The organism is uncultured Butyricimonas sp., from assembly GCF_959596855.1.
Taxonomy (GTDB): Bacteria; Bacteroidota; Bacteroidia; order Bacteroidales; family Marinifilaceae; genus Butyricimonas; species Butyricimonas muris.
In genome coordinates this window covers 1-57,671 of the sequence record NZ_CAUFYA010000017.1, presented here as the reverse complement: position 1 = coordinate 57,671, position 57,671 = coordinate 1, and the positions used below count along the sequence as shown (strand labels likewise).

Sequence of the window (57,671 nt, the reverse complement as noted above, 5' to 3'; positions counted from 1 at the left end):
GTGATCTCGTCCGTACCCGACGTGATGTTCAACAATATATCCTTTGCTCCTGCCAAATCATTCTTGTTCAACAAGGGGCTATTCAAAGCATCCGCTATAACCCGGTGCGCCCGTTCTTCTCCGGCTGCCTGCGCCGCCCCCATGATAGCGATACCGCTATCGGTCATCACGGTACGCACATCCGCGAAGTCCACGTTAATGTATCCCGGCAAAGTAATAATCTCGGCAATACCTTTTGCCGCAATATTCAATACATCGTTCGCCTTGCCAAAAGCACAGGACAAAGGTTGCGGTCCGTATATTCTCTGTATTTTCTCGTTATCGATAATGATAAGAGAATCCACGTAATCTTTCATTTTACTCACCCCGACACGGGCTTGTTCCAACCGTTTCGGTCCCTCGAAACGTGCCGGTATCGTCACGATCCCTACCGTCAGGATACCCATTTCCTTGGCAAGTTTGGCTATCACGGGAGCCGCTCCCGTTCCGGTTCCGCCTCCCATGGCTGCCGTGATGAATACCATTTTCGTGTTCACGCTCAACAACCCCCGAATTTCATCCACACTTTCGAGAGCTGCCGCTTCACCGACTTCCGCACGGTTGCCCGCACCCAGTCCGGTTCCCAATTGAATGCGAGTTTTTATCGGGCTCTGGTTCAATGCCTGCGAATCCGTGTTACAAAGCACGAAGTCCACATCACATATTCCTTGCCGGTACATGTATTCGACAGCATTACCGCCACCTCCCCCGACACCGATCACTTTAATAATTGGTGTCGTTATCTCGTACTGATTAAAATTGATCAATCCATCTACCATGACAATACATTTTACATTTCAGAATCCCTGCTCATATCTTCATTGAACATATTTCCTAACTTACGCTTGAACCAGCTATCCACGTCGGGCACCTCGTTCAATCCTCTCTTACGTCCTCTCTCCCGCTCGAACTCCCGGTCATATTCCTCGTTATGCTCACGTATATTCCGTTTCCGTTTGAACAACGGTTCATCATCCGAATCTTCAAATTCCCTCATCTCTTCATCATCCCGCCACGTCTTTCGCTCCCGTTCCTCTCGCTCTCGTGCGGCACGACGTTGTTGGTCTTCCTGTTCCCGACGCATGCGACGATTTTCTTCTACCTGTTGTTTCCGGCGACGTTGTTCTTCCTCGACCTCTTTCGCACTCTCCAATTTCATCTCCAGATCATCTACCCGTTCCACCTTGAATGTAGGCGCCTTCCGTCTAGTGTCCACCGGAGAATTATTAAACCCGGTAGCGATAACCGCCACGTGCAGCTCCTCGTTCAACGACTCGTCTTTTCCGGCTCCCCAGATGACATCTACATCCCGTCCGACCAGTTCTTTCACGTAATCGGTGATTAACGTGATCTCGTCCATCGTGATTTCTTTCGAGCCGTACAACATATTCAGCAATATATTGGAAGCTCCCCGGATATCGTTACTATTCAGCAGAGGGGATTCCAAAGCCATCTGCACGGCTTCCATGGCACGATTCTCTCCTGCCGATTCCCCGGCTCCCATCAGCGCCACCCCGCTATTCCGCATCACGACTTCCACGTCTGCAAAGTCGACGTTCACGAACCCTTTCAAGGTAATGATCTCCGCGATACTCTTTGCCGCTATGGTCAACACGTTATCCGCCATCTCGAAAGCCTTTGACAGCTTCAAGTTACCGTACATATCCCGTAATTTCTCGTTACAGATGATTAACAAGGCATCCACGTATTCCGACAGTTCGTCAACTCCTTCCATGGCTTGTTCCACACGCCTGCGTCCCTCGAAACTAAAAGGAATGGTCACGATACCTATCGTCAGTATCCCCAACTCTCTAGCCTGTTTGGCTATCACCGGGGCTGCCCCCGTTCCGGTTCCTCCCCCCATACCTGCCGTGATGAATACCATTTTCGTGTTCCGTTCGAGTATGGTCTTGATATAATCCAGACTCTCTATCGCCGACTGTTTACCGCGTTCCGGCAAACTGCCCGCTCCACGTCCCTCAGTAAGTTCCTTTCCGATCTGTATTCTATTCTTCACGGGACTGATCCGCAGAGCTTGTATATCCGTGTTGCACACGACGAACTCCACCCCCCGGATACCCTGTCGGCACATGTGATTGACGGCATTGCTTCCGCCTCCCCCGACACCGATTACTTTGATAATCGACTCATCCTGCTCCGGAATCCTCAAATCCAATAACGCATCTTCATTCCACATAGCTGAAACGTGTTATATCATTATTCTTTAAAAAAACTATCAAACCAACCTCTTTTCTTCGTTTCCTTGCGTTCGCAACGCAACAACCCCAGAACCGTCAGATTCTCCGGTGCTTTCAAAGGTGTTTCTTTGGCAGATTTTACCGTCATCACGCTTGCCATACTTATTGGATGTTTTGACAAACGATTCAATAGAGTATCAATTCCTTGCACCCGACTACCTCCTCCTGTCAACAATATACCGTCTTCCAATTCCTTGTAGTAACCGCTTTTCAATATCTGCCAGATCGCCCCTTCCAACAACTCCTCCAAACGGCATTGCTCCACGTGTACCATATCCTGCAAATCAATACAATATTTTGTATCCGGTATCATTATCTTACGACTTTTACACTCGGCTTGTAATGCCATTCCGTATTCGTGTTTCAATTTCTTGGCACTCGCCATGCTCTCGATTGAAAAAGCCGTATTTATATCCCGCTCCACGGTATTGCACCCCAATGGCAATACTTCGTCATACGCGATCATTCCATCCCGGAACACGTGTATTTTCACGCTTTCAGCACCCAGATCGATCAAGGCGAAATCTCTCGCGCCTTTCCGCCCCCGTACTACCAGTGCTTTCTGGGCTGCAGTCGCCGCCGAGTAAAAATTAATTTTCTCTATCCCGGACTCGTTCAATGCTTGGCGTAATCCTTCCAGCATACGCTTTCTCGCGACGTAAACATAAAAATCTATCTCCAACCGCCTCGCTTCACAACCGATCGGCTCACTCTCCGCCTCCCCGTCCAACCAATAACCGAAGGGTACCACGTCCACGATCTCTTCCATATCCAAATTGACATTACCGCGGCATTTCTTTTCCAGCTCCAGTAAATCACTCTCTTCTATTCTTCTCATCCGAGAGAATTTTGACACTTCCCGCTCCTCTACCTGTTGCACCCATTCCCCCGCCAAGGCGATATTCAACGCATCGATATGCATCTCGTGTTCCTGCTTGAATTTATCAAGTAAACGTTGTACACAAGACTTCACCCGAAGCCTATCGACCACCATTCCCCGGTGGATACCTTGAGAAGCAACACTCTCTATTCCGACCAAACGGCATTCTCCCCCGGATGTTTCCCCGAGAGCCATTACCATTTTTTCAGAGCCCATATCTAAAGAAGCTACAAATCCCATAATATCTATTTTTTATTTTCTAACACAAACTACTTGGTTATCAAATTTTAAATTGACTTCCTTGTAATGATTCCAACCTTTTTTAGCGATACCGTTCTTCAAGAACAATATCAGTTTATCCAAGCGCTCCCGGCTATTTTCGACCTTACCGAGTATGATTCTGAAATCACCTACTTTGGGAATCATCACAATATCCTCGTTCGATCTCACGATCAATTGCTCGATGTAGGCATCCAAAAACGAATCGTCCCTCAAGGACATCACGAACGGAGCTAACTTCTCGCACGCGTATTTCTTACTAATATCACCGGTTGCAACAACAACCCTGGAAGTAAACTTAGAAGACAACGGCATTACTTTCCCGTCACTATCAACGTAGTAACCCTCACCCGTCATTACTCTCAAAACAGGTTCACGTTGCTTGATACTCACATGGATATAGCCGTCTAAACTGTAGTAAACCTGAGCCGATTTTATCATCGGATTTTTGACAAGTATCCTTTCCAAACTATCTTTATTTACTGCCATAATACTTTTGTTCGTTATGTCCCCATACCCCTTCTTTATCGCTTTCATGATATCCTCCTCGTCCACGAACATATTAACATCCGTATTCTTGACAGCAATCCGCACCCCTCTACATGTTACCTCCCCCAATTTTGTCGCCACAAAGGTAAGCACAATTATCAGGTAAACAAGCAAAATGCAAGATAATATGTATGGTAGTACGCGTTTCATCAATGATTTGCTGTATTAAACATATCAGTAAATACCGGAATAAAGCGGTCTATATCCCCGGCTCCCATGGTCACGAAGAGTCCGTCCGTCACGTGTTCTCTCACGTATGCCGGAAAGTCTTCTTTCGTCACCCGAACACAAGGCACGGACAAACGATCGGCTATCAGAGCCGAAGTTACCCCCGGTATAGGTTGTTCCCGTGCCGGATATATATCCAACAATATCACTAAATCCGCCAGACTCAAACTCTTCGCGAAATCCGGATAGAAATCGTTCGTCCGCGAATACAGGTGAGGCTGAAAAGCAACAATCAACTTCTTCTCCGGCCACATCTCCCGTACAGACGAAAGCGATGCCTCAATCTCCCGCGGGTGATGGGCATAATCATCCATGTACAGAACTCGATCCGTTTTCGCGTGTATATCAAATCGTCTTGACACTCCTTTGAACAAAGGTAAAGCATCCCGAATTTCCTCGGCAGTCACCCCCGCATGCAAAGCCACAGTGATTGCCGCCGTAGCGTTCTCCACGTTCACACGTCCCGGGAAACACAATCGCAAATCCCGAATTTCGATATCTTTCCCGATATAATCAAATAAAAAACTACCGTTATCTACCCGTAAACGGTCGGCATAATAATCCGTTTTCTCTCCTGCCGCGTAGTGTCCGGTAATTTCCCGCCTTTTCAATTCCAAACCTTTTCTCAAGAAAAGTTGCCCCCGAGTTTGTAAGGCAAACTCCTCGAAGGCTTTCAACAATTCCTCGTGAGTCCCGTATATATCCAGATGATCGGCATCCATGGCTGTAATCACCGCTATTTCCGGATGCAGATGCAAAAACGACCGATCATACTCGTCCGCCTCGATCACCACGTAATCCGATTCCTTGTCAATCAACAAGTTCGTTCCATAATTAGAAGATATTCCCCCTAAAAAAGCACTACATCCGACATGTGAATTTTTCAGCAAAAACGCCAACATCGTCGTCGTCGTCGTTTTCCCGTGCGTCCCCGCTATACAAAGAGCTTTTTTGCTTCGGGAAAGAAACCCCAACACCTCCGCACGTTTGTGCAAAGCGTAGCCATTATCCCGGAAGAAACTCAATATTCGGTTCTCTTTCGGCACGGCAGGCGTGTACACCACAAGCGTGTGCGTCTTATCCCGAAATACCTCCCCAATTCTTGCCTCATCATCCTCGTACGTGATATCAAATTCCTCCTCATCGGTCATCTTTCTCGTCAAAGGTGATTCTGTCTTATCGTACCCGGCCACGTGATATCCCATAATCTTGAAATAACGCGCCAAGGCACTCATACCTATCCCCCCGATTCCCACAAAATATATTGCTTTTACATTATCAATATCCATAATTTTAGATTTTAGCTTGCCCACTATTTATAATCTTCAAGATTTCGTTCGCGATAATCTCATCCGAATCTTTCATTGCTAACGCCAAGATATGATCGGACAAAACTTTGCGTTCGGTATCGTTCTTTAATAAATCTTCCATCACATCACCCAGACGTTCGACGACCTCGTTATCTTTTACCATAACGGCAGCTTGTTTATGGACCAGAGCCATCGCATTCTTGGTTTGGTGATCTTCCGCCACGTTCGGCGAAGGCACCAGAACAACAGCTTTTCCCAGCAAACACAATTCTGAAATCGTTCCGGCTCCCGCCCTTGCCACCACAAGATCAGCGCAAGCATACGCCAAATCCATACGTTTCAAGAAAGGCATAAACTTCACGTTCTCCGGCAAACGCTCTTTCAACTCCGCTTCCAGTTGCTTGTGGTAATAACTACCGCACTGCCAGATTACCTGCACGTCTTCCCATCCGGCAATACGTTCCAACCATCGCACCATAGCCTTATTAATCGATCCGGCACCAAGACTACCCCCGGTTACAAGCACAGTCTTTTTCTTCGGGTTCAAACCGTAAAAAACAATACCTTCTTCCCGTTCTCCCAAGGCATTCAACAAATCCTTCCGCACGGGATTACCCGTGAATATAATTTTCTCTTTCGGGAAAAAACGTTCCATCCCCTCGTAAGCCACACAAATCTTCTCGGCTTTCTTCGCCAATAGTTTATTGGTCACCCCGGCATAAGAGTTCTGCTCCTGCAATACCAAAGGCACTCCCGCGTTCGCCGCCACCCGACCGATAGGACCACTGGCGTATCCCCCGACTCCTACCACGACATCCGGCTTGAACTCTTTCACGATTCGTTTGGCTTTCCGCAGACTTCGCCAAAGGTTCCACGCCACTTTCAAGTTATTCAACGTCAATTTCCGTTGCAACCCGCGAACAGGCAAACCCACGATTCGATATCCCGCCTCAGGTACTTTCTCCATCTCCATCTTACCCTCTGCCCCCACGAACAGAATATCAATATCTTTATCCAAACGCTTTAAAGCATTTGCTATCGAGAGTGCCGGGAATATATGCCCTCCTGTTCCTCCTCCGCTGATAATCACCTTTTTCATAGTATTCTATTTCTTTATATTTCTTCTTCCGTCGTTGCCACTTTCAGCTTCTCTTTCGCTTCCCGCTCCCCCTCTTCAGAGAAGGTATGACTGACACTCAATATCATCCCGAATGCCGCACTCGTGAATAACAGGGAAGTTCCCCCCATACTTACCAGCGGCAAAGGCTGTCCGGTCACGGGGAACAAGCCCACGCAAACCCCCATGTTTATTAAGGCCTGCAATACAATACACAAACCCAACCCGGTCACCAGCATTGCCGGGAACATTCTCGTGCATCGTCGCACGATCACCCCCACACGATAGAGTATGATCAAGTATAATAGCATAACCACCCCGGCCCCCCCCAATCCGTATTCTTCTACAATTATCGCGAAAATAAAATCAGAATAGGGATGCGGCAGAAAATTACGCTGTACACTGGTTCCCGGAGCCACCTTGAACAATCCGCCTCGTGCCACGGCTATTTTCGCTTGATCCGATTGATAAGAATCATCTTTATTCGCTTTCGAGGGAACAAAAAATGCCTCCAATCGGCTTTTCACCGTCAACAGACGCCCGACCTTGCCCAATTGTTTCTCCGGCACAATAAAAAGTGCCGCCACAAGCAATACGACAAGCAATACAAGTCCCCCGATAATCTTACTGAATGTCTTCAAACTCAACCGTCCCACGAATAGCATAAACAAACAGACTCCTCCCAACAATGCCGAAGTAGAAAAGTTCTCCATAAAAATCAAGAAAAGTATCGGGACTACCCACAACATCCGCAATAACACATTGTCATCGCATCCTTTTTCGGTCTGTTCAAACGCGATTGCACGGGCACAAAATATGATTACCGCTAATTTCGCGAACTCCGACGGCTGGAATGAAATTCCGAATATCTTTATCCACCGCTCCGTGTCGTTCAACGTGGCACCCATTACTTTTGCCAATACCAGAAAACCAAAAGAAGCCAATAGAATAAACGTGGCAAAAGACAATAAATATTTATAATGGCAAGATTGCGTGAGCAAGATAACCCCATAACAGCCCACCAACAAGAAAAGCTGTTTTAACAGGTAAAAGCTGGTATCTCCCCCGCGCACGCGGAAAGCCAGACTTCCCGTGGAAGAATACACGACCAATAACGAGATCAGCATTAAAGCTATAACCACGATTCCCAATATCCTGTCGCCCTTCAAACTCAGCTTGTTAATTATCCTGCCCATTACAATTTACGATTTATGATTCACAACTTCTTCAATCACAGAACTCCTTGAGTTCTCTCACTTTTTCTTTAAACAATTCCCCCCGGTTCTCGTAATTTTTGAATAAATCAAAACTGGCACAACAAGGAGAAAGCAACACGACATCGCCACTCACGGCACGGGTTGATGCCACTTTCATGGTATCCTCCAAGCTATGCGTATCCACCACCTCACAAATTGGAGAAAAGGAGTCTATCAATTTCTTATTGTCTACCCCCATGCAGATTAATAATTTTACTTTTTCCCGTACAAGGTCAAACAACACGCTATAATCATTTCCTTTATCCGTTCCCCCGGCAATCCATACTACGGGGGCATGCATACTATCCAACGCGTACCATGTCGAATCCACGTTCGTTGCCTTCGAATCATTTATATAAGTCACCCCCTCGATGACTTCAACCGTTTCCAAACGGTGTTCCACCTGCGGGAATGTCGTCAATCCCTTTCTCAAATTCGCATCACTGACACCCGCCTTCAAGGCTGCCAATATAGCTGCCATCGCGTTATACACGTTATGCCGTCCCTGTATCGTAATTTCTTTCTTGTCAATGCAGAAAGTCCGTTCCCCCCATCGGGCAATCACGGTATTCCCGTCCATATACGCGTTCAAACGATTATCTGCCGAATAGGTAAACCCGGCTGCCTCCGGTACGATGTTTTCCTGTTCGACACGTTCCCGTACCACGTCACAGTCATACCCGTAGATAAACAAATCTTCCGCCCTCATGTTATTCAAGATACGGAATTTAGAACGAGCATAGTTCTCGAACTTATAATCATAACGGTCTAAATGATCAGGAGTAATATTCGTCAATATCGCTGTATCACACCGGAAGCGGAACATCCCGTCCAACTGGAAACTGGACAACTCCACCACGTACACGCGATGCAGATTATCCGCCACCTGTGCCGCCAGACTATTCCCGACATTCCCTGCCAACCCCACGTCATACCCGGCTTCTTTCAATATATGATACAACAACAACGTGGTCGTCGTCTTTCCGTTGCTTCCCGTGATACAATACATTTTTGCATCCGTGTGCCGTCCGGCAAACTCGATTTCCGAAATCACCTCGATCCCCCGTTCCCGCAAACCGACTATCATCGGTAATTTATCCGGTATCCCCGGACTCTTTACCACGATATCGGCAGTAAATATCTTTGTTTCGGTATGTTGCCCCTCCTCGTACTCTACACCCAACTCTTCCAATACTTCCTTGTACTTGTCAGCCAATTTCCCTTTATCTGATAAGAAAACCTCGTATCCCAACTTTTTCCCTAACCGGGCAGCCCCCGCTCCGCTTTCTCCTCCCCCTAAAATAACCAAGCGTTTCATATATTTATGATTTACGATTTATGATTTACAATTCTTCAATCTAAAATCATAAATCCGAAATTATTAAACTTACCGAATCTTTAATGTCACTATTGTTATCACAGCTAACGCTATTCCCACAATCCAGAAACGAGTCACGATCTTCGGCTCCGGAATACCCTTCTTCTGAAAATGATGATGCAGAGGCGACATCAGAAATATTCTCCGTCCCTCTCCGAACTTTCTCTTCGTGTACTTGAAATAGCTTACCTGCATGGCTACCGACAAATTCTCCACGAGGAATATACCACAAAGGATCGGAATCAATAATTCTTTATGAATCATGATAGCGAATACCGCGATAATACCTCCCAATGACAAACTTCCCGTGTCGCCCATAAAGACTTGTGCCGGATACGAATTGTACCACAAGAATCCGATCGTGGCACCGATAAAGGCAGCAATAAATACCACCAGTTCCCCGGAATGTGGGATATACATGATATTCAGGTAATCGGCATACACCATGTTACCCGAAACATACGCCAGTATCCCCAACGTGGCACCGACTATCGCGGACGTTCCCGTCGCAAGACCGTCAAGCCCGTCCGTCAAGTTTGCCCCGTTCGACACGGCTGTCACGATAAATATCGTGATCAAGATAAACACGATCCATCCGATCGGTTCGGCATATTTCCCGAAAAGAGCCCCGAACCAAGCGTAATCGAACTCGTTATTCTTGAAGAATGGAATAGTTGTTCTGGTCGATTTCACGTCTTTCGTCAACAAGGTTTTACTATTCTCCTCGGAGAATCCCTCATCTACCGTACTTGTCACTACACCCACTTCCGACAACATAGCTTTCTCGCGAATCACCACGTCATCGCTCACGTACAAGGTCACCCCCACGATCAATCCCAAACCGACCTGCCCGATCACCTTGAAACGTCCTTTCAATCCCTCCTTGTGCTTTCTAAATACTTTGATATAATCATCCAGAAAACCGATCAACCCGAGCCACACCGTAGCCACAAGCATCAATTGGATATACACGTTATCCAACCGCGCAAACAAAATCACGGGTATTAATATCGCCAACAGGATAATAATCCCTCCCATCGTTGGGGTTCCTTTCTTCTGCATCTGCCCTTCCAGTCCGAGATCGCGAATCTCCTCTCCAACCTGCTGTTTTTGCAAAATACGGATAATCCGCTTTCCAACCACCGTGGCTATCAACAAAGACAAAATCACGGCACAAGCCGATCGGAATGTGATATACTGGAACATTCCGGCCCCGGGAAAATCAAACTGCTCTAAATAATCGAAAATGTGGTAAAACATGACACTACAACTTAAATATTTCCTTTATAATCTCTTTATCATCAAAATGATGTTTCACTCCTTTTATTTCCTGATAATCCTCATGTCCTTTACCGGCAACCAGCACAATATCGTCCGGTTTTGCCAGCATCAGTGCCGTACGTATCGCCTCCTTCCGGTCGGTTATCGCCAACACCCAATCACGGGCATCCTCCGGTACTCCCGCACGCATATCCTCTATAATCGCCGTGGGTTCCTCGCTTCGAGGATTGTCGGAAGTCAACACAACCCGGTCGCTCAATCGACAAGCCACCTCCGCCATCTCCGGACGCTTCGTCCGGTCACGGTCACCACCGGCACCGACCACGGTAATCACCTTACCGTCTTTTTTCAACCCGCTGATTGTCGATAACACATTCTCCAAAGCATCCGGCGTGTGGGCATAATCCACGATCGCCATAATTCCATCCCGGGACAGAATTGTTTCAAATCGTCCCGACACCGGAACCAACATACTCATCACGGGCAACAACTCTTCTTTCTCGAAGCCTAACAAGCGAGCCGCAGAATACACGGCAAGCAAATTATATGCGTTAAAATCTCCCGTAAACTTTGTCCAAACCTCACTCCCGTCCAGCAATAATAACATGCTGTCCAAATGGCGTTCCAATATTTTACAATTAAAATCCGCCATACGCTTGCAGGAGTAAGTATATTTACGTGCTTTCGTGTTCTGCAACATGACCATACCATTCTTGTCGTCCGCATTCGTCAACGCGAAAGCCTTCGCGGACAAACGATCGAAAAATCCCTTCTTCGCCTCGATATACGCCCGAAACGTTTTGTGGTAATCCAAATGATCGTGTGTAATATTTGAAAATATAGCACCGTCAAAATCCAAACCGCTAACACGTCGCTGATCCGCCGCATGGGAACTCACCTCCATAAAACAATATTCGCACCCCTCGTCCACCATACGCCGCATCAGTGAATTAATCTCCAATGCATCTGGTGTCGTATGTGTAGCATGTACTTTCTCGTCCCCCACGTAATTACAAACCGTCGATAACAAACCGGCTTGTTTACCCGACAACCGTGCCACCTCGTACAGCAATGTCGCCGTTGTCGTCTTCCCGTTCGTTCCGGTCACCCCGACAAGTTTCATTTCCCGCGACGGATGCCCGTAATAAGCGGATGCCATCCATCCCAACGCATCCGATGAATTCGCCACCTTTACCACGGTTACCCCGTCCGGTAGGCTTTCCGGCACATCTTCACAAATCACGCCAACCGCACCCAAGGCAACCGCCTTGCCGATAAATGCATGCCCGTCAACACTAACACCCCGCTGGGCAACAAATACATCCCCTTTACCAACCTTCCGGGAATCGAAATGAATCGCGTGTATCTCTACACCCGAATCCCCTTGCACAATCTCACAAGCTATCCCTTCTAACAAATCCCTTAATTTCATTGCTCTAAATTATTATCTTTTCAATCTAAAATCTAAAATTTTAAATCTAAAATTACTTCAGTACTATCCCTACATAACTTCCCTTCTGCACCCGCTGCCCCGGTGTCAACGATTGACTGCTTACGGTACCCGCTCCGCTCACCCCGACTTTCAGCCCGCTATTCTCCAGCAAGTATAAGGCATCCCGTAAACCCATCCCTTTCACGTTCGGCACCACGGAGAAATCCACGCTCCGGGCTTTCAGTTCAAACTCCTTCCCCTCTTTATCCCGTGACGTCATCACCCAATCGGCATTCCCCGCCTCGTCCGTCACGTCAATACCCAACTCGTCATATATAGCCAAAAAATCATCCTTCAACCCATTCTGACTGATAGGCAGAGTCTGGTCTATTTCTTCCTCCTGCTCATCGTGCCTCATCAATGACGCCATTGAATATACCTTGTCGGCAATCTCCCGGAACACATTTCCCGAAACCACATTACCGTAATATCCCACCGACGTGGAGGGATTATCCACCACGACAATACACGAGTACAGAGGTTTGTCTGCCGGAAAATATCCCACGAAACTTGCCCGATACTTCGGCTCCGCCTTGTACCCCTTTTTCCCTGCCGCCACCTTTGCCGTTCCTGTTTTACCCGCTATCTTACAAGCTGCATTTTTCAGATTTTTGGCAGTTCCGTTCTCCACGACCCCCTCCATCATCTGTCGCATATAAGCCAGCGTCTGCTTGCTGCATATTTTATTCATAGCCACCTCAGGCTCAAAACGCTCTATCACCCGGCTACCCTCCCGGATCTCTTTCACGATACGGGGTTTCATTTTCTTGCCGTCATTTGCCAAAGCATTGTAAAACGCCAACACTTGTAACGGAGTCACCTGCAACTCGTACCCGAAACTCATCCACCGCAAAGAAGTACCGCTCCACGACTTATCCGTGGGATACTTGATATAAGGCTCCGCTTCCCCCACTATATCAATACCCACCTTTCGGTTCAACCCCATCGCGTACAAACGGTTCACGAATTTTTCCGGTTGCTCGCGATAATGTTCATATACCAGTTCCGTGATTCCATTCAGAGAACGCTCGAAAATAGACTGTACGGTTACTTTCCCGATAGGAGTTCTGGACTCCCGTAAAGTTACCCCGTTATGCGTGTATATCCCTTTACCCAAATCTATCGTGTCCGTGGGCAGCACGTACCCGTCCTCCAACAGGGCTACCATAGTAGCCGCCTTGATTACCGACCCCGGTTCGGCAGCATCACCGATCGCGTTATTCAACACCTCACGGTAACCCGTTGCCGTTTTCGACACATTCGCAATTGCCTTGATATCCCCCGTCTTCACGTCCATTAAAATAGCCGTACCGGCATTCGCCTTATAATATTCCAACTGGCGAGTCAATGCCCCTTGCACGATATCTTGACAATCCACGTTTATAGTCGTCACCACATCATTCCCGTCTATCGGTTCATCTACCGTCACGGAAATCCACCTTCCGGACATCATTTGCCGGTAACTCCTTCCCGGCACCCCGCGCAATTGTTTCTCGAAAGCTCCCTCAAGCCCCACGCGCCCCTCGAAAGTTCCATCTTCCGCCTCATTCAGATATCCCACGGTACGATACGCCAAATCTCTATGCGGCTGCAACCGCACATTCTCCCGTTCGAGAATCAAACCGCTTCGGGTACCTCTCTCCCGAAAAATAGGAAATTTCTTAACCTTCATCAATTCGGTGTAAGAAATTTTCTTCTTGTTTATCAACAGATAACGATTAGCCTTCGCCCCGTATTTCCCTTTCCACAACTTTTGCCTGTATTCTGAAGCGGGAGCATCCCCGAAAAACCGCGACAGGCAAATTGCCAGACTATCCACTTTTCTTTTAAACAATGTATCCGCCACCGCCACGCAATCAAACCTTAACGAATAATACGGCACAGAACTCGCCAGAATACGTCCGTCATCGGCATATATATTTCCCCGAATCGGGGCTACCGTAAAATCTTTCCTTGAAACATTCTGCACCTGCTTCCTCAACTCATCCCCTTTCCACACCTGAACGTACAAAGCCTGCACCACGATCAACACCGCAATCCCGATCACCACCAGGTAAACAAGCCCCAGTCGTCCAGCCAACTCATGTTTCATCGAAGATGCCATATTCCTAAATTAGTCTATAAGGTTCATAAAGTTCTTAAAGTTTATAAAGTCCACAAGCCAATAAGATTTATCGACAGTTTCGACTGTCGTCAATATAACACTCCGCAGGGATCTACTAACCTTAGGAACCTTACAAACCTTATAAACTTTACAAACTCTTTTCATCTTTCAATCTTTATCGGCGGTTCCTTACTCTGCACCAGATCCAACCCGGCTTCTTTCACCCGTCTTTCCACCTCCGACGGCACACTGATGCGCATCAATTCCGACGAGGTTGTTACCGATTCAAAGCGCAGGTCGCTCAATTCTTTCTCCAACGCCACCTTTTTCATAAACAATTTCTCTGTATTATACCCGTTCGCTATGTATAAAATACCAAGCAATGTCAGAAAAAGAATAAAAACCATATTTCGGCGCAACACGGTATCGGCAAGCAACCGTCCGTCCAACACCTCTTTCATGGACTCGGCAAGTACCTCCTTCTGTTCCTGCGAAGGAGATACAAAATCCTTTACTTTCTTCTTCTTGAACCACTTCATACCCTTACTATATTTTTTCCGCGATTCTCAATTTAGCACTTCTGGCCCTCGGATTACGTTCGATCTCTTCATCCGATGGCACGATCACTTTACGGTTCACCAACTCGAAATTCCGTTTCACGTGTCCGTAAAAATCTTTCTCGATCTTTCCCTCGAAATTCCCACTCTTCAAGAAATTTTTCACGATCCGGTCTTCCAGTGAATGATAGGTAATCACTACCAATCGTCCCCCCGGACGCAATGCCAACTCCGCTTGCTGCAACATCTCTTTCAATGCATCCAATTCCCCGTTTACCTCTATACGCAACGCTTGATACACTTGTGCCAAATACTTCTTTTCCTTTTGTTTCGGGACACGAGGCGCAATCACTTGCAAAAACTCTTCCGAACGTCCAATCGGCCTCTCCTCCCGTGCTTTGATTATCAAGCTGACCAACCCGCGGGCATTATCTACTTCACCATACTCCCGGAATACCCGAATCAGCTCCTCCTCGCTGTACGAATTTAATATATCCGTTGCTTTCAATCGTCCTCTCCGATTCATGCGCATATCCAGTTCCGCGTCAAAACGAAACGAGAATCCCCGCCCCGCCTCGTCAAACTCGTGTGACGATACCCCCAGATCGGCTAATATACCGTCTGCATTATCATACCCACAATACCGCAAAAAATTCCGCAGATACCGGAAATTATGATTCACGAAAATAAACCGACTATCATCCGGCACGTTTGCCAACGCATCAGAATCCTGATCAAATCCTATCAGGCAACCGCCTCCCAAGTGTCTTAATATCTCCCTCGAATGACCACCACCTCCGAAAGTCAAATCAAGATATACCCCCTCCGGGTCTATATTCAACCCGGAAACGGACTCTTCCAACAAAACCGGCACATGATACAACGATTCCATATCTTCTAAATTTAATTTCTTACCCTTGAACCCTCATTTTCAATACATCACAATCCTAAATTCCCGAAATTCAATTTATCCGTCAAAAGTACAAATTCCTCCGTACTCATCGCCCCCTCTTCGTACTTTATTTTATCCCAAATTTCAATCTTCGAATCCAAACCCACCAACACGATCTCGTCACCCTCTATCGCTACCTGCTCAAGCATCTTGCGAGGAATCAGAATACGTCCGTTAGCATCCAGTTCCACCTCCAGCGCTCCATGAAAAAAACCTCTCCGGAACCTCATATGCTCTTGATTGAACGGGCTCAATTTAGCCCGCAATTCTTCGACCAGCCGCAACCATTCGCCCTTGGGATAAACATCTATACATGTCTCGAAAATATTCCGCTGCAACACGAAAGAACCCTCCTGCCCGGCCTGCATTTCCTTGCGAAAAACAGCCGGAACAACCAAGCGTCCTTTGCTATCCAACTTACATGTATAATCTCCTATAAACGACAACATATTCTTCATCCAATTTAGTGATGTAAAGTTATTAAAATATTTCCCACTTCAAACCACTTTCTCCCACTTTTTTATTGTTAAAATTATAACAATTTAAAATACAAGCATTTAAACACACAAAGATACAAAACAAAGGGTGCGTTAAACGCACCCTCGTTCTCAAATTACCCTACCGTCAAACTCACGCTATTCGAACAGACCTTTCCGCCCTTCTTCATCGCGAAACAATAGGCTTTCACGTTCTCCGCCGACCAATTTTCAGGCAGCGCATAACTCGTGCTTCCACCTTCACCCCGGACTCGCAATGCCACCAATCTAGCCCGTTGCACTTCTGTTTCATACAACACGGCATACACCAAGTCATCACCGGCAGCATATCCCTCTTCCGCTTCTTCAGCCTCCTGCACGAACGCATACTTACTCGCGTCCGAATCATACGTCACGGAAACTTTCGGCGTATTCCTGATTCCGGCAGCCACTAGCATCCGGGCATAATCCACCGTTACCGCGTAATCCTCATCAACACTCACGCATCCCATATTCAAAGAAACGAATGCGTTGGAAGTCGTTCCGCTCCCGATCCCCCGAAACCCTTTCTGCACCACGGGCAGCAGCCAACGCGACAATTCGATCAACGCCTTCATCTTCGCCCGTTGAGTCAACACCTCCGGGGTCGGATTGTCCTTTCTCGAAAAAATCTTCGCTCTAGCGATATTCTGCTTGTTCATGTAACACATCGTCACGTTACCAACCGACTTCGTTACCTTTCCTAATAAATAAGAATTAAATTTTGCCATAACAATAAAATTTAAAAATGAATAAATAAAAAAATAAACACTCGATTTCTATCTGTAAATCTAAAATCGTAAATCTAAAATCATAAATCAGTAATACCTCATCCAATCCGGTAACCGCAATGCCGGTCCGGGATCCACCTTTCTCTCCGTCACATCCGAATGCCCCACAATTTCGTCAATAGGATAACAGTTTGTCAAAACCCCGCACACCTCTGCCAGCACCCTTTCCTGCACCTTAGTATACTTATGCCAATAAGTTTTTTCCCGTCCCGACTCATCAACATACACATCCTCAAAAGACACAACCACCCCGCACTCCGCCACAAATTTTCCCCCTTCCTGCCGAAGCTGTCCCAGATTATCCAACTCTATCCCCAACGAACAATAATTCAACCCGCTCCGTCCCGCGTACCGACTTCTCCCGGCATGCCAAGCCACAATATTAAACGGCACCAACTGAACTACTTCTCCCGCCCTCCCGATTACCAGATGAGCCGAAGCCCCCACATCCGGTCTTGCCAGATAACGAGCCGATGACATAACACTAGCCCCCGCCGTATAATGCAATATAATCATATCCGGTCCGGCAATAACCTGTGTATTCTTCACGCAATCCACGCGAATCACCCCATCCCCCACCAATCGGTGTTTTACAATTGAAAATCCCATATATCAACAATATTAAATCAATAATCTAAAATCGTAAATCATAAATCTAAAATCAGCGTCTGCCTTTTGCGAGGGTCATCAAAATTTTCTCCCCACTTCTCCCGACCACGTATCCGCCCAACCCAATCTCCAACAAATCCCAAAAGCGGGAAGTATCCGATAGAATCGATATATTCGTGAACGTACCTATCAGAATCACCGCGGCAAACGTCAGCATCACCAAAGGCCGCCACGACCGTTGCAACCAATTCCCCTTCCCCTCCTCCTGCAACAACGCTGCCCGTACCCGCAACAACTCCTTTTCTCTTTCCAGCAACAAGCGCAACACGTCAGCCTCCAGTTGTTTCTTCTCACGAGCAGGCAATGTCAGCCGTTCCACCAGTCCACTCACGGCGTCCGCCACGCTCGTTATCGGATTCAACCCGCTCATAAACAGATGTATTGAGAATTTGAATACTTCGTTCCCTCTTCCGACACGAAGAAACAATACAAATGTACCTTCACGCCCTCCTTCCGTTCTACTCGAAAACTTGCACGCTCATCCCTCCGCCGGGCTTCCACACCCTCCACGACCATCGGCACAAATTCCCGATTCCCGTAAATCACGATCACCCCCAACCGGTCGTCCATCTCGGCACACACCTTTCCCGTCCCGTTATTCCAGTATAATTTCACCCGTCCCTCCTGATCCATCCTTCCTTCCAAATCATACACGCTCTGCCTCGTCCCTGCCGAAAAATGCATCTGCGAAAAATCCCCGATTCTACCATCTCCCTTGAACGCCTTCATGTTCAATTTCATGTGTAGAGCGTACCCGTTAACCGCGATTCCCGCCGCCGACTCGTTCCAGATTTTCCTGATAGGAGTTTCTTTCACCCGACAGTAAAATTCCACGGCAACTCTAAATTTCGAGCGCACCAATTCCTGCTTCTCTGTTTTCGGATTCCTCACCTCCGACGGCAAAGCCCTCATGTAAGGTTTCCCGCCCCGTTCACAAAAGACGACATTCCCGACTCGTCCTCTTAGTTTCAAAACACTACTCAATTTTGCCATAACTTTTTTCTTTTAAATGATTACTACAAATCACCTCGATTTGCGAATGCAATATTAGTGCATCCCCATAACTCACTTACTACACCTAATTATTAATTCATAACAATTCCCCGTAACCCCTTATCCATCACCCTCGCTTCCAAAAATAAAAATTGCCAATCGAGCCCCCCCTTCCAGGTATCACCCGATCGGCAATCTCTAAATCACAGTATCAATTCACCTTCTCCTCCACGCACCCCTATCATCCGCTTCCTTCAAGATAGCGGCAATCATCCGCTTCAAAAAAGGCGTCAACTCTCGTTTACGATCAAAAAACTGTTCCCGCAATTGCTGGTAATTCGAGATATCCTCCCCAAACACCTCTTTCATCATCCCCACCAGTTCCTTCTCCCCCAACGCATCCCCCGTGGGCGAATACAACTCGTCCACCAGCACCAACCCCTCGATCAACTCCATAATCATCATTTTGTACTTCTTCGACTTCCACCGAACAATAACCCGAGGTTCTTTCCTGTCCCCATCTGCCTTCCTACACTCCTCCCGTTCACGTGACCAACGCCCTTCTTCCTCCACCAATTTTAACGCCACACGAATATAACAACAAGTACAAGCCCCATTTTTTCCCAAAAGCGCCATCATCAACCACGACACGCTCTAACCAATATTCCAACCCCATCCTAGCCCTTGCCAACATCCTTTCCCGCACCCCGGCATCATTTTCCGCCTCGCTTGCCTTCCTCAAATCTCCAGCGAACTCCCGAATGGCCTTTATATACCTCTCTTCTTCAAAACACACGCCCAAGCCTTCCGCCAACAAAGCGAAAAAACTCGTTTCCAATAATCTTTTCATTGTTACAAATTTAAATTATAAAAACAAAAAGCCCCGGGCACACTTCGCCCGAGGCATATCATTAATCTCTCAATCATCAATCACAAAATCATCAATCGTAAATCATTTAAATCTCGCCTCCCCCTTCTCCCAATCCACCCACAAATCCTTATCATACCGCCAACTATCCACCAACGCCTCCTCGTACCTTTTGCCCGAAAACACCAACAACACGGCCCCCGGCTCTTCCGCCTTAATACAATTTCCATACCCCTCCGGCACACAAACAATCTCACTTCTCCCCTCCAATAAATGAAACACCTCCGCCTTCAAATCCACACTCGGACGCTCCCAATCATCAATCTTCACCAACCCTATCGTGAATGCCCCCTTCACACAATAAAACCATTTCTTCTCGAATTGATGCGCATGCCATCCCCTCACGACATTAGCATCCGGATGATGGATAAAATAAAACCTCTCCACTCCTTCAAAATCAAAACCGTTCAAAGAAGAAATTACCCCTCGGTAATCCGTGAAAATCTCTCCCTCGACAACTTTTATATCACTCATATTCTACCTAATTTTACCAACAACAAAAACTTCACGAGAAACACCTGCCGCCTAATTCTCGACGGTTGCTTCACAAGCCTGTAAGCCCATTCCAAACCATGCTCTACCCACCACCTCGGGGCCCTTTTCACGTTTCCCGTGTAAACATCAAAACTCCCCCCCAATCCTTGATAAATAGCAGGATGACGTTCTAACATCTCCTCCATCAACAACTCCTGTTTCGGGGAACCCATCGCTACAAATACCACGTCAGGCTTTTTCTCCGCGACATCCTCAATCAATTTCATCCTCTCCTTCTCCGTACGAATATATCCATCACGATAAGCCACTATTCGAATCCCCGCAAACTCCTCCTTCAACTTACTCACCGTCGCCTCTATCACCTCCTGCTTCCCCCCCACCAAATAAAACGTTTTATTCTCCCGGTACATCGAAGCTATAATTTTCAACCACAACTCACATCCCGGAATCTTCACCACATCTCTATACCCCTTCTTCTTCATCGCCATCACCGCCCCAATCCCATCACAATACCCGATATTCCGATTTATAATTCCCCTAGTCTGTTTAGTCGCATGCAATATTTTTTCAGCATTAATAGCTACAAGAATACCTTTATGCGCATCCACATAATCCAACAATTGCTTTTCGGAGTTAAAAGCAAAAGTCTCAATCCCGTTCAACGAAACTTTATTCATGTATATTTACAAATTTCAGATTCTATCTTTCTGCTCGTTCTTATTTCCTCATTAAACACCATAATCGACTTTTCTATCCATCGACAAAAACACTATATTTTCAAAAATGTAGCGTTTCCCGAACTCAACTTCCCAATAATCGATATAACACAAATTAATAAAACCATTCCTATTCCTACTATCGGTTATATATTCTCAATAAGCACAAATTATTTTTTTACCATATAAAATAATGGAACCTTAGCATTAGGTAATTTATATATATCCTTATTCAATACAAATTCAACAGGACGTTTTATCTTAGATAAAATAAATGGTCGAAATAATTTCTCTACTTGAATTTCATCATAAACATCTGTAATAACATTTATTTTTAAACATCCATCATCTTCTATAACTTGATATTGCAAAATATTTACATCATCATCAAATGCATAAGTAAACCACAATACTGACACTTCTTTTCCATCAATATCCTTCACGAAATAAGTATTCCTTCCAGATACTCCTTCTATACGAAATAATGTCCTTCCACACTTGCATTTTTCAGTAATCAATCTTTCCCCTAATGCAATATCCCCAACTTTATATCTAATAAACGGAAATGCCTTATTTTTCACCGCTGTTAAAATAATTTCATTATTAATAATTTCAACAGTAGACATTTCATGCAAAATATGAAGACCCGCATGTTCACGACATTCGAAAGTAAATACATCACCATCATGAGCTCCATATTGATCAAATAATTCACAATTGCAATATTTCTTTGCCAAAAAATAATTTGAATTTATTCTATTCTCACTTGTTGTAAATATACCTTTTAAATGAAGATAAATATCTTTTGTTTTAAGAAAACGTAGAAACTGATTTATTGAAGAAGAATAGCCATAAATAAATTTTATTTTTTTATTTACTATCAATTCATACATCTCTGTCATCTGCCTCTCTGTCATATCAAATGAACTAAATGTATAGAAATTTGATAATCTATGATAAATTTTTTTTACAATACTTTTTTTTGCATTATCATATCCCATTAACATTAACATCTTGTCATAAGGCTTTAGACCACACATGCGATGCATTATCCAATGATTAGGCCACATAGCCAATGCTGAGTCTTTACTTGCAGGATACCTAAAAGGAACATTTGTTGATCCACCTGTAGATGTATAATTATAAATTTCAGACTTTATTTCTGGATAATATTTTCTCAAATCTTCTTTAGTCATAATTGGCACATTCTCCCAAACAACATGAGTTAAATCATGATAATCAAATCCTTTTTCATCCAAAAAATTTCGATATTGAAAGTTATTTTGCACATGAAACTGGAAGATTTTCATTGCATTTTCCCGCATCTCATGTCTAATTGTATCCTCATTTCCTTTATACTGAATTTCTAAATTTCGTTTATAGATGGAATTTAAATTTCCTCGACGAATTAAAGACATTAAAAACACTCGCCAATTCATACTTTCAAATATCAAATATTACATTAGAACTTTTTATTACAAACTGCATAAAGCTTTTACTTTACAATACGACTCAACATTTCATCATTTTTCCTCAAAACATTTTCACATACCTGACATCTTTCATTATAATAAAATTCACAATTGCGAGTAAATCAAAACTAATTGCTCTTCAACTTTTTGAGGATAAAAGATTTCAACTAACTTAGCAGACTCTTTGCCTTGTTCTATAATGATATTAATGTTATTTATATAATTTTTAATAGCCAGCCAAATTGCGGTCTTATCTCCCGGTCTTACTAAAACCCCATTATTAGTAGTTACAATAGCGGGAATACCTCCAACAAAAGTTGATATAATCGGCATTTCATTAGACATTGCTTCTAATATCGAAATTGGTAAACCTTCCATATACGATGGTAATATAAATACATTCGATTCAGCAAAAACCAATTCTTTTGTTTCATTATTTACCCACCCTTTATAATCAATCAAATCATGCAAACAATTTTCTTCGATATATCTCACTAATTGATTAATATTTTTTTCTATCCCAGAACCACCAATTATCAAAGTACACTTTCCTTTCAACTCCTCTTTATGTTCATTTATTACATTTACCAAATCAAAGATCCCCTTCTCTTTTGTAATCACCCCCAAAAATAAAAGATGTAACAAACCGTCAATCCGCTTATTTATCTTCTGCGGTCTATTGACCATATTATTTACCACAAATACCCTCGTTTGCCCCAACTCATTTATAAAATAATCATACCAATATTTTGATAATACAATAATAGCATCACATTTATCAAGCACGCCTTTGACCCCCCTCCTACCTTTACTTTCCACATACTGCTTAAATTCTCCACCATGACAATGAAATATAACCTTAAATCCTAAAATTTTTACCCAAATTATGATTATAGCCTTCCTTTGAAAAGAATGCCAAGAAGCACCATGTAAATGAATAATTTTTATTTTTCGCAAAAATCTAACACCAATAAGCTTTACTAATACAACACCCAGCACCCATACATTCACTAATAGCCCTTTATCCGTAGAACTTTTTATATAATGAAATGACTCTATATTCTCTTTATACAACTTAAGAACTGAAGAAATTCCACCACGATTATTAAAATCTGGACCAATAAACAAAACTTCATCAAAAATATTCATACTAAAAAACTAAAAAACAAGTATAACTCGTTTTGCACATGAAATACAAAAGCATAATTATCATACGCTCAATATCTTATCATAAAATCTAATATACTCCCTCACCATTCGTTCTATTGAATAGCATTCACATGTTTTTTTATAAGCTTGTGATACAAGACTTCCTAATTTTTGATAATGATTATAAATGTATTCTATCTTGTCCGCACAATCTTCAACATTCCCCATTTTAAACACCATTCCTAATTTTCCGTTCTCAATAATTTCATATGGTCCACCATTATCAGGCACCAATACAGGCACCATTGCAGCCATTCCTTCTGCAACTGTTAATCCAAAACCCTCATAGCGAGACGGATGACACATCAAATCATAATCTTTCAAATGCTTATAAATATAATTCCTGTCACAAAGACCTAAAAAATGCACTCTATCGGAAATACCTAACTTCTCTACTTGCATCTTCAACACTTGCTCAGAAGCACCTTCACCAATAAAATCTATATCAATATTTTCTATTCCTCGCTTTTTTAGTAAAGCAAGTGCATCTATCAAAATATCTTGCCCTTTTTTCTGAACATCCAAACGCGCTACCTGTACAATATGCATATTCCTTTCTAAACCATGTAAATCTCGTTTATCAATAGCTTTTACATCTATACCATTCGGAATAACGACAATATCATAATTACCTCTGCGTAGCACATCCTCCTTCACCGCCTCTGAAATGGCAATCAGTTTTACCCCACGCCTTACACCTCCCAATGGGAGGTGTAAGGCGTGGACTGTCAAAAACAGTCCACGACTTACCCAAGGCATAACCACTTTTGCCAACATAGCATTATGCAAATGCACCACATCTGGACGCAACTTCCTCAATGTCCTATTCAAACGAATAAAAGGCAATATTGAACGACTATTAGGCTTTCTATGATTCAATACCACCTTCACCTCAGGCGAAAATTTATCTACTAAATATTGCTGAAAAGAATCATTTACAATCAACACACACACCTCCAGCGTCTTAGCCTGTTCATTGGCAATATCAACAAGCATCGTTTCCGCTCCTCCGGTGTTAAAACTCCAAATGCAATGTACGATTTTCATATTTTTCCTGTCCTAATTTTATTAATAAAATGATAAATGGTAGAGATACAACAAGTTGTGTACCAAATGCAGTACCCGGTTCAAAGATAAAATACATTAAAAAACTCATCAAAAAGGCTTTCGCTAAATTTGAATGAAGCAAACAATATAATTTAAACACGAAAATAAAAAACAAAACAATATACCCCCATCCCATAGCATAAAACGTATTTACATACATATTATGGATAGCAAATTCCGTTACCGCAGTCACATAATCATTCGGTACAGTAGCCCCGACTCCAAAAAATGTAACAGGGAATCGACTCATTGCCAACAAAATCTGAACGGAACGCCCTGCACTATTCCCGCTTTTACCAAAAACTTCAAAATCAGCATCTACAGCAGGTTCTATAACAGCTAAATAAAATAAACTGCCTGCTAAAATCATGATAAAAGAAGGTAAAGCGAACTTTGCTAACTTTTTACAAGACAATATATTATAGAAATACACAACTAACAATGTAAACAATAACGCATTACGACTTTTACAGGCAAACAGATAAACAAGAAACAATGATATCGTACATATCCGCACTTTTCTATTTTTTAGTAACAACAATACAGCCGCTAATACACAACACGCAAAATTTCCATTTGTATTTGAATTCTGAAAAAATCCACTAAAATACTCGTCCACAGTACTTGCAAATGGAGAATAAAGTACCTCTCTAAAACCAACAATAAAATTTACAATAAGCAAGACAAACAACAAATAAGCAATAACTCGAACGTTTACGTGCAAATCAGGTAAAAACAAAAATAACAATATGTTCACCAAAAACAAACCTGCCGTTAACAGAGAAGTATCCGCATTCATGACATGCAATAACAAAAATACCATCACTGCTATCATATACCAAATTACAGACCGCACATAACCTTTCTTAAACGCAAGTACTGTTACGAATAAGATCATTATACTCCACTCCATCAACCCCACAAACGAAGTAACCGACAAACCAAATGCAGTATATGCTATTACAAGCAAAATATAAACACACAATAAAAGTGTATTTATTTTAGGAGAGAATTGCATATTTTATTTATTACCAAAATATTTGACAAAAAATAAATACAACATTCGCAACATCGTGATATTTGCTAATGCAGGTCTTATTTGTGCTTTATAATATTGCATTTTATATTTCAACCGATATTTACTAATAGCCTTCCAACCTATTTTAAGATATTGTTGATGAAATTCTTCGTACAATTTTGGTTTAGAAAGAGGATATCTAAATCTTCCATTACCTTTCACCGCATTTTCAATGGAGCGCTCTTCACAATACAAAAATTTCTGTATTTGGTTAAATAAAATATTTGCCTTCGATGTATTAATTAACAACAACGAAACTCCATTATCTCTATTAAGTTGAGTCTTTCCCAATCCCCAATAATCCCCCACTGTAAAATCTCCTTGCCTATATATATTGGTATATTTACAACTAAAACAACTTTCGCGTATTGTATATCCTTTCAAAAAGCCCATTGTAAAAGCATCTTTTGGATTAACAAATCTTTGCCGATAAGACATATTTGTTAAATCCTGAATAAAAAGTCCGTATTTGATTGTTCCCGACCTTTTCTCTCTAAATTTAACTTTCAAATTTTGCTTATCAAAAACATACTTTTTATTATATTCATCTACAGCATCTTTCAAAAACTTTACAGAAGAAACACCATGACAAACTAAATCTATTGTAAAAAGATTCTTGTAATCAAATTTAAGAAAAGACTTAAGACCTGCTATTTGGCACGGAGTACCAAAATATCCAACAATATAACCATCCGACAAATCTTTTTTAACATCAGCAAATGTGTTATTTATCAAACTTTGCACATATTTACTTCCTCTAATTTTACTTATACTATCAATACCATTAATACGTACGTGCCTTACATCAAAACAATTATCAACAGAACTACATCCATAAACTATTCCCCCTTGCTCCAATATCCCACAAGCTATTGCAGAAGCGGCCCCTCCAGATGCACTTTCCAATAATGCTTCAGGTGCTTTTAAAATTACAGCTAAGGCTCGAATGATATGATTTCCCTTAATCACTTTGTTAGCGGGACAAACTTTAACACATAAACCACAATCGATACACTTATCAACATCTATTACTGGATACAAAAATCCATAAGAGTCACTCTGCATTGTAATAGCAGTACGAGGACAAACATTAAAACAGGCAAAACAACCAGAACAATTAATTGGGCTACAAATATTTTTCATCTCTAACTTAAAGCCTTTTTAAGAAATGCAAACGAAGTCATCCTTAACATATTTAACCGAATATCTATTTTTTGATAATCAAGAACAGGACTTGCCCCAACAATATCTAAATTTCTAGAATCGATCAATCTACCACATATATCCAATTGTTCAAACAAATTATCAATACGAGAATTTTGATTCAAAGAAGATTGGTCTGAAAATCGTTTAAAGGTATAAAATTCTTTATGGAATAAAATACTAAAAATAGTTCCATGAAAAGAATCTGTAAATACAATCTCCGCCTGCTTTATCAATTGAAGAAATCTATCAGGGCCACAAAAAATATTTTCTGCATCTAAATGCAAATATTCTTCCGATGTACCTAATATACATACTTTCAAGTTGTATTTTTTTGCAAAATCCATAACAACTTTAATATATATATCGTTAGGAGTAAGCATATATACAAGAATATATTTACCTATATCTGTACACTCTCCATTAATTACTTTATCCCACTCGGGAGAATTTAAAAGTAAAGTTGGGTCAAGAACGACTTCCAGTTCATAACCGATGAGTTCTGATAACAATTCTGCACCTTTTGACTCTCTAACAGAAATAAAATCAAAGTTTTTTAATAATCTCTTCACTCTTTTTTTATACCAATCTGGCAAAAAAGCTTTTCCCAAACTTGGAGCGTAAGCGACTTTTCTCTTTTGAGTAAATTCTAAAAAGTAAAAATCATCAAATATTTTTTCCGTGGGACTCCATATTTGATCACTCCCGCAAATAAATATATCATACCTTTTGTCTAAATTTTTTACAGGGAATGTATTGAAATCAATATGAAGATATTTCATTTTAAACTGTTTATATTCTCGATTTCTAATTATCGACTTTCTAGCATAAACATTGTTAAGATGGAAAACTATGCGACATATATCCTTGATCTTATCCGGAATAAAAGCAAAACGATACTTTTTCCTTATTATCATGCTATCATCTATAATCTTATTATTGTGCCCCAATTTAATGATAACTTGTTGCAATGCGTAAGCTTGCAAAATGGTTCCATAATTTTGATAATACGTCCAAGTAACTGTAGCGGTATTCATAAACTCACAATCTACTTAAATATCTATTCAATAATTTCACAACCTCATTCCGTTCTCTTTGCGATATCCCAAACAAGTATACACCTAAACCAGTCAAAACAAATCCGATAAACGAAGAAATGATAGTCCACAAGATACCTTCGTTTTGTTCTGCTATAAATCCTGCAATTGGATATGTAGTACCAATAACCATAACACAAGGCAAAATAACCGTACACACATATCTGTGTAACGGGAAATGGATTACCTTTTTCAAATATATCACACGGGCTAATAACATAACAACATTAATTGCCACTCTTACTACAAAAATCATATTTGCTGGCATACCTTGTTTTAAAAGGATATAACTAACTGGAAGATTTAACAACAATATGCCCCCCATGATTAGCTGATAATTACGAATATTGCCTATCGCTTGAACTGATATATAAAGAGGACCACATATAGCTTCTATCAAACAAAAATAAATCGCAAGTCTGCAAAAGGTCCCAGCGTATTCAGGGACAGTCCCTAACCAAAGCTTCAAAAATGTATCTATATTAATTAACACGGGAATAGCAAGAACGATGAACAAATAAAACGAATACTTCGAAGCATTAATAATAAGCTCTAAAAAATAATCCATATTACCGGATGCATAGCTCTTGACAAGCTGGGGTTTAAAGGCTGTCTGAAAATTTCCAACAAACGTATATATAGCACTGGATACTTGTTGAGCTATTCCCGCTGCCGCATTTACAGCAACCCCAAAAAACACATTTATTAATACATTAGCCCCTTGGGATGAACCTAAAGCCGCAATCCCTCCAAAAAGACTCCAGCCTGAAAAACTCATCAACTTGAAATATAAAGATTTATCCCAAAAACAATGATAAACACAAATATCAAATCTCTTTTTACAGTACCAAAAATACACAAATAAAATCAACGAAGATGCAAAAAACATCAAGAATGAATATAAAATCAATCTATCATAACCCACAACAGACAACAAAAATGCGATCAACAACTGCAACAATACTTCCACGATGCTTATATATGCGTAGAAATTCATCTTTTCAAAAGCAATAATAGACGCATTATACGGTATTCTTATGATCTTGCTGCATGTCATCAATACAACCAATTGATACGTCCAAAATGCAGCATTTTCCCTTCCTTCCGGGATTTGTATTTGTGTTTCAATAAACCATAAACCTACGGTTTCAGCCACGACCAAAACAATGACACAAAGTCCAAAATAAATGGATAAACTTGCGGAAAACACACGGGAAGCCACTTTTTTATCACTCCGTCCCAATTCATAATTCAAATACCTTTGTGTTGCTGTCTGCAATGCAGTTTCCAAAAATGAAAACAAAACCACAACACCCCCGATAATATTATACAGCCCGAAATCTTCAACACCCAAGTTTTGAAAAACAACCCTTGACGTGTAAAACATCACAAGCATCATCAGGATTGTCCTAATGTATAGGAATCCTGTATTTTTAGCTATCCTTTTATTATTTTCCCTTACCTCTGACATAGATTATATTTATGTCGAATATATCTCTCCGGCATATCATAATTCAACACTTTAGCCGGAACTCCTGCTACAGTAGCATTTTCTGGTATATCTTTTATCACAACTGCACCTGCACCAATCGTTACATTATTTCCGATATGTACATCCTCCACGATACAAACATTCGGACCGATATAAACATTATCACCTATTACAGCAGGAGTACCCTTATTACTCCCGATAGAAAGGAACTGACTTATATTTACATTATTACCTATAGTTGTTCCTCCATTAATAACAATACCTATCCCATGCCCGATATAAAATCCGTAACCGATACGTGTTGTTCGAGGTATCTGAATACCATATTTCACTGTAAGCCGTTTATGCATAAACAACGCCAATGGGAACAAAACGTTTTTCCGGGAAGCAAACCTCAACCAAAAGCAATAATTAAAACAATGATTACGACCGAAAAACAAATATTTAATAATACTTATCGCACTTCCATTTATACCTGTATATCTATAATAATCAGATATTACATAACGAAACAATTCTTTCATACAACGTACCTTTATTTCGATACCATCTTTTGAATATTATACGTGAAACTTTATAACACCCGTTACATCAAAAAAAAAGTATCGTGGTTGTAATTCACTTCATGTTTGTAAATAATCGCATCAATCTATCCCACTTGATAGAAGCAATCCATGTCTGCGTAAAGCGCATTATTAAATATTTCGATCAAATAAATTATCATACTTACCGGTAGCAATATCCGATAGTATTAACTCCACGCACGTTATCAATTCTGGACTTTCGCCAAATCTTTAGACAAAGATTGCAACTTTCATGATATTAGCTTTCAACGAATCCCTTAACGAATCTCGGAAATTGACTACATCAACTTTGTAAGAAGTCAATTTTTCCAATTCTTCCTGTATTTGTATCAGCGTAAAAAAATCCGATTCTTGTAATATGACAACCACATCCAAATCACTCGACTCCTTTTGTTGTTTCTGCGCAAAAGAACCCAATAGTCCCAACATTTTAATACCATATTTCTCCGAGAAATTGATCTTAAAATTTCGTAGTATGTCTATTACTTCTGCCGTATTCATAATTAACGTATTATCATCTCGATAAATATTAATTCATTTTTATAGATGCAATACACTATCTATCACATTGATTAAAAAAAAAAACTAAACAAACAAATGCCCAAAATTCTTTTTCAGAAAAACTTCACTCATTAAACTATAAGGTTGATCAGGTTGCATATACCTCAAAAGAGAATATTTCTCTTCCTTTGTCGCCTCCTTACGTCCTTCTTCTATCATGCACTTCCTTATAGCCAACGCCTCTTTCATAATCTTCTGCAACCATTTACTGCGCTTCAAATCCAACAAATTTGAATTTAGACGAAACTTTCTAATCGTGTTCACCCCTATCCGTGAACCGGGTTGCGAGCAAATACATTCATCCTCAAATGTAATATTCTCCTGAATCACTGCATCAGAATCCCGACACGGATCCAACGCCTCCTCTACAGGGATTTCGTTATGACTCAATTTATCATTGCAATAACTGCATGACAAATACAAATTCGCCCATTCATAAGCAAGTTCCGGGGCAACACTCACTTCCACGAAATGATCTATCTCTTGCTGGGTGTCGCTCAATCTACTCTCGCAATAAAAACATTTTCCACAAGAACAAGCCTCCAGCCTTTCCCTAATTTTCGGATTACCATACTTCGATGACTCCGGACGTGCAGACGAATTCGCCACTCTTTTGGCTTCAAACTTCGCTTGCCACTCTTCCTTCTTTTCGGCAAGGATACCCGGTATAGAAAGTCTATCAATATGCCTCATACTCAAATACACTCATTTATACCAAGGTAAGAAAAGTATTCCGGGTTTATCAAATATAATTCACGAGCTATCTTTTGTGCCTCGCACTTATGCCCCGCCTCTATCAATAATTTGCGCTGTTGTATCAATTTTGTTATCCGTTCATTAAACGGATGAACATCAAACACATCAGACATTAATATCTCCTCCACCGGCATATTCCCGTATTTCTCCGTTTCATCACACACCTCGCTATAACCTGTACGTGATACACAAGTATATATACTTGCCCCGTCCATTGATGCCACGACAAATGGAGAATGAGTTGTCAGAATAATCTGCAAGTTTGGAAACAACTCACGTATAATACCTAAAACTCTCTTTTGCCATTTAGGATGCAAATGTGTTTCAATCTCATCAATAAGCAACAATCCCGGCAAATCAAAAATCTCATCCTCTTGCAACTGGTTAAGCACGGCAACCGAATACATTTTGCACATCAATAGCAACATGTGTTCCACCAGAAAAATATTCCCACTGCTTAACTTTTCCAACGACAATTCCGCACCATTTTGTTCCACGATAGGAGTCAAATCCGAACGTCGCACATATTTAAAATGACCATTGTCAAGACAGAGGTTTATCACCTCTATCAACTTTTTATACATCAGCTCGCCAAGTCGTTTTTCCTCGGGCATATCACTCGTGCGAAGATAATCTATTTGGCAAATGAAATTCACCAAATCCACGTTACTCTTCCTGCCCGACATGACTCCCTTCAACACCTCCTCGTGCTTAATATTGGTCATATTCCCTATCCTGAACGAATCACTGGGTAACTTGGCAGACCAGTAATCGATAACCCATCTATGTACCGGTTCCGAACTATCGTAACCGTATCGCAATGGTTTTGCCACTCGCATGTACCCCACCGCCTCTGCTATATGACCATTACTAAAAGTAGAAGTAGAAACATGACGATATTCCCCATCATAATTCACATCCATTTCAATAAGAAAATCATTCACGTCTGCCACGATACCGCGTTCCAACGGCTGCCCGCTCAATGCCGCCCGAATGGCATCAATGACAATTGATTTCCCGGCACCATTCATTCCCGTGATGATCGTCACCGGCTGTCTGCCTGTTTCCGACTCAAAATCAGTGGGGAATACCAAATTCGCCTCCTTGAAAGGACCTATGTTCTTTAGATGAAGATTCCTTATTTTCATATTTTTTCCTCTGTTTTACGGCAAAGATAATATATTTCCATCAGACAAAAAACACCCTACCCCAACCATTCTACAATTCTTCCGCACGCCATACCATCCCCGTAAGGATTCACCGCCTTGCTCATCTTCTCGTAATACCCCTCATCCTCCAACAACCTCGAAACCTCACCCACGATTTTCTCGAAATCCGTTCCCACGAGTTTTACCGTTCCGGCTTCCAATGCCTCCGGACGTTCCGTGGTATCGCGCATCACGAGTACAGGTTTTCCCAAACCGGGAGCCTCCTCTTGAATACCCCCGCTATCCGTCAGCACGATGGTTGATTTTTCCATCAAATACACGAAAGACAAATATTCCAACGGTTCGATAAAAAACATATTAGAAGCGGTCTTCTCCCCGAACACCTCCCGAATAGGTTTACGCACGTTGGGGTTCAGATGCATCGGGTACACAAAATCCACGTCAGGATACTTCTCTGTCAACGTTTTTATTGCCAAACACATGTGGATAAATCCCTGCCCGAAATTTTCTCTCCGGTGTCCCGTGATGAGTACTAATTTCCGCTCTCCGGTTTTCAAACGCTCTACATCATACCCGGCTTCCCGTAATTCTTCACGCAAAGAAATATTCAAACTATCATCATTCTTGATTTTATCCACCACCATGTATAAAGCATCAATCACCGTATTCCCCGTCACCACAATAGATTCCGGTTTAATTCCCTCTTCCAATAAATTCTGTCGACTTAAAGCCGTCGGGGCAAAATGATAAGCCGCAATGCGTCCCGTGATTTGCCTGTTCATCTCCTCCGGCCAAGGACTATAAATATTACGGGTACGCAATCCCGCTTCCACGTGTCCTACCGGAATTTGTTGATAGAAACTCGCTAAAGCCGCTGCTGTCGAAGTCGTCGTATCCCCATGAACAAGCACCACATCCGGTTGTGCCTCTTTCAGCACGTCCCGCATCCCGGTTAAAACACGTGCCGTCACGTCATACAAATCCTGCCCTTGTTTCATGATATTCAAATCATAATCAGGCTCAATTTCAAATAAATGCAATACTTGGTCTAACATCTCCCGATGTTGTCCCGTCACGCACACGACCGTCTGAAACTCCTTCGGGTGTTTTTGAAATTCTTTCACCAAAGGAGCCATCTTTATAGCCTCGGGACGTGTCCCGAAAACCAACATTATTCTTTTCATCATTATTTCTTGTATATCCCGCAAAAATCAAGAATAACTTTCTCGTCCGTCCAAGACAATTCCTTAAATACATCATGAGCGACAAGCATCACCACAATATCCGCACGGTCGTACGCTTCCCGATAATCGGTCAACTTAAATATCTTATGCTCGCTGACATTCGGTTCCACAACCAAGATATCCGCGTTATTGCATCCCTGCATTACCTTTGTCGTGATATATTTTGCCGGGGATTCTCGTAAATCATCAATATTCGGCTTGAACGCCAAACCCATCATGGCGATAACAGGCTTACGATGATGCTTCAACTCAAATTTCAACATCTCGTTCTGAACCTTCTCCGCACACCAGAACGCCTTGTAATTATTAATTTCCCGGGCATCGGCAATAATCTTCGATTCCATGGGAAATTCGGCCGTGATAAAATAAGGATCCACCGCAATACAATGTCCCCCGACACCGCATCCCGGTTGCAGAATATTCACCCGCGGATGCTTGTTCGCCAAATTAATCAACTCCCACACGTTAATTCCCGCTTTGTCACAAATCAAAGAAAGCTCGTTCGCGAAAGCGATTTGCACATCTCGGGATGAATTCTCGGTCAATTTACACATCTCGGCAGTTCGGGCATTCGTGCGATGTAATGTACCTTGCACGAATTGAGCGTAAAACTCGATCGCTTTCTTGGTAGAAATCTCGTTTACACCTCCAATTACCCGGTCATTGTGTACCAACTCGTAAATAACATTTCCAGGCAGCACTCGTTCCGGACAATAAGCAATATAGATTTTATCCCGCAACTCCGGGCGTTCCGTGTAAATCAAATCCATCATCTTCTCGGTTGTACCAACCGGGGACGTAGACTCGATCACGTACAAATCACCCTCTTTCAGCAAAGGCAATACAGCACGGGTAGCTGCCTCCACGTAAGAAATATCCGGTTCATGATTCCCTTTAAACGGCGTGGGAACAACCATAAAATAAGCATCACTCTCTTCCGGGACGACCGATGCCTTCAATGTCCCGTTCGCGACAACCTCCCCAAGCATCTCTTCCATACCGGGCTCTATGATGTGAAGTTTTCCTTGATTCGTCAATTCGACAACTCTTGGATTTATATCAACTCCCGTTACCTGTACACCATGTTTCGCCGCAATTATTGCCGTGGGCAAACCGATATAGCCCAACCCCATAAAACAAGCCTTCATGTTCAAATGTATTAATTAGTTTTTCATTATTCTCATTAAATAATTTTCCACGAATAACGGCAAGCGGGTATCGAACCATTGAATCGTGGTTTTCTCATCATAAATACCGTGCTCGGTTTCACCGTTTTTTTCTAAAATAATAAGTCCCTCTTCCACGAAATCAAAAAGAATGGAATCCACACGCAACCTTTCCGCACCGGATTTTTCTTTTATATCATCAATCGTAACAACCTTTCCGGCCTTCTTTTCCAAAAAGAATTTTACTTTCAACGCATCCCGTTCCTTACAATTACGGCATCCCGCTTCAATAAGCTTCTGTTCCAAACGAGCCGCTTCATCCCGTCTTTTCTTTACTTTAGAAGATAACCATACATGCAAAACCGTCCATAACACGATATCCAACACGATAAGCACGTTAATATTTATATAAAGGCATAACGTCATATTAAGAATAATAAACAACGATGCCAAGGCAAGAATCATGAACATGGCTTTACGATGGGAACACCCTAACGCAAGGAACTTGTGATGAATATGATTCTTATCCGGCAAGAAAAGCGGTTTCCCCGCACGATACCGATGAAGTACCACCCGAATAACATCAAAACCGGGCACCAGCAACACGGAAAAAGCCACCACGATGAACGGGTAAGTCACCCCGCCACTCTCTTGTCTAACCAAGCAGGCAAACTTTACCGCTAATATACTTAATATCAATCCAATCACCAATGAACCCGTGTCACCCATGAATATCTTGTATCTCTTCTTCGCGATCCCGAAGACGTTGTAATAAAAGAAAGGTATTAACGCTCCCAACGTGGTAAAAGCCAACAAAGAACTCGTTTCTTTCCCCTCGTAAAGAAATAAAACACCCAAGAATAACAACGCCACACAACTCAGCCCGGAAGCCAAGCCGTCAATCCCGTCAATCAAATTCACGGCGTTGATAACAAACACGATTAAAAAAATTGTCAAAGGGACTCCCACCCAAGCGGAAATTTCCCACACTCCGCAAATACCGTACAAGTTATTCACCCACGTACCGGATAAAATGATCAACCCGGCAGCTATGATCTGGAACACAAATTTGACTCGCCAACTTACCCCCACAACATCATCCGCGATTCCAATCAAATATAACAGGATACATGCACACATCACCATGATAAAACCGGCTGTCATAAAATGTTCCATTACATTCGTATCAAACCGGGAAAACACGGAAACCGTGACCCCTATCGCGAAAAAGATAGCCGGAAAAAATGCCACCCCTCCCAAACGGGAAGATACACAAGTATGCACCTTCCTTGCATTAGGTTGATCTATCAAATGCTTACGGATAGATATAAATAATATCTTCGGTATAAGATACGCCGTTGCCAGCAGACTGATAAAAAAAGAAGAAAGAAACATACAACCGGAATTATTCTTTCACAACGTAATATTCATTACACGCCACAAACTCGCGTTTCGCCAAAATATAAAAAACTTCTGCCACCAAACTAAAACCAGCATCTTGCCCCATCTGATGCAAACGCTCGATTTTCTCATTCTCTTGCCGCACTACGCTTACCCGCAGATGTGCCTGTTCTTCGTTCAACCGCTCCTGTTCTTCTTTTGGCAATTCCATCGCACCGATCACGTCATCGTACAGACAAATAGCGTCCCACCACGACAACAATACATCACGGTCGCCGCCTCGAATATATCCCAATGCCTCCGTGATAAGCCTGCCTGCCAATTCGCCACACACCTCGTCACCCGTGAAATAGTAGCAATTACATAGCAATCGACAAACATTCGGCGTCCGGCAAGGCAAGACGATCTTGTCATTCCCTCTTATAGTCAGAATCCTGTACGCCGCATCCAGACCATCGTTCAAATAACTCAAGTCCGAGTACAACTGGTAAACATCCATCATATCCGCCGCATAACCGGCACGGGAATCGACGGGTAAATCCTCGTTCGTCAACAACACCGAATACAACCGGGCAATTTCTTTTGCCCGCTCGTGAACATCATACGGGTTACCGAAATCACACTCCAACCACGGGTACACGCGTACCATGGAGTATACTGTCAAGTAACCGTGTAACAAGCCCGACAACATTTCCGGGGGATACGACCGGATGTCAAGATCGTTCAATTGCTTGTACAAATCATGAAATAAGCCTTTTTCCATTTGTATTCTTGATTTACGATTTTAGATTTATGATTTTAATTGTACTTATTAACACTTTTTTAATCGCAAATCGTAATTCATAAATCTTAAATTAATTGTTTTGTTTTACTCTATTCTTTCGAGGAAAGAGCCCGGAATATAAGATGTGGCTATCGACGCCACTCCGTCCAAACGAATCACCACCCGCTTGTGCCCTTTCAAACGTACTAACTCTCCTTCCAGTCCCTGTAAAGGACCCTTGATAACCCGAACCCGATCTCCCCGTTTGAGGTTTTTATTCAAGATCTCGATACCACTGGTAGAGAAATCCAATAAAAACATGAAATTCTGCATTTGTCTATCGGGAACCACGAGAGAATGACGCCCTTCTATATCTTTCAAATAAACTATATTCAGTGAATGGTCATTAATCAAAGAAAAACTCGTGTTTTTATCCGTACGGATAAAAATCATCCCGTGAATCAAAAGTACACGGATCGTCTTGCGACCAAGCGGTGTATCTCGCACTTGCTCCTCACACGGGAGAAAGTTCTCGATTCCCAGCTCATCCAGCTTTTTCTTGATAAATAATTCCTGGTTCACCCGCGTGTAAGCGACATACCAGTTTATTTTCTTATCCTCGATCATGTAATTGTTGATTCTGCTTAAAAACGAACTTTCACCCCTCTACCATTTGCAAGGGACGAATTGACCGGACACGCTTCGCGCACTAACCTTATTACCGGTCCTGATTTATTGCCATGTGTTCCACGCACCTCACTTAAACAGTGACACAAATAGATGCACGAAAACTGTTTCGCAAAACGACATTTTAATCTGAAAAAACGATCGTTTATTGCGTTGCAAATATATAGCATTTTTGTTTATCGCAAACTTTTCCAATAATAATTTTTGCTTCTCGTAATTAGCTGGTTATGTTTTTGTGATTTTAGTCAACTGGCAAATTTTATTAATGTCAATAATTGATCGTTTATAAATACGCAATAAAAAACTAATAATCAACACACAACATCATTTTCCCTCTCTCGTAGGACAATATCAATTTAACACATCTTCTCATCTAAAATTATACTGTATCTACCGAAAACCCACGGTAATCCTAGGGCTATACTACCTTAACTTGCTTACAAGTCACTTGTATCACACTTATTTCACCCCTGCCTAATGACGGTGTAAGAAGTGTAAAAGGAATTTGTAACAGAGGAGAGGTAGTATAACCCTAGGATTACCGTGGATTCCGGGTAGAACTAAACCGGACGGATAAACTTAGAAATAGAACCCCAGATTAAAATAAAATTCGAGTTTCTTGTTCCAATCCGAAAGACTAAACATCAAATCAATAGGCCCCAAGTAAGAGTCACGGGAATAACCGACACCTCCACCCCAGATACCTTTACGCCCGAAGATATCAAAAAAACTATCATCTTGCATGGCATAATTCCCGACTAAAGAAAAATAGTGTTTTCTTCCTGCGCGTTGTCGCAACTCCAACCGCCCGACAAGTAAAGAATTTTCAAAAACTCCCACGTGATTGATCCCGAGAAAAGGAATTTGTTGTGCGGCATAACGCCCGAAAACCGTTCCCCCCATACAATTCAAGTATGAATACGCCGGGTTGTTCCCGATCAACACACGCCCATAGACGGCGGGCAGCATTTTCAAACGATCGGAAACCGCAATCACCGGGGTAAAATTCAAGGATAGTGCGGAAAAAGGAGCTCCCCCGTCATACGTTCCCATATTATCGGTATAAATCGAGTAAGAAGCTAAAAAAGAGAGCCCCCGATTCGGGTAGAAACGGCGGTCGTAAGTATCTAACTGAGCCAACCCGTAATAACTGAAAAAACCTTCCGGACGAACGTCTATAATCTCTTCCTCGTTGGCAAAAAGCAGTGAATTATAATCAAAATACTCGTAACGCAAGCCCACCTGAAACTTAAAATTGCGGAAATAAAGACTGGACAACCCCAATTCCCCGAAATGATAACGGTAAGTTACATTATTCATCTTTTCCCCCTTGTGATAATAATTCACGTCATTATAACGGAACATATAAGCCAAATTAAACCGACGCAGGAAAGTATTTTCCAACGAGTATTCTATCTTCACGTAAGGATTCTGGCTCAATCGCCCCGTCAAGGCTACCTGTGAACCTCTCAAAGCCTTATAATTCAAGGTCGTGTTCAAAAGAATTGCCGCCATCTCCTCCGTGTCGAAACGGAAACCGACATTCACGGCACTCATGGGTTGAGCCTGTAATTCCAGCACCAGATCGTAAGGTGGTTTCCCTAACAAACGGTAACTCACGGCAGAAAAAGCCTTTGTCCCGTACAACATCGCCACCTCCCGGTGTATATCGGCAAGCGTCACCGCACTATTCTCCCGCAACCGCATTTTCCGGCGTACCCATCCTTCCTGCTTGGTCGTGAGTCCCTCGACGCATATATCCCGGATATCAAACTCTTCCGACAGGTACACGGCTGGTTGCTCGGCTACTTTTTCATTCCGCCCTCCTATCAATTCTTTCACTCGCATGATTTCACCCCAATCCTGCAATGCCGCCACCTTACCCCTTGTCAACAAAGAGTCGATCGCGCGGGCACTAAAACTCGCGGCAGAATATCCTTTCACGTTCGGACGGATAACCAAGTCGGCAAGTTTCACGTTTTCCTCGTGTTTATTCATACAAAGCAAATTGATAATCTGCGGTATCACCCCGGAAACCGATTCCAGCTTATCCTCCGCCATCAAATCCGCTTGTACATCCACGCCGATCACGATTTCCGCCCCAAGGGCCCGTGCCACGTCTGTCGGGAAATTATTCAACACGCCCCCGTCTACCAGTACCCGATCACCCGCCATTACCGGCGTAAACGCTCCCGGGATAGCCATACTTGCCCGCATCGCCCGCACCAGATTTCCATCGGTCATCACGACCTCCTGCCGATTCAGCACGTCAGCAGCCACGCAAGCGAAGGGAATGGGCAATTTCAAAAAATCCAACGAATCATGATGCCCGATAGTCAGGTCTGTAAAAAGATTATACACGTTTTGTCCCCTGATAAACCCTACCGGACGACGTCTTCCCCGTTCGAAGGGGAAGGACAACACGTATTTCGCATCGTACTCTTTCTCGCTGAACGACAAATCGTAACGATTCACCTTATCGCTTAAAAGGAACATCCAATCCTGCGCCCGCACGAGGCTATCCAATTGATCGGCCGTGTATCCAATGGCATACAACCCTCCCACGATAGACCCCATACTCGTTCCCACTATCACATCCACGGGTATGCCTGCCTTTTCCAACACTTGCAATACCCCGATATGTGCAACACCCTTCGCTCCCCCGCCACTCAACACCAATCCTACCTTCTTCCGCTGGGCTGACACGTTGACCGCCAAACCGAGAAAAAGGACGAAGATGATTGAATAGCGTAATTCTTTCATTTATATACTCTTACTTTGAATTAGTTATTCCACAAATATAACAATTATTCACTTCTTCTCCATCTATCCGAGATAATAAATAGCCAGAATTCCACTCGTTTACAAAATATGGAACTTCAACCCGAACGAGAGGCTCAGAATATCGACCATCTTCACGTATTGATTCGTGAACTTCGAGATCAAGTACAGGTCACAAGTACTCAACTCGTAATATACCGTGATTCGACGGAAAGGAAAATTCTCTTTCATGTTCAGCGCGATACGTTGTCCCAGAAAAGCGTGGAAACGAACACGAGTCGAAAATTTGTAATAGTTATTCGGGTACTTCTCCGGTTCTTTCACCCAGAAATCACTTGCCAGCACGGTATTCACAAACAATCCCGTTTCAAGCGGCTCCAGCACCCAATTTTTCCCCAAAGAAACTTCCCAAGGCACATAATTTTGTTTCAACGTGAGCGTTACCTTGGTTTTATTAGATGAAAACCCCGGTACAAAACCAAACATAAACTCGGTTTCCCATTGCCGTTGCCGACCGTAGTCCCACCCCATACCTGCCGAGAGTAACCCGATCGAGCCGGCAAATTGCAAGTTTTGATACTTCGGGATCAAACTATTCCATTGATTTTGGTAACGTTCCAGTTTTCTTTTATGCCGTTCTGCACGTCTTTCCTCCCGATCATCCTTCTCGTCCCCCATCGCCCACGTGGTAAACGAAAGCAACACGGCCATAATTCCCGCTTTAATAATAGACCACTTCATACTCGTACCCCTCCGGTGTTAAAGTAAATAACAGATAATTTTTATCTTTCATACAACTACAACCTATATAAGGAATCCCGTCGTCAAAATGCTCCTCGTGGCGCAAACGATGACTATGGGCATGCATACAAAACTCCATACCCGGAAATGTTTTCAACATCGTGTGAAATACGAACCCCACGTTATTATTAAACTCGATATCCCCGGGTGGCACGTGCATAACCGGAATTGTCCGGGAAATACCGACGGTATCCTGCAATTCCGAATAGATAAACGAAAAATCGGGCACCGGATGAGAATAATCGAACTCCAGCGCGTTCGTGTTCACGCAAAGAAAAAGATTTTCGCCCGCACGAAAAGAAAAGTTCTCTTCCCCGAACACGTCAACAAACACATCCATCCCGTTCCCCAGTATATCGTGATTACCGAGCAAAGCCACGTAAGGTACACGTAACTTACCCATGATATCCCGTATCCACAGGAATTCTTTTGTCAACCCGAAGTCCGAGATATCCCCGCCGTGAATCACGAAATCCACGTCATCTCTTTTGTTCATGTGTTTCACGAAAGCCTCCGTCTCGTCATACCAGCGTTGAGTATCTCCCATGAGTACAAACCGTACCGTATCCTTATCGCGACACGCTTCCTCGATCAACGGGATATTCTTCTTGTTAATATCCAATTTCCCCGATAAACGGACATCATAAGGATGATACTCTATCAAATCACAACCGGCTATAAACATAGCCATCCAAAATAAAAAAATCCATTTTCTCATATCCAACACTTTTTTCCCAAATAATGCAAAAAGCAGACCAAACAGTATAAACGTTGAAATAAAAAAATATGCCCTAAACAGACACAGATATCAAAAATTATTTTATCTTTGTTTAGAAACTCGTGCAGGTAGTTCTTTTCCATGTGATGTGTATTGCTTTTTCATAACTAAGATGAATAAAATTCAAATAAAAAGATAGCGCACGATAATCGTCCGCTGAACAAAAGAACGCTATACGCGAGTCAGACGGGGGCTGTTGGCACAGTCCCCGTTATTCGTGAAATTTACATATCTTATCCTATTAACGGACAAACCGTAGCCCTGACATACCCGATCAAATCTTCTGGTTTTAAACGAATTTGCAACCCCCGCACTCCGGCGCTGATGAAAATATATTCAAATTGCAGACATGAATCGTGAATAAACGTGGGAAAAGCCTTCTTCATCCCGATAGGAGAACAACCGCCCCGGATATATCCGGTCACGGGAAGTAATTCTTTCATAGGGATCAAATCGGCCTTCTTATTCCCGGATGCTTTCGCCGCCAACTTCAAATCGACCTCATGATCTCCGGGAATCACGCAAACGAAGTGACCGTTCCGATCACCATGCAGCACGAGGGTTTTGAACACTTGTGCGATATTCTCTTCCAATTGCGCCGCCACGTGTGTCGCGGCCAAATCATGCTCGTCTACCTCATAGGGAATCAACTCGTAGGCGATTTTTGCCTTATCCAACAACCTTGCCGCGTTAGTCTTGTTTACCTTCTCTTTCATAATCCCTTGTTTTGCGGAAACAAAAATACACAAATTTCATCGAAACATACTTGAAAGCACACCTCATCTTTTCACGGGCACCCATCGCACTGCATCGGCGAATATAAGCTGCACGGCATCCCCTTCCCACCCGTAGTCTTCCGTTTTCTCCCAACTTAACGAATCCCCTCCCCGGTCACTTAGCAAAACACTGTATTCCCCTGCATTAAAATCAAATTTACCCAAAGAGATCCATCCGGCGTCCTCGTTATCCAGTATAACTTCCACGTCTGTCATTCCCTCGTTGGAACCGATCCGGTAAAAAAGCCGGGCACCCTTTATAAACGTACCGCGAGCGGGTGTCACCTGGATATTCGGCACATACACCAAAACATCGTACACCCCGGGAGCATCAATTTTCACTCTCCATTCCACTTCCGATTTTCCCGTTCCGGCTATTTTATAATAAGCACTTTTCACGATATCGCCATAACACTCGGAACTGGTCACGTGAGTCCAACGTTCGTGGTCATAGATATATTCATACTTTTTATGCTCTGTTTTTTCAGAGAAATAAGCTGCCAACTTCTCTCTCTTTTTCTTCTCGTGAATAATCACGTTATCATCATCGACAACCAAACCCGGTTCTTTCCTTAAAAACACGGTACTGTCAGTGTCCCAGATACCGGTACGCCCGTTTTTTGTTTTCTCCAACCGATTTTCACCAAACTCCATAAGCTTATTCCCGGGAATATTCTGACAAAGATTCATATCCAAGAAAAAATAATCGTCACTTCCGAGCACAATTCGTATCTCGTTACAGCCGCGCGCCGGAACAAGGAAACTATGTTTTCCGGAAGAACTCCCTCCCTCTCCGGAAGTCCCCCTCTCGAGAATAGTGACAGTCCCATCCATCGGCGAAGGATTATACACTTTACAACTTGCTATCTTTTGCGCATATTTCTCTTCCTCGAACAATTCCACTTTCATATCCCTTACATAAAAAACAGGCAGCATTTTCCCCTCGTAATACTTATCCAGAATATCACGGACATCTATCCCGAAACGAGCCTCGAACGCCTGTACAAACACGTCCAGCTCTATCCCGGCAAAAGCATGTCGCTTCTTGAAATCTTTCGCAAAATCCACCAATTCCGACCTCCCCACGAGAGCCCGTAAATGACTCTCAATCTGAGCATATTTTCTATCCAACAATATACGCAGGTTATTCAATTTAATATCTTTATCCTCCAAAGCTTCCCGCAACGACTTGCCATCCCAATAATCCACCACTTCTTCATACTCCATATCTTCCGAGAAATAAATCATCGGACCGCGATACATCTCCTCTGCCGCCAGCAAATGATTAATGATACCCCCGACGCCCGGGTATTTGTCCGATGCCACGATTCCCCCGAAATCTTCAAACATGGCAACACAATTGAACGCCCCATCCTGAAGATTCAAAACCAAAATATTCCGTAAAGCGTCACTTTCCAATTCAAAACGCGTACGTTCATCATTTTCCCATGGCCAATACTGTACACGAAAATAATAAGCACTATACATTTTTTCCGGAACAAATATCATCTCCGGCAGAATAAACTCGCTTCCCACACTCCCTTTTCGTTGATAGGGAATAAAATTCACGGGTGTTTCCACCACGGCAAAACGCCGGTACGGGTAATCGCCTCCCTTGTATTCCCAAACCTGACTTATAGGTTCTTGCAAAAGTATTTTCACGGAATCTGCACTCACCGTATAATCTCGTTCAAAAAAATCATGCCCCGGAAAATGTCCATTTCCAAAGAATCCAAAACAATACTCTTTTTCTCGTAATGCCCCAAGCTCAAACTTAAACGGGGCAAAGGGTTACGGTTTTCAAAACTAGCCACGTTCTCTTTCACGTTCATATTTCCCTGAGAAATCGCCGTTCTTTCTCCCACGTTCTCGACATGCAACGTATAACGGGTAAAATCATATCGACGAGTCAAAGGAGATAATATATTTACCGTGGGCACACTCACCGGATACCATAAACACTCGGGAACAAGAAATGTATAATCATCACCCACGCGGGCATAACACCATCCGTGACGAAAAAATTGATGAGGGCGTCGGGAAAAAAGGACTAAACGCGTATCATGGAACTCTTTATCCGTGAAATCGGGATAACAGACCGCTTCATCAATAAATCCTTCGTACTCCATGCGAAGATTCAGTTCCTCCCCGGAATCCAATTCCCGATCCACGATAACAACCTGCCCCTCACGCGTGAAAGGTACGGTATTTTCCTCCCGATCCCTCAAACTTGTCACCTGCAAACCGGGATTCAGGTACAGTATCGGATTCTTCAACCGGTTCGTGCGCTCATTCTCAAGCACCAGTTCACTTGTCACGTACATTCTTTCCCCTGCTTGACGGAAACGGATATCATGAGTTTTCACGTGCACGTTATCCACTCCCGCATACTTTTGAAATACTTCCCGGTACATTTCTCTCCGTGCATTTATTCCTTGAAACTTCCCGACATACAAAAATCCGTCAAAAACTCCCGCCAGAATAAAAACAATCCCGAATCCCCGAATGATTCGAATCACCCTGCTCCGATCCGACAATCGCTTCATCATTCCCACGGCTAACAGGATGAACCCGATACCGGACAACATGAAAATCCCTCTCTGCAATACTGTCCATGCCGGTTTTGCCAACCCCGTCACATCCGAGAACAAAAGCGGCAAAGCCCGTCCCCACGGGTCAAACACACCCCATAAAATCTCCCCTGTCCCGAAATAAAACGCCCCCAACAAAGCAAATAAAACAAGAATTGCCAAAGCATGATTCTTTATTTGATTGACAATAATTAATCCCAAGCCCAACACGAAAATCAACGAGGGAATCGTCAACACGACCATATAAATCAAATAAATTCCCGGCTGAAAAGTCCCCGGCTCCCCAAACAACAAATGTACCCCCATCCCACACGCCATCGTCAACACGTTCATCAACAAACACACCTCCAGTATCCCCAACACCTTTCCGGTCTGGTATATCGTATTCGTCACGGGACGGCTTAAAAACACCACGTTCGTTTCCAAACGTCGATCCCTCCTGACAAAATCCACCCCGACAAAGATGACCATGATTCCCTGCACCAGACTATATAACCACGCGTTCAAATAAGGAATATAGGAAGGCAAAGCGACCTCCGCCCAAGAACTAATTCCCCATCTTCCCCCTCCTTGCCATAACCATTGAAACCCGGTAATACCGACTAACACACAAATCATGAAAATCCAGAATAACTTCCCGCGTGCTATCAGTCTCCGCTCGTAACGAGCTATCAGGCGAATATTGTCAAATGTCTTTCTCATTTTAATACCAATTACATACCCATCCCTTCACAAAGGTAGTTTTTAAAACTAAAAGATAAAAGCTAAAAACTAAAAGTTACGTATATTATAACTTCTAGTTTTTAGCTTTCAGAATCCGGTTTATTCGTAAAATAAACCTGTAACTCGCCGCAGGCGAATGTAACCTGCAACCTGTAACTCGCCTCCGGCGATTTATCTCTGCAACGGGAATTTCAATACCGGTTCTTTCTCTTTCTTCGGTTCAGACTTGTTGATCTCCACGTCTTCAATCAAAATAGAAGCCGGGTAAATCAACGAAGACAACACCTGACGGTTCAAAATATAATTGGACACATTTTCCTTGCTGGAAATATCCAATACCCGTTTGATTTTCGACAGATTAATCGCGGAAACATCACCGAAACGAACCTGCGTTTCGCTACCGTCTTTCACGTCTACCTTGTAAATCCGGGAAGCTGTTCCTGCCATACTACGCACGATATAGGCATAATCCAATCCCTCGTCCTTGGCTGCCTTAATCAAGGCCTTTTTCATCTTATCCTGCTTCGTACCTTTATCCACCTCGATATGAATTGTTCCCGGTGCCGTCACGTAAACAATGTCCTGTCCAGTCATCACGAATCTGGAACTACCCGTGGAATGAGGAGTCTTCAATGAAGGTACTCGCCCGTTCAACATCTGGCGTAAAATACCTTTATCCACCAGCGTCATCTCCTTTGCCGGAACAACACCTTCCGCGTCAATCTCGTAAGCTCCCAATAACGGCACCCCGTTATATTTATCCAACGTGCTGTAATTCTTTACCGTCAAACGGTTATCCATGATCTTTCTTCCGATACGTCCGTCCAAAGTCTTGGCTGCACCTCCACGACCGCCTTCAGGTTTCCGGTAAGCGAACAATCCGCCTTGATTCAACAAGTTGTTCGTGAAAATAGCTGAACTGGCACCATCCTCGAAAAGCACCGGACCGGAATAAAACTCTTCCACTTCGGGAGCATCTTTCAATTTAATCAGATTCTCGGCAAAAGCTTTTACGTTTTTCTTCAGCTCTTCCAGTGAAGGCATATCCTGCGGACGAGCCACCAACACGGAATAGACATCTCCGATTTTCACGCCGTCCGCCGTGTTCACGAATCCCTGTGCATAGAAATTAACGTAAGAAACCGGTTGCTTCATGGTTACCCCTTCGCTGGTTTGCTTGTACACTTCCATGTCCAGCCCGCTGATACCCACGGATGAATTGTAAATATCCTTGTAACCCTTGAAAATAGCGGAAAGTTCGCGAATCGCGTTTTCCCACTCTTTCATGTTAATATCATAGGGCTTGCTCTCCACTATTTTCGTGATCGGCTCTGCCTTTACCAGATCAGGCAATGCTGCCTCTTCCGGTGTTTGCGGGTTAGCTTTCAAGGCAGCCTCTTTAGCGGCTGATTCCTGTAATGCCCATTTATAAGCAGCATCCGTCACCAACCAGTAGTTCTGACGAATCATATCATAATCCGCCTCGGCAGGCATACCTATTTTCAAGAATTGACCGATGTAACGGGAATCACTCGTGTTGTCATAATTTCCCAACAGCAATTGCGAAGAACCGATACCCATCCAAGGTAATTCCATTGAACTCGTGATAGCCCCCAACACTCCCGATACCTCGAATTGACGATATCTTCCTAGAGAATAGGACAAATAAAACGGCTTATCCATTCCCGGCAAAGCCAAATTTTCCTTATTTCTCTGCAACTCATCCTGCATGGCTTTAAAAATCACCTGATCTTGCTCGCTTTGTGCGACAACCGGACCGAGCAGCAGGAAAAACAATAATAGTGATAATATATATTTCATCGTATTAATTTTAGATTTAATGATTTTAGATTTTAGATTTCCCCGCTCATGCCAACACTCCTTTTAACTCTAAATTCTAAACGTCAAATTTCTTTTAGTTTTTAGCTTTTTTCTCCAATCCCGGAGCCGATAAAATCGGTAAAATATCCTGTGATTTGGCTTTCCGTTGCGTTTCTACTTTGTTTACCAAAATAGTCGGAGAAATTGCCGTAACAGGGATAGAACCGGACTCGGCACCACACATACCCGTGAATACACGAGCGTCATTTCCCGCGTAAATAATATTCGAGAACATGGAAAGGGGAGTTCCGATCAGATCCACGCCGCGTACCAATTGGTCGGGACGACCGTCCGCGAACACTTTGTACACTTCCAACGGGGTAACGTTAAAGGAGTTCGTTCCCCCTTTTCCGGTGAACGTGAATCCACTCGTTACCTCTTTAAAGAAATAACCGTATTCTTTACCTTGTTTTTTCACTTCCTCGATCAACAATTGGCGCAACTCTTCCGGAGTTTTCGGGTTAGAAGTCTCAATCACCAAATTAGACTGGCGAGATACCGGATCAAATCCCCCCATAGCCCGCGCGTGCCCGTTCGAGCGAGGATGCCCGTCAATCGGGGTGCGAGTCATCAGGAACTCGTTCAACTTGCCGTTCACAACCACGTCTACCCGTTCAGCCTTCACACCTTGGTCGTCATATTTATAGAAACCGTTCAAATCCTCCCCGGCATATTCCCGGATTGTCGGGTCATCATACACGTGCATATCAGCAGGCAACACGTACTCACCAACCATTTTTTTGAACGTCTGTCCGTCACTCTCGCTCTTCATGCGTTGTCCTTCAACACGGTGACCGAATATCTCGTGGAAGAATACCCCGCTGGCAGGACCGGACAACAAAGCCGGACCCGTGTAGGGATCTACCATCGGAGCGACACGCAATGCTTCAAGAGTTTTTACCATTTCTTTCGCGTCGGCGATGATCTTGTCGTTTGACGGCAGATCTTTCGGATCATAAGCAAAATAAGAAAGATTCAACGGCAATTCCATTCCGTCGTCAGCCTTCGTCTCCCCGAATACCATAATCCGAGCATACGGCAGATTCTGAACAACCTCCGTACCTTCGCTATTCACGAAATAACGTCTTTCCACGGTATAAATCATCATAGCGTCACCTTGCATGATTCCGGGTTGATTTTTGAACACGGCGGAAATTTCCTTCAACCGTTTCGCCCACTCGTCCAGATCAATTTTAGTTTTTTCTACCGGAAGCGGAGCCTCGTAATACTTTTCTACCGGAACTTCCGAGAAATAAGGAGCCTTATCCTCTTCCTCCACGTTCACCGTCGTCTGCGCTTTGGTTCTTTGGTACATATCCACGGCAAACTTGTAACGGTTGTTTGTCTCGTTCCAGATAGCTTGACGAATGGCATCTTCATTATTATCCTCGTCCAAAGGCAATCTGGCTGACGAAGGCTGTTGCGCCCCCATCTGGGCGAACTTGAAATTATCTAATGTTGCATCTCCCAAACGAATTTGCGGTACTAAAGTCCGGGAACGATATTGCTGACTGTTCATCAACGCCCCGAAAGAAGTGGATACCACGGACGTGGTCACATCAATAACCCTGTAATTCATGTGATACGGGGGAAACTCTTCGCCTTTCAGTTCCTTCATCTGTTGTGCCAACTCTTCCTTGAGTAAACTCAACAACTTATCCTGTGCCTGCCCGTAAGTTTTCGGTACAAACAACAAGGTGAGAAAGCAACTCAAAATAATCCATACTGTTTTTCTCATGTGTGTAATAGTTTTAATCTTGTAAATAATAAATAGTCTGAAAACACGCACTATTTTCGCTAACAAATATAAAACGATTCTGTATGGTTACAAAATGCAATCGATTTAAATTTTAGTTAAACCCGAGAAAAAATAAAAAAAGGGGATTTCCCATCACGGTACTTTCACCCTCCTAGACAAATTAGAATTCAAAAAACATTACATTTACATGTAACTATCTTGTAAAAAAAACGTTTTCAAAAAAGCCTCCGGTTATTAAATAGAACGTCAACTCGGATTTAACAAAAAAAGTGTATGCACACTTCCGGAGGCTTATTCCTTCATTTGTGCTATACACTTCTTTATTATTTCTCGAATTGACAAAGCAAAGGTATAGATTTCTTTATTAAAAACCACATAAAAATAAAATAATTTATACTTTAATTCCGACCTTCAATATTCCACCTGTTACCTCCCTACTATATTCTTCGTCAATATCACACACCTATTACACTATGTGTAAATAGGTTAATCAAATCTTCCTATTCTCTTTCCCCATCGTCGTTTCAACCAAGCCACAACCACGGAACTCACGATTCCCCCGATAATACTGATCACTCCGGCAAACAAATGATCTGCCATCTGCGACAACACCGAATTAAAACTCAATGTCGAGAACATTCCTATTATAAAATAATTCATACGATTGAAAGTTGAAAATTGAAAATAATAGAAGCCAGCCGCCCCGACGCAAAGCCCCGTGCGACTGAAATCTAAAATCAAAAATGGCAAATCAAGAAATCAATAAGCTGTCTGATGCCATCTTCCCATTATCCAGCGTGGCGAAGCAATACGCTTTAACCTTGGTGTTGTCCCACTCATCCGGTAGCGCATAACTCGTGCTACCACCTTCACCGCGGACTCTCAACGTTATTAATCTCGCCCGCTCTCGTACCGTCTCGTACAACACGCCATACACTTGATCTCCGGCAAACGCGTACCCGTCCTCTTCCTCTTGCATCTCTTGCACAAACTGGAACTTCTTACTTTCCTCATCATAATTCACGGTCACCTTTGGCGGATTAAGCATCCCCGCGGCAACCTGCAAAAGATCGAAATCTATTGTTCCCACGTTTTTCTCATCCACGGTTACCGCTTTCATATTCCGTGCCACGAAAGCATTCGACGTGGTCCCGTTCCCCACACCCGCGAAGCCTTTCCGAATGATCGGCAGAAGACTTCGGGATAACTGTACCACAGCTTTCATTTTCGCCCGCTGTACCAGTATCTCCGGTGTCGGGTTGTCTTTCCTTGAAAAAACTTTCGCTTTCGCGATATTTTTCCTTCTCGTGTAACACAACGTGATGTTACCTACTGATTTTCTCGCTTTACCTAACAAATAAGAATTAAATTCTGCCATAAAACAATTGAAAATTAAAAGTTGAAAATTGAAAATTTACTTATTCTGTGATTGCCGATTAAACGATTCCGTAATTACATAATCATAAATCGGAAATCACTCAATCAAAATCGGAAGTCATAAATCATAAATTTTTAAACGCCTCTTCCAACGCCGGTCCCGGATCCTGTTTTCTTGTTGTTATATCCGAGTGGCCTACCACGTTCTTGATCGGGTAATGTTTTTGAAGCAATCGGCAAACTTGTGCCAATACCTGAACCTGTACCCGCGTGTAGCGATGCCAAAAAGTCGGCACGTCCCCCTTGTCATCCGTGTACACCTCTTCTACCGGGACCTCCCGACCACATTCGGCAAAAAACTTTTTCCCTTTCTGCCGGAGTTTCCCGAGATTATCCAACTCGATCCCGATAGAATAATGATTCAATTCGGCACGTCCCGCGTACCAGCTTCTTCCGGCATGCCATGCCTCGATATTGAACGGCACAAGTTGAAAAACTTTCCCGTCCCGCCCGATTACCAGATGTGCCGAAGCCGCCACATCCGGCCGGGTAAGATAAATCGCGGAAGATTCACCACTCACACCCGCGGTATAATGCAACACGATCATATCCGGCTCCTTTAACGGGCGTGTATTCTTCGAACACACCAAATGCACCACCCCATCCCCGTCACCCATCAAACGATGGTTGACAATTGAAAATGGAGAATTAAAAATTGAAAATGCCATACTAAATAATTTAAAGTTTAAAACCTAATCGACAATCATTAAATCACTGAATTAGCGCCGCTTGCGCGTGAAAGCCTGCATGATTTTCTCCCCGCTCCTTCCCACCACGTATCCGCCTATTCCGATTTCCAGTAAATCCCAGAAGCGGGAAGTATCGGAGAGAATCGGCAGACTCGTGAAAGTACCGACAAGAACAATCAAGGCAAATATCAACATTACCAACGGTCGCCACGAGCGTTGTAACCAATTGCCACGAGCTTCTTCCACCAACACGGCAGTCCGAGCTTCCATCACCCGTTGTTCCCACTCCATGAACACCCGCAACAGATCCGTTTCCAGTTGCTTTTTCTCCCTCGCCGGGAGCGTCAGGCGATCGACCAACTCGCCAACCGCACTGACAATTCCGGTTACAGGCTTCATTTCCAGCCTTGAATTTTAATAAAATCCGACGGATAATAATACCTCCTCCCACAAATCTGACATTTCCGCACCTTATCTTTCTCCGCGTACCGTTCCAAAGTGCGGCGGTGAATCTCCAATTTTTTGCATAAAGCCTCCTCACTCATCATCTGCTCGAAAGGAGATTGTTTCAACTCCCGCAACCTCGACTCGATCATGCACAAACGCAGAGAAATACCTTCTTGCAGCTCGACTACCGTCACCAGTAACTTTTCATTCTTTTCCATCGTTCATTATAAATATAGGATTAATATTATCACCATCTCCTCGCATCCAATTTTTCAATATGATCTTCCAGCGACGTCCTCAATCGCTCGATCAACGCCGTCGGGTGGGGTCTTGCCAGCGACTTGCTGATCAACGAGTAATAATCCGGGTTCAAAGGCAGATTCCATACCCGGCAGAAAAAACGAATAAACTCCTTTTCCGCCATATCCCCCGTCAGACACCGAACGATACCCGAACGATAGAAACAAGCCAACAACTCCCCCAGTTCCATATCGTCTAACGACAGGGTAAACACGGAAGGCAACACCGCAGGTTCCGAACAAAAACATCGGGCATAACGCAGGTACGACTCTCTCTGCACCAGCACGAAACGATTGATCATTTCCCGTGTATCGGCATCCAGCTGTTTGAACTGCACCAACTCATCTCCCCGCGTAATCCTCAAGTAGCGATGCAATGTCCCGTCTTTCCGGGGTGAGAACACCTCTTCCAATTCCAACACCCGTTCGCTCAACATCTTCCAGATCATAAAACTCCGCTGTCCCCGGACTGCAGTCTCCGCCATCATCGGACAAACCGCCAATTCCAGATCCAAAAGTTCCAAACGCATCCCCCCTTCCCATTCATAACCGTTATAACGAATCGGAGCTGCAGGATCGCCCGTCAATTCCGCCTTTGCCTCAAACAATAGATTCAAGTACTTCAATAAATCATTTTTCTTGCTCATATCTTCAGGTATTGTGTATTAGAAAACGCTTTCCTGTCGGGAGTCCCGAAAAAACAATAAATATGCACCCGGGTTCCTTTTCTCCTCGTCAACGGGAATGTCACCTTTTCATCCAAACGCTTGGCCCCGATTCCCTCCACGACTACCGGGGAAAAAGAACGATTCCCGTACAACAACACGACAGTCAACCCGTCGTCGGCATCCCCGAATCCGTCCCACGTGTCAGCCTCCCATCGCAATGTCACCCGGTCTTCAGCGTCCACCTCCGCCTCCAACTCGTACACACCCCGGCGTTTCCCTGCCGAGAATTGCAGTAACGAAAAATCCCCGATTTTCCCGTTCGCCTTAAAGGCTTCCAGATTCATCTTCATAAACAAGGAAAAACCATTCATCCTTGTCCCTTTTGCCGATACATCCAGCACATCCCGCAACGAAGTTTCTTTCAATTTCTGGTAAAAACGCACTGCCACCCGGAACCTCGAACGTACCGCCTGCTGTTTCGGCGTATTGGGATCATTTCTATTCACCGCCAACGCCCTCGCGAACGTTTTTCCGTTCATGGTACAGAAAACGGTGTTCCCCACTTTCCCCCGAATCTTAAATAAACTACTTACTTCTGCCATAATTTTTCATTTAAAAATTTATACTCCAAAATCCACTGACATATCGTCAAACTTTGATGATGCAAACATACAACCCTTTCACCCGTCCGCCTTGCAGGGTGAACATGGACAATTCGTGACAATAACAGACTCTCACCAAAAAAGACAAAAAAATCAGGAGATGTGGCAAAACACACCTCCTAATGAATTACAATTTTTTCCGCGAACTATTACTCGACCACCTTCCAATCCGACACTGTTCCCGTTTCCGACGAGAAACTAACCCCGATACGATACAGCCGACGCTCATCTTCCAAGTAAGGCAACGCGTACCCCTTCTCCTCTATCTGGCGCAATGCCTCGTCCGCCGTACCGTCCAACTTGAATTCGAAAATATAAATATAATGATCGGTCTCGATGATACAATCCACTCGTCCCTCGCTCTGCTGCTTCTCCGTGTAAACCGTGTAAACGCTAACCAAACGCATCAACAAATAGAACGTGTAATGAAAATACCGCTCTTTCTCACGTTCGTTTTCCTTACGACGCATCGTGTAAGGAATACTACTCAAAAACGAGGTCAACAAGCGACGGAATTTTTCCGTGTCACCATCCTGTAAGGTATCCACCGTATCCTGTACCCAATTATTAATGCTTGTTCGCGGCTTCAAGTAATCTGAAGCCACCATGGTCAAGAAACCGTTTTTCACCTCGTTATTCGGGAAATCGAGCAAAAACGTGTTACGACGCATATTGTATCCTTTGATCGTCAAGTAACCACTCTGGTAGATCATCGGTAAAGGTTTTTCAACGTCTGCCTTGTAATCCACAAATTCAGGAGTTTCATAATAACGCCCCGTCAGTTCATTCAGATTTTCTCTAGTGTGATTCAATAGACGAATAAGATAAGACGGGGTACCACTCCGGAACCAATAATCTTGAATCATCATTGCATCCAAAGCATTCAATAAACTGAACGGATTATAAACATCCACTAACCGCGGACCGAAATGATAACCGTCATACTGACGTTTCAACAACTGCCTCATCCCTTCCGCATCATAATGATAAACCTCTGCCATCTCCGTCATGGGTGATGCAAAATAATAATCCAACTCATCTTGCGTAATCCCGCAAAGAGCCTCATACCGACCATCCATACTGATATCTTTCGGTTGATTGAAACCACTGAACACGCTCACCTGCGAGAATTTCGTCACTCCTGTCAGGAAAACAAATTGCAAATGCTCGTCAGCCGCCTTGAAAACAGAATAAAAACCTTTCAGTACCCCACGGTTCCATTCCTCCAGCAGCATCCGGTTGCCATCCACGGTCACCTCTATATTTGTATCCAACACGTCAAGAATCGGCTTGTCATATTCGTCTATCAACACCACGGCTCGATGCCCCGTCCACTCGTGTGCTTTCTCTAGCAATTGGATAAAACGATCCCCCACGTCCAAACCTCCATTTTCTAAACCGAATTCTTCCTCCCAACGGGATACATATCCTTGGAGCACGTTCTCTAACGTTTCCCCTTTCAAAAAATTCCGTCCGTTAAAATCAATATGAAACACCGGATACACCAACCAATCCTTCTCCAATTCGTCAATCGCCAGCCCCTTGAAAAGTTCCTTCCGTCCCAAAAAATAATTCTTCAGTGTAGACACCAAAAGACTCTTCCCGAAACGACGCGGACGACTCAAAAAATAGATTTTTCCTTCTTTCACCAACGAGTAGACCAAGGCGGTCTTGTCCACGTAAACATAACCGTCCTCGATGATTTGGTCAAAACTCTGGATTCCTATCGGGTACTTCATCTTCAAAATCGTTTTAAAGTTGTTCATACAAAGATATTACAATATTTTCCATGTCCCAACATGTCAAAGAACTTTTACCGATTCCTTCTGAAAATCTGCCAATTATCTCTCACGTTAAAATCTTAACCAGCCCCTTCTCTCGTTCTTTCCCCGTTGTTCTGTCATTATTTCCCCGTTTCGAAACGACTAAACTTTGACTGCACAACGTGAGAACATCTTACCCCCTTCTCGTACTCGGCTTTTTCACACCCCTATATCGTCAGATTTTGTTGCAGCGAACATTCCTCTTTTTCAACTACCAATTTTCCAAGATAAGCATAAACAATTTTGACGATCACAGACAATAAAAAACGGGTGTAAAATAGACTGAAGTTCATTCTCTCGTGCGAGAAATTCCTTCAGTCTGGCCCAAAAGCACGCACAAAATTTACATATTTAATATTAAAATTCTATCGAGTGATCTTCATTAAATCGGGTGTCGCTTGTATCGTGTCTCGTTTAGAGCATGCATCTCCGTTTTTTTCACGTTTCTGGTTTTCTCCTGCCGCATTACAGATATCGCTTGCCAGCACACCTATGTCAAAATCATCTACCAAGAACGTTTCGTCCAAGTCAGCGGGAAGTCTTACCTTATCCACAATATCTTTTTCTATCTCATGAAGACGGTCAAGCGGGAAGTTGAGCCAGAACCCCTCGTATTTTGTCGGTAACTCCATGTATTTTTCAATTTCACTACGACGCTCAATAGACATGTTCTTGTAGTAAGTATACCGATTTTTAAAATAGAAATGAACAACTTGGAGTATTTTATACTTATCACGAGCCACACGAAGTCTTACACCAAAGGAATCCCCATTTTCCTCGAGAAATATTAATTCTTCCCGAGATAAATGATCATGCACTATTTTTCCAATTTGCTGCTCAAAACCAGCAGCTGGTAAAAGCATTATATATCGATTAGGAATCTCCTTCACTGTAGTATCAGGATTGTTAATATTTCTGAGCGTCCAATTTCTCTTATCTTCTTTTATTTCGTAAGTCACGTTTTTCGCCTTCACGATACCAATCTTATGCTTTTGAGCCACCAAGATTCCAGAAATTAATACGAATGCTAATAATAAAATAATTTTTTTCATACGTTACTTTTTATCAGATTAATAATGTTTGGAAAATAATATGTATTTGTGTCACGAATAGAAAACCATCCCTCTCCTTGATACCCTGATAAACTTTCCAAGATATCCAAAGCATCATTATACAATTTATTAAACTTTTCTTGGTTAATACCCTTCCGAAGCATTCCCGTATTTTCATCTATATAATTATCAGCTATGTCGCGTATTAGTTCGGAAAATGCGGGATTAATCAGCATTGCACCTTTTGAACCGCCTGCATTTTTAGCATATAAATATTGTGCCAAATATGCTTCTATTTCATTATTTCTACTTTTAAGAGGGGATTGGTTTTCATTCTGTAAGATGTGAACAAACTCGTGAAATAGCAATTCATCTCGATAAGGGAATTCTAACGTGTAGGGGCTATAATAAATTTTTCCTCCACCGGCAAATCCCATTTTCATCGTTCCCACGTCGGCAAAATCTGTATTTACTTCAAAATAAATGTAAGGTTTCTCCTTGCTTATAAGTTTAAGTAATTTGCTTCCCAAGGTAGTCATAGATATATATGTCACCGAATTTCCCAAAACTGCAGGATAGCCTACTTTCAGCAACTTATCAACATCAAATTCACTAGGATAATTTAAAGATTGGAACTCGGGTAAAGTTAGGACATGCTCATCAAGTTCCAGCTCGGGATTCGCACAATTCCAAACAATGCTTCCGAGAAAAATTACCAGTAAAAATTT

The 57,671-nt window shown here is 43.0% G+C and carries 56 protein-coding genes (1 of these 56 running past the window's edge); all 56 read right to left on the bottom strand.

What is annotated here, in order from left to right:
• Nucleotides 1–818: the 5' portion of a cell division protein FtsZ gene (ftsZ, locus tag Q5866_RS09470; protein WP_186976563.1), read on the bottom strand. 370 nt of this gene lie to the left of the window's left edge; 818 of the gene's 1,188 nt are visible here — the first part of the coding sequence; it begins with the start codon at nucleotides 816–818; its stop codon lies off the left edge, out of view.
• A gap of 11 nt (nucleotides 819–829) precedes the next feature.
• Complete coding sequence (gene ftsZ, locus Q5866_RS09465) at nucleotides 830–2,236, bottom strand: cell division protein FtsZ (protein WP_227215520.1); 1,407 nt, start codon at nucleotides 2,234–2,236, stop codon at nucleotides 830–832.
• 20 nt (nucleotides 2,237–2,256) lie between these two features.
• The gene (locus tag Q5866_RS09460; RefSeq protein WP_303179941.1) at nucleotides 2,257–3,417 is read right to left on the bottom strand and encodes a cell division FtsA domain-containing protein; all 1,161 of its coding nucleotides are present in this window, start codon (nucleotides 3,415–3,417) and stop codon (nucleotides 2,257–2,259) included.
• A 12-nt stretch (nucleotides 3,418–3,429) separates the two neighbouring features.
• Nucleotides 3,430–4,086, bottom strand: a complete 657-nt coding sequence (locus Q5866_RS09455; RefSeq protein WP_303179940.1) for a cell division protein FtsQ/DivIB — start codon at nucleotides 4,084–4,086, stop codon at nucleotides 3,430–3,432.
• A 68-nt stretch (nucleotides 4,087–4,154) separates the two neighbouring features.
• Nucleotides 4,155–5,522 carry a UDP-N-acetylmuramate--L-alanine ligase gene (gene murC, locus Q5866_RS09450; RefSeq protein ID WP_303179939.1) on the bottom strand — a complete coding sequence of 456 codons (1,368 nt, stop codon included), beginning with the start codon at nucleotides 5,520–5,522 and terminating at the stop codon, nucleotides 4,155–4,157.
• A 4-nt stretch (nucleotides 5,523–5,526) separates the two neighbouring features.
• Nucleotides 5,527–6,642 (bottom strand): undecaprenyldiphospho-muramoylpentapeptide beta-N-acetylglucosaminyltransferase, encoded by a 1,116-nt coding sequence (gene murG, locus Q5866_RS09445; RefSeq protein ID WP_303179938.1) that lies wholly within the window; start codon nucleotides 6,640–6,642, stop codon nucleotides 5,527–5,529.
• Between the two features lie 14 nt (nucleotides 6,643–6,656).
• Nucleotides 6,657–7,856 (bottom strand): FtsW/RodA/SpoVE family cell cycle protein, encoded by a 1,200-nt coding sequence (locus tag Q5866_RS09440; protein ID WP_186976552.1) that lies wholly within the window; start codon nucleotides 7,854–7,856, stop codon nucleotides 6,657–6,659.
• A 31-nt stretch (nucleotides 7,857–7,887) separates the two neighbouring features.
• Nucleotides 7,888–9,234, bottom strand: a complete 1,347-nt coding sequence (murD, locus tag Q5866_RS09435) for a UDP-N-acetylmuramoyl-L-alanine--D-glutamate ligase (protein WP_303179937.1) — start codon at nucleotides 9,232–9,234, stop codon at nucleotides 7,888–7,890.
• A 69-nt stretch (nucleotides 9,235–9,303) separates the two neighbouring features.
• Entirely contained in the window at nucleotides 9,304–10,554 is a 1,251-nt protein-coding gene (gene mraY, locus Q5866_RS09430) for a phospho-N-acetylmuramoyl-pentapeptide-transferase (RefSeq protein WP_099293263.1), read from the bottom strand.
• Nucleotides 10,555–10,558: 4 nt separating this feature from the next.
• A complete protein-coding gene (locus Q5866_RS09425) occupies nucleotides 10,559–12,007 on the bottom strand; it encodes a UDP-N-acetylmuramoyl-L-alanyl-D-glutamate--2,6-diaminopimelate ligase (protein ID WP_303179936.1) in 1,449 nt (482 codons plus the stop codon).
• Between the two features lie 52 nt (nucleotides 12,008–12,059).
• Nucleotides 12,060–14,171 carry a penicillin-binding protein gene (locus Q5866_RS09420; RefSeq protein WP_303179935.1) on the bottom strand — a complete coding sequence of 704 codons (2,112 nt, stop codon included), beginning with the start codon at nucleotides 14,169–14,171 and terminating at the stop codon, nucleotides 12,060–12,062.
• A 161-nt stretch (nucleotides 14,172–14,332) separates the two neighbouring features.
• Nucleotides 14,333–14,710, bottom strand: a complete 378-nt coding sequence (locus tag Q5866_RS09415; protein ID WP_099293267.1) for an FtsL-like putative cell division protein — start codon at nucleotides 14,708–14,710, stop codon at nucleotides 14,333–14,335.
• A gap of 7 nt (nucleotides 14,711–14,717) precedes the next feature.
• On the bottom strand, nucleotides 14,718–15,620 hold the full coding sequence (gene rsmH / locus Q5866_RS09410; RefSeq protein WP_303179934.1) for a 16S rRNA (cytosine(1402)-N(4))-methyltransferase RsmH: 903 nt from the start codon (nucleotides 15,618–15,620) through the stop codon (nucleotides 14,718–14,720).
• Between the two features lie 47 nt (nucleotides 15,621–15,667).
• Complete coding sequence (mraZ, locus tag Q5866_RS09405; RefSeq protein ID WP_099294671.1) at nucleotides 15,668–16,129, bottom strand: division/cell wall cluster transcriptional repressor MraZ; 462 nt, start codon at nucleotides 16,127–16,129, stop codon at nucleotides 15,668–15,670.
• Nucleotides 16,130–16,293: 164 nt separating this feature from the next.
• Entirely contained in the window at nucleotides 16,294–16,926 is a 633-nt protein-coding gene (locus Q5866_RS09400) for a DUF6266 family protein (protein ID WP_186976540.1), read from the bottom strand.
• Between the two features lie 87 nt (nucleotides 16,927–17,013).
• The gene (locus Q5866_RS09395) at nucleotides 17,014–17,595 is read right to left on the bottom strand and encodes an N-acetylmuramoyl-L-alanine amidase (protein WP_099293273.1); all 582 of its coding nucleotides are present in this window, start codon (nucleotides 17,593–17,595) and stop codon (nucleotides 17,014–17,016) included.
• Between the two features lie 52 nt (nucleotides 17,596–17,647).
• Nucleotides 17,648–18,025, bottom strand: a complete 378-nt coding sequence (locus Q5866_RS09390; RefSeq protein WP_099293275.1) for a 3TM-type holin — start codon at nucleotides 18,023–18,025, stop codon at nucleotides 17,648–17,650.
• A complete protein-coding gene (locus Q5866_RS09385; RefSeq protein ID WP_303179933.1) occupies nucleotides 18,022–18,648 on the bottom strand; it encodes a DUF6266 family protein in 627 nt (208 codons plus the stop codon). The genes Q5866_RS09390 and Q5866_RS09385 overlap by 4 nt, the downstream gene beginning before the upstream one ends.
• A gap of 216 nt (nucleotides 18,649–18,864) precedes the next feature.
• On the bottom strand, nucleotides 18,865–19,236 hold the full coding sequence (locus tag Q5866_RS09380; protein ID WP_141560985.1) for a hypothetical protein: 372 nt from the start codon (nucleotides 19,234–19,236) through the stop codon (nucleotides 18,865–18,867).
• Nucleotides 19,193–19,498 carry a hypothetical protein gene (locus tag Q5866_RS09375; protein WP_303179932.1) on the bottom strand — a complete coding sequence of 102 codons (306 nt, stop codon included), beginning with the start codon at nucleotides 19,496–19,498 and terminating at the stop codon, nucleotides 19,193–19,195. The genes Q5866_RS09380 and Q5866_RS09375 overlap by 44 nt, the downstream gene beginning before the upstream one ends.
• Before the next feature lie 102 nt (nucleotides 19,499–19,600).
• A complete protein-coding gene (locus Q5866_RS09370) occupies nucleotides 19,601–20,050 on the bottom strand; it encodes a WxcM-like domain-containing protein (RefSeq protein WP_303179931.1) in 450 nt (149 codons plus the stop codon).
• Entirely contained in the window at nucleotides 20,047–20,748 is a 702-nt protein-coding gene (locus Q5866_RS09365; RefSeq protein WP_303179930.1) for a WecB/TagA/CpsF family glycosyltransferase, read from the bottom strand. Before Q5866_RS09365 ends, Q5866_RS09370 begins: the two co-directional genes overlap by 4 nt.
• 209 nt (nucleotides 20,749–20,957) lie before the next feature.
• Nucleotides 20,958–22,226, bottom strand: a complete 1,269-nt coding sequence (locus Q5866_RS09360) for a hypothetical protein (protein ID WP_303179929.1) — start codon at nucleotides 22,224–22,226, stop codon at nucleotides 20,958–20,960.
• Nucleotides 22,227–22,364: 138 nt separating this feature from the next.
• On the bottom strand, nucleotides 22,365–23,408 hold the full coding sequence (locus Q5866_RS09355; protein WP_303179928.1) for a glycosyltransferase family 4 protein: 1,044 nt from the start codon (nucleotides 23,406–23,408) through the stop codon (nucleotides 22,365–22,367).
• A gap of 60 nt (nucleotides 23,409–23,468) precedes the next feature.
• Nucleotides 23,469–24,515, bottom strand: a complete 1,047-nt coding sequence (locus Q5866_RS09350; protein ID WP_303179927.1) for a glycosyltransferase family 4 protein — start codon at nucleotides 24,513–24,515, stop codon at nucleotides 23,469–23,471.
• Nucleotides 24,484–25,410, bottom strand: coding sequence for a hypothetical protein (locus tag Q5866_RS09345; protein WP_303179926.1), 927 nt, complete (start codon nucleotides 25,408–25,410; stop codon nucleotides 24,484–24,486). The genes Q5866_RS09350 and Q5866_RS09345 overlap by 32 nt, the downstream gene beginning before the upstream one ends.
• Before the next feature lie 186 nt (nucleotides 25,411–25,596).
• On the bottom strand, nucleotides 25,597–26,796 hold the full coding sequence (locus tag Q5866_RS09340; RefSeq protein WP_303179925.1) for a Coenzyme F420 hydrogenase/dehydrogenase, beta subunit C-terminal domain: 1,200 nt from the start codon (nucleotides 26,794–26,796) through the stop codon (nucleotides 25,597–25,599).
• 2 nt (nucleotides 26,797–26,798) lie between these two features.
• Nucleotides 26,799–27,893 carry a polysaccharide pyruvyl transferase family protein gene (locus Q5866_RS09335; protein WP_303179924.1) on the bottom strand — a complete coding sequence of 365 codons (1,095 nt, stop codon included), beginning with the start codon at nucleotides 27,891–27,893 and terminating at the stop codon, nucleotides 26,799–26,801.
• 4 nt (nucleotides 27,894–27,897) lie between these two features.
• Nucleotides 27,898–29,424: a lipopolysaccharide biosynthesis protein gene (locus Q5866_RS09330; RefSeq protein WP_303179923.1), complete on the bottom strand. Its 1,527-nt coding sequence runs from the start codon at nucleotides 29,422–29,424 to the stop codon at nucleotides 27,898–27,900.
• Nucleotides 29,412–29,969 carry a serine O-acetyltransferase gene (locus Q5866_RS09325; protein WP_303179922.1) on the bottom strand — a complete coding sequence of 186 codons (558 nt, stop codon included), beginning with the start codon at nucleotides 29,967–29,969 and terminating at the stop codon, nucleotides 29,412–29,414. The genes Q5866_RS09330 and Q5866_RS09325 overlap by 13 nt, the downstream gene beginning before the upstream one ends.
• A 270-nt stretch (nucleotides 29,970–30,239) precedes the next feature.
• Entirely contained in the window at nucleotides 30,240–30,530 is a 291-nt protein-coding gene (locus tag Q5866_RS09320; RefSeq protein ID WP_303179921.1) for a nucleotidyltransferase family protein, read from the bottom strand.
• A gap of 84 nt (nucleotides 30,531–30,614) precedes the next feature.
• Nucleotides 30,615–31,283: an HNH endonuclease gene (locus tag Q5866_RS09315; RefSeq protein WP_303179920.1), complete on the bottom strand. Its 669-nt coding sequence runs from the start codon at nucleotides 31,281–31,283 to the stop codon at nucleotides 30,615–30,617.
• Nucleotides 31,284–31,285: 2 nt separating this feature from the next.
• Entirely contained in the window at nucleotides 31,286–32,494 is a 1,209-nt protein-coding gene (locus Q5866_RS09310; protein WP_303179919.1) for an AAA family ATPase, read from the bottom strand.
• Between the two features lie 56 nt (nucleotides 32,495–32,550).
• Entirely contained in the window at nucleotides 32,551–33,699 is a 1,149-nt protein-coding gene (gene wecB / locus Q5866_RS09305; RefSeq protein ID WP_303179957.1) for a non-hydrolyzing UDP-N-acetylglucosamine 2-epimerase, read from the bottom strand.
• Between the two features lie 2 nt (nucleotides 33,700–33,701).
• Nucleotides 33,702–34,907 (bottom strand): UDP-N-acetyl-D-mannosamine dehydrogenase, encoded by a 1,206-nt coding sequence (gene wecC / locus Q5866_RS09300; protein ID WP_303179918.1) that lies wholly within the window; start codon nucleotides 34,905–34,907, stop codon nucleotides 33,702–33,704.
• Nucleotides 34,908–34,922: 15 nt separating this feature from the next.
• Complete coding sequence (locus tag Q5866_RS09295; protein ID WP_303179917.1) at nucleotides 34,923–36,320, bottom strand: MraY family glycosyltransferase; 1,398 nt, start codon at nucleotides 36,318–36,320, stop codon at nucleotides 34,923–34,925.
• Between the two features lie 10 nt (nucleotides 36,321–36,330).
• Nucleotides 36,331–37,089, bottom strand: a complete 759-nt coding sequence (locus Q5866_RS09290; RefSeq protein WP_303179916.1) for a hypothetical protein — start codon at nucleotides 37,087–37,089, stop codon at nucleotides 36,331–36,333.
• 105 nt (nucleotides 37,090–37,194) lie between these two features.
• Nucleotides 37,195–37,716: a UpxY family transcription antiterminator gene (locus Q5866_RS09285; protein WP_303179915.1), complete on the bottom strand. Its 522-nt coding sequence runs from the start codon at nucleotides 37,714–37,716 to the stop codon at nucleotides 37,195–37,197.
• A gap of 639 nt (nucleotides 37,717–38,355) precedes the next feature.
• Nucleotides 38,356–40,539: a patatin-like phospholipase family protein gene (locus Q5866_RS09280; RefSeq protein ID WP_303179914.1), complete on the bottom strand. Its 2,184-nt coding sequence runs from the start codon at nucleotides 40,537–40,539 to the stop codon at nucleotides 38,356–38,358.
• Between the two features lie 99 nt (nucleotides 40,540–40,638).
• Complete coding sequence (locus tag Q5866_RS09275) at nucleotides 40,639–41,298, bottom strand: hypothetical protein (protein WP_099293315.1); 660 nt, start codon at nucleotides 41,296–41,298, stop codon at nucleotides 40,639–40,641.
• Nucleotides 41,279–42,076, bottom strand: coding sequence for a metallophosphoesterase (locus Q5866_RS09270; protein ID WP_099293317.1), 798 nt, complete (start codon nucleotides 42,074–42,076; stop codon nucleotides 41,279–41,281). Before Q5866_RS09270 ends, Q5866_RS09275 begins: the two co-directional genes overlap by 20 nt.
• Nucleotides 42,077–42,369: 293 nt before the next feature.
• Nucleotides 42,370–42,852 (bottom strand): Cys-tRNA(Pro) deacylase, encoded by a 483-nt coding sequence (ybaK, locus tag Q5866_RS09265; RefSeq protein ID WP_227217809.1) that lies wholly within the window; start codon nucleotides 42,850–42,852, stop codon nucleotides 42,370–42,372.
• 63 nt (nucleotides 42,853–42,915) lie between these two features.
• Nucleotides 42,916–44,562, bottom strand: coding sequence for a hypothetical protein (locus tag Q5866_RS09260; protein ID WP_303179913.1), 1,647 nt, complete (start codon nucleotides 44,560–44,562; stop codon nucleotides 42,916–42,918).
• Between the two features lie 23 nt (nucleotides 44,563–44,585).
• On the bottom strand, nucleotides 44,586–46,205 hold the full coding sequence (locus Q5866_RS09255) for an ABC transporter permease (protein ID WP_303179912.1): 1,620 nt from the start codon (nucleotides 46,203–46,205) through the stop codon (nucleotides 44,586–44,588).
• A 192-nt stretch (nucleotides 46,206–46,397) separates the two neighbouring features.
• Complete coding sequence (locus Q5866_RS09250; protein ID WP_227217807.1) at nucleotides 46,398–48,047, bottom strand: metallopeptidase TldD-related protein; 1,650 nt, start codon at nucleotides 48,045–48,047, stop codon at nucleotides 46,398–46,400.
• A 94-nt stretch (nucleotides 48,048–48,141) separates the two neighbouring features.
• Complete coding sequence (locus Q5866_RS09245; RefSeq protein ID WP_099293327.1) at nucleotides 48,142–49,845, bottom strand: TldD/PmbA family protein; 1,704 nt, start codon at nucleotides 49,843–49,845, stop codon at nucleotides 48,142–48,144.
• 507 nt (nucleotides 49,846–50,352) lie between these two features.
• Nucleotides 50,353–50,526 carry a hypothetical protein gene (locus Q5866_RS09240; RefSeq protein ID WP_176555116.1) on the bottom strand — a complete coding sequence of 58 codons (174 nt, stop codon included), beginning with the start codon at nucleotides 50,524–50,526 and terminating at the stop codon, nucleotides 50,353–50,355.
• Between the two features lie 91 nt (nucleotides 50,527–50,617).
• Nucleotides 50,618–51,244, bottom strand: a complete 627-nt coding sequence (locus Q5866_RS09235; protein WP_099293335.1) for a hypothetical protein — start codon at nucleotides 51,242–51,244, stop codon at nucleotides 50,618–50,620.
• A gap of 124 nt (nucleotides 51,245–51,368) precedes the next feature.
• Complete coding sequence (locus Q5866_RS09230; RefSeq protein WP_292269409.1) at nucleotides 51,369–51,971, bottom strand: N-acetylmuramoyl-L-alanine amidase; 603 nt, start codon at nucleotides 51,969–51,971, stop codon at nucleotides 51,369–51,371.
• 51 nt (nucleotides 51,972–52,022) lie between these two features.
• The gene (locus Q5866_RS09225; RefSeq protein WP_099293337.1) at nucleotides 52,023–52,391 is read right to left on the bottom strand and encodes a 3TM-type holin; all 369 of its coding nucleotides are present in this window, start codon (nucleotides 52,389–52,391) and stop codon (nucleotides 52,023–52,025) included.
• Nucleotides 52,388–52,657 (bottom strand): hypothetical protein, encoded by a 270-nt coding sequence (locus Q5866_RS09220; protein WP_186976506.1) that lies wholly within the window; start codon nucleotides 52,655–52,657, stop codon nucleotides 52,388–52,390. The genes Q5866_RS09225 and Q5866_RS09220 overlap by 4 nt, the downstream gene beginning before the upstream one ends.
• A 29-nt stretch (nucleotides 52,658–52,686) precedes the next feature.
• A complete protein-coding gene (locus Q5866_RS09215) occupies nucleotides 52,687–53,385 on the bottom strand; it encodes a hypothetical protein (RefSeq protein ID WP_303179911.1) in 699 nt (232 codons plus the stop codon).
• Entirely contained in the window at nucleotides 53,382–54,008 is a 627-nt protein-coding gene (locus Q5866_RS09210) for a DUF6266 family protein (RefSeq protein WP_227217801.1), read from the bottom strand. Before Q5866_RS09210 ends, Q5866_RS09215 begins: the two co-directional genes overlap by 4 nt.
• 209 nt (nucleotides 54,009–54,217) lie before the next feature.
• The gene (locus Q5866_RS09205; RefSeq protein ID WP_099294674.1) at nucleotides 54,218–55,807 is read right to left on the bottom strand and encodes an ATP-binding protein; all 1,590 of its coding nucleotides are present in this window, start codon (nucleotides 55,805–55,807) and stop codon (nucleotides 54,218–54,220) included.
• Between the two features lie 449 nt (nucleotides 55,808–56,256).
• A complete protein-coding gene (locus tag Q5866_RS09200; protein ID WP_303179910.1) occupies nucleotides 56,257–56,943 on the bottom strand; it encodes a hypothetical protein in 687 nt (228 codons plus the stop codon).
• Nucleotides 56,940–57,671 (bottom strand): hypothetical protein (locus Q5866_RS09195; protein WP_303179909.1); only part of this gene is annotated, 732 nt, incomplete at its 5' end. The genes Q5866_RS09195 and Q5866_RS09200, both read right to left, overlap by 4 nt.

What these genes read in the sequence shown, in the direction of transcription:
- Q5866_RS09250 (WP_227217807.1), bottom strand. Translation starts at nt 48,047, where the DNA reads ATGAAATATATATTATCACTATTATTGTTTTTCCTGCTGCTCGGTCCG.
- Q5866_RS09395 (WP_099293273.1), bottom strand. Translation starts at nt 17,595, where the DNA reads ATGGGATTTTCAATTGTAAAACACCGATTGGTGGGGGATGGGGTGATT.
- Q5866_RS09460 (WP_303179941.1), bottom strand. Translation starts at nt 3,417, where the DNA reads ATGGGATTTGTAGCTTCTTTAGATATGGGCTCTGAAAAAATGGTAATG.
- mraZ (WP_099294671.1), bottom strand. Translation starts at nt 16,129, where the DNA reads ATGTTGTCGTTTATAGGAGATTATACATGTAAGTTGGATAGCAAAGGA.
- Q5866_RS09230 (WP_292269409.1), bottom strand. Translation starts at nt 51,971, where the DNA reads ATGGCATTTTCAATTTTTAATTCTCCATTTTCAATTGTCAACCATCGT.
- Q5866_RS09335 (WP_303179924.1), bottom strand. Translation starts at nt 27,893, where the DNA reads ATGAATACCGCTACAGTTACTTGGACGTATTATCAAAATTATGGAACC.
- Q5866_RS09340 (WP_303179925.1), bottom strand. Translation starts at nt 26,796, where the DNA reads ATGAAAAATATTTGTAGCCCAATTAATTGTTCTGGTTGTTTTGCCTGT.
- Q5866_RS09400 (WP_186976540.1), bottom strand. Translation starts at nt 16,926, where the DNA reads ATGGCAAAATTTAATTCTTATTTATTAGGAAAGGTAACGAAGTCGGTT.
- Q5866_RS09370 (WP_303179931.1), bottom strand. Translation starts at nt 20,050, where the DNA reads ATGAGTGATATAAAAGTTGTCGAGGGAGAGATTTTCACGGATTACCGA.
- Q5866_RS09290 (WP_303179916.1), bottom strand. Translation starts at nt 37,089, where the DNA reads ATGGAAAAAGGCTTATTTCATGATTTGTACAAGCAATTGAACGATCTT.
- Q5866_RS09360 (WP_303179929.1), bottom strand. Translation starts at nt 22,226, where the DNA reads ATGAATTGGCGAGTGTTTTTAATGTCTTTAATTCGTCGAGGAAATTTA.
- Q5866_RS09270 (WP_099293317.1), bottom strand. Translation starts at nt 42,076, where the DNA reads ATGAGAAAATGGATTTTTTTATTTTGGATGGCTATGTTTATAGCCGGT.
- wecB (WP_303179957.1), bottom strand. Translation starts at nt 33,699, where the DNA reads ATGAAAAGAATAATGTTGGTTTTCGGGACACGTCCCGAGGCTATAAAG.
- Q5866_RS09245 (WP_099293327.1), bottom strand. Translation starts at nt 49,845, where the DNA reads ATGAGAAAAACAGTATGGATTATTTTGAGTTGCTTTCTCACCTTGTTG.
- mraY (WP_099293263.1), bottom strand. Translation starts at nt 10,554, where the DNA reads ATGTTTTACCACATTTTCGATTATTTAGAGCAGTTTGATTTTCCCGGG.
- ftsZ (WP_227215520.1), bottom strand. Translation starts at nt 2,236, where the DNA reads ATGTGGAATGAAGATGCGTTATTGGATTTGAGGATTCCGGAGCAGGAT.
- Q5866_RS09225 (WP_099293337.1), bottom strand. Translation starts at nt 52,391, where the DNA reads ATGAAGCCTGTAACCGGAATTGTCAGTGCGGTTGGCGAGTTGGTCGAT.
- Q5866_RS09350 (WP_303179927.1), bottom strand. Translation starts at nt 24,515, where the DNA reads ATGAAAATCGTACATTGCATTTGGAGTTTTAACACCGGAGGAGCGGAA.
- rsmH (WP_303179934.1), bottom strand. Translation starts at nt 15,620, where the DNA reads ATGGAATCGTTGTATCATGTGCCGGTTTTGTTGGAAGAGTCCGTTTCC.
- Q5866_RS09240 (WP_176555116.1), bottom strand. Translation starts at nt 50,526, where the DNA reads ATGAATTATTTTATAATAGGAATGTTCTCGACATTGAGTTTTAATTCG.
- Q5866_RS09440 (WP_186976552.1), bottom strand. Translation starts at nt 7,856, where the DNA reads ATGGGCAGGATAATTAACAAGCTGAGTTTGAAGGGCGACAGGATATTG.
- Q5866_RS09390 (WP_099293275.1), bottom strand. Translation starts at nt 18,025, where the DNA reads ATGAGCGGGTTGAATCCGATAACGAGCGTGGCGGACGCCGTGAGTGGA.
- Q5866_RS09310 (WP_303179919.1), bottom strand. Translation starts at nt 32,494, where the DNA reads ATGAAAATAAGGAATCTTCATCTAAAGAACATAGGTCCTTTCAAGGAG.
- murG (WP_303179938.1), bottom strand. Translation starts at nt 6,642, where the DNA reads ATGAAAAAGGTGATTATCAGCGGAGGAGGAACAGGAGGGCATATATTC.
- Q5866_RS09255 (WP_303179912.1), bottom strand. Translation starts at nt 46,205, where the DNA reads ATGAGAAAGACATTTGACAATATTCGCCTGATAGCTCGTTACGAGCGG.
- Q5866_RS09425 (WP_303179936.1), bottom strand. Translation starts at nt 12,007, where the DNA reads ATGAAATTAAGGGATTTGTTAGAAGGGATAGCTTGTGAGATTGTGCAA.
- Q5866_RS09385 (WP_303179933.1), bottom strand. Translation starts at nt 18,648, where the DNA reads ATGGCAAAATTGAGTAGTGTTTTGAAACTAAGAGGACGAGTCGGGAAT.
- Q5866_RS09325 (WP_303179922.1), bottom strand. Translation starts at nt 29,969, where the DNA reads ATGAAAGAATTGTTTCGTTATGTAATATCTGATTATTATAGATATACA.
- Q5866_RS09365 (WP_303179930.1), bottom strand. Translation starts at nt 20,748, where the DNA reads ATGAATAAAGTTTCGTTGAACGGGATTGAGACTTTTGCTTTTAACTCC.
- Q5866_RS09235 (WP_099293335.1), bottom strand. Translation starts at nt 51,244, where the DNA reads ATGGCAGAATTTAATTCTTATTTGTTAGGTAAAGCGAGAAAATCAGTA.
- Q5866_RS09205 (WP_099294674.1), bottom strand. Translation starts at nt 55,807, where the DNA reads ATGAAGTACCCGATAGGAATCCAGAGTTTTGACCAAATCATCGAGGAC.
- Q5866_RS09275 (WP_099293315.1), bottom strand. Translation starts at nt 41,298, where the DNA reads ATGAAGTGGTCTATTATTAAAGCGGGAATTATGGCCGTGTTGCTTTCG.
- ybaK (WP_227217809.1), bottom strand. Translation starts at nt 42,852, where the DNA reads ATGAAAGAGAAGGTAAACAAGACTAACGCGGCAAGGTTGTTGGATAAG.
- Q5866_RS09320 (WP_303179921.1), bottom strand. Translation starts at nt 30,530, where the DNA reads ATGAATACGGCAGAAGTAATAGACATACTACGAAATTTTAAGATCAAT.
- murD (WP_303179937.1), bottom strand. Translation starts at nt 9,234, where the DNA reads ATGAAACGCTTGGTTATTTTAGGGGGAGGAGAAAGCGGAGCGGGGGCT.
- Q5866_RS09420 (WP_303179935.1), bottom strand. Translation starts at nt 14,171, where the DNA reads ATGGCATCTTCGATGAAACATGAGTTGGCTGGACGACTGGGGCTTGTT.
- Q5866_RS09220 (WP_186976506.1), bottom strand. Translation starts at nt 52,657, where the DNA reads ATGGAAAAGAATGAAAAGTTACTGGTGACGGTAGTCGAGCTGCAAGAA.
- Q5866_RS09280 (WP_303179914.1), bottom strand. Translation starts at nt 40,539, where the DNA reads ATGAAAGAATTACGCTATTCAATCATCTTCGTCCTTTTTCTCGGTTTG.
- Q5866_RS09285 (WP_303179915.1), bottom strand. Translation starts at nt 37,716, where the DNA reads ATGATCGAGGATAAGAAAATAAACTGGTATGTCGCTTACACGCGGGTG.
- Q5866_RS09215 (WP_303179911.1), bottom strand. Translation starts at nt 53,385, where the DNA reads ATGAGCAAGAAAAATGATTTATTGAAGTACTTGAATCTATTGTTTGAG.
- Q5866_RS09375 (WP_303179932.1), bottom strand. Translation starts at nt 19,498, where the DNA reads ATGAAAAGATTATTGGAAACGAGTTTTTTCGCTTTGTTGGCGGAAGGC.
- wecC (WP_303179918.1), bottom strand. Translation starts at nt 34,907, where the DNA reads ATGAAGGCTTGTTTTATGGGGTTGGGCTATATCGGTTTGCCCACGGCA.
- Q5866_RS09210 (WP_227217801.1), bottom strand. Translation starts at nt 54,008, where the DNA reads ATGGCAGAAGTAAGTAGTTTATTTAAGATTCGGGGGAAAGTGGGGAAC.
- Q5866_RS09345 (WP_303179926.1), bottom strand. Translation starts at nt 25,410, where the DNA reads ATGATAGCAGTGATGGTATTTTTGTTATTGCATGTCATGAATGCGGAT.
- Q5866_RS09330 (WP_303179923.1), bottom strand. Translation starts at nt 29,424, where the DNA reads ATGTCAGAGGTAAGGGAAAATAATAAAAGGATAGCTAAAAATACAGGA.
- Q5866_RS09295 (WP_303179917.1), bottom strand. Translation starts at nt 36,320, where the DNA reads ATGTTTCTTTCTTCTTTTTTTATCAGTCTGCTGGCAACGGCGTATCTT.
- Q5866_RS09415 (WP_099293267.1), bottom strand. Translation starts at nt 14,710, where the DNA reads ATGAAGTGGTTCAAGAAGAAGAAAGTAAAGGATTTTGTATCTCCTTCG.
- murC (WP_303179939.1), bottom strand. Translation starts at nt 5,522, where the DNA reads ATGGATATTGATAATGTAAAAGCAATATATTTTGTGGGAATCGGGGGG.
- Q5866_RS09355 (WP_303179928.1), bottom strand. Translation starts at nt 23,408, where the DNA reads ATGAATATTTTTGATGAAGTTTTGTTTATTGGTCCAGATTTTAATAAT.
- Q5866_RS09200 (WP_303179910.1), bottom strand. Translation starts at nt 56,943, where the DNA reads ATGAAAAAAATTATTTTATTATTAGCATTCGTATTAATTTCTGGAATC.
- Q5866_RS09315 (WP_303179920.1), bottom strand. Translation starts at nt 31,283, where the DNA reads ATGAGGCATATTGATAGACTTTCTATACCGGGTATCCTTGCCGAAAAG.